The organism is Lachnoclostridium sp. An138, from assembly GCF_002160765.1.
GTDB classification, from domain to species: Bacteria; Bacillota; Clostridia; order Lachnospirales; family Lachnospiraceae; genus Laedolimicola; species Laedolimicola faecalis.
On the sequence record NZ_NFLF01000012.1, the window covers coordinates 56,164 to 113,093 of the forward strand.

The 56,930-nt window shown below is 51.1% G+C and carries 55 protein-coding genes and 1 riboswitch; of the genes, 3 read left to right on the forward strand and 52 right to left on the reverse strand.

Annotated features, from left to right (window positions below; all coding sequences use genetic code 11):
* Window positions 1-21: 21 nt before the first annotated feature.
* From B5E82_RS11060 to B5E82_RS11190, 25 genes are all read right to left on the reverse strand, one after another.
* Window positions 22-522, reverse strand: coding sequence for a hypothetical protein (locus tag B5E82_RS11060; RefSeq protein ID WP_087307609.1), 501 nt, complete (start codon window positions 520-522; stop codon window positions 22-24).
* Window positions 523-698: 176 nt separating this feature from the next.
* A complete protein-coding gene (locus tag B5E82_RS11065; RefSeq protein WP_087307610.1) occupies window positions 699-1,427 on the reverse strand; it encodes a LytR/AlgR family response regulator transcription factor in 729 nt (242 codons plus the stop codon).
* A gap of 16 nt (window positions 1,428-1,443) precedes the next feature.
* On the reverse strand, window positions 1,444-2,799 hold the full coding sequence (locus B5E82_RS11070; protein WP_087307611.1) for a sensor histidine kinase: 1,356 nt from the start codon (window positions 2,797-2,799) through the stop codon (window positions 1,444-1,446).
* Window positions 2,800-3,131: 332 nt separating this feature from the next.
* Window positions 3,132-3,386: a spore coat protein gene (locus tag B5E82_RS11075; RefSeq protein WP_087307612.1), complete on the reverse strand. Its 255-nt coding sequence runs from the start codon at window positions 3,384-3,386 to the stop codon at window positions 3,132-3,134.
* Between the two features lie 12 nt (window positions 3,387-3,398).
* A complete protein-coding gene (locus B5E82_RS11080; RefSeq protein WP_087307613.1) occupies window positions 3,399-3,587 on the reverse strand; it encodes a hypothetical protein in 189 nt (62 codons plus the stop codon).
* 154 nt (window positions 3,588-3,741) lie between these two features.
* Window positions 3,742-5,184, reverse strand: coding sequence for a glycogen synthase GlgA (gene glgA / locus B5E82_RS11085; protein WP_087307614.1), 1,443 nt, complete (start codon window positions 5,182-5,184; stop codon window positions 3,742-3,744).
* 166 nt (window positions 5,185-5,350) lie between these two features.
* Complete coding sequence (gene spo0A, locus B5E82_RS11090; RefSeq protein ID WP_087307615.1) at window positions 5,351-6,151, reverse strand: sporulation transcription factor Spo0A; 801 nt, start codon at window positions 6,149-6,151, stop codon at window positions 5,351-5,353.
* Window positions 6,152-6,292: 141 nt separating this feature from the next.
* Window positions 6,293-7,516, reverse strand: a complete 1,224-nt coding sequence (spoIVB, locus tag B5E82_RS11095) for a SpoIVB peptidase (RefSeq protein WP_087307616.1) — start codon at window positions 7,514-7,516, stop codon at window positions 6,293-6,295.
* Window positions 7,517-7,633: 117 nt separating this feature from the next.
* Complete coding sequence (gene recN / locus B5E82_RS11100) at window positions 7,634-9,319, reverse strand: DNA repair protein RecN (protein WP_087307617.1); 1,686 nt, start codon at window positions 9,317-9,319, stop codon at window positions 7,634-7,636.
* Window positions 9,320-9,344: 25 nt separating this feature from the next.
* Window positions 9,345-9,809, reverse strand: a complete 465-nt coding sequence (locus B5E82_RS11105) for an arginine repressor (protein WP_087307618.1) — start codon at window positions 9,807-9,809, stop codon at window positions 9,345-9,347.
* A gap of 28 nt (window positions 9,810-9,837) precedes the next feature.
* Window positions 9,838-10,710, reverse strand: a complete 873-nt coding sequence (locus B5E82_RS11110; protein ID WP_087307619.1) for an NAD(+)/NADH kinase — start codon at window positions 10,708-10,710, stop codon at window positions 9,838-9,840.
* Between the two features lie 16 nt (window positions 10,711-10,726).
* Entirely contained in the window at window positions 10,727-11,566 is an 840-nt protein-coding gene (locus tag B5E82_RS11115; RefSeq protein ID WP_087307620.1) for a TlyA family RNA methyltransferase, read from the reverse strand.
* 12 nt (window positions 11,567-11,578) lie between these two features.
* Window positions 11,579-13,447 (reverse strand): 1-deoxy-D-xylulose-5-phosphate synthase, encoded by a 1,869-nt coding sequence (gene dxs / locus B5E82_RS11120; RefSeq protein ID WP_087307621.1) that lies wholly within the window; start codon window positions 13,445-13,447, stop codon window positions 11,579-11,581.
* Window positions 13,448-13,462: 15 nt separating this feature from the next.
* Complete coding sequence (locus tag B5E82_RS11125) at window positions 13,463-14,347, reverse strand: polyprenyl synthetase family protein (RefSeq protein WP_087307622.1); 885 nt, start codon at window positions 14,345-14,347, stop codon at window positions 13,463-13,465.
* On the reverse strand, window positions 14,337-14,549 hold the full coding sequence (gene xseB / locus B5E82_RS11130; protein WP_087307623.1) for an exodeoxyribonuclease VII small subunit: 213 nt from the start codon (window positions 14,547-14,549) through the stop codon (window positions 14,337-14,339). Before xseB ends, B5E82_RS11125 begins: the two co-directional genes overlap by 11 nt.
* 2 nt (window positions 14,550-14,551) lie before the next feature.
* Window positions 14,552-15,760 carry an exodeoxyribonuclease VII large subunit gene (gene xseA / locus B5E82_RS11135; protein ID WP_087307624.1) on the reverse strand — a complete coding sequence of 403 codons (1,209 nt, stop codon included), beginning with the start codon at window positions 15,758-15,760 and terminating at the stop codon, window positions 14,552-14,554.
* Window positions 15,757-16,263 (reverse strand): transcription antitermination factor NusB, encoded by a 507-nt coding sequence (gene nusB / locus B5E82_RS11140; protein ID WP_087307625.1) that lies wholly within the window; start codon window positions 16,261-16,263, stop codon window positions 15,757-15,759. Before nusB ends, xseA begins: the two co-directional genes overlap by 4 nt.
* A 344-nt stretch (window positions 16,264-16,607) precedes the next feature.
* Entirely contained in the window at window positions 16,608-16,994 is a 387-nt protein-coding gene (locus B5E82_RS11150) for an Asp23/Gls24 family envelope stress response protein (RefSeq protein WP_087307627.1), read from the reverse strand.
* Between the two features lie 391 nt (window positions 16,995-17,385).
* The gene (locus tag B5E82_RS11155; RefSeq protein ID WP_087307667.1) at window positions 17,386-18,972 is read right to left on the reverse strand and encodes a peptide chain release factor 3; all 1,587 of its coding nucleotides are present in this window, start codon (window positions 18,970-18,972) and stop codon (window positions 17,386-17,388) included.
* Between the two features lie 83 nt (window positions 18,973-19,055).
* A complete protein-coding gene (locus B5E82_RS11160) occupies window positions 19,056-19,928 on the reverse strand; it encodes an AraC family transcriptional regulator (RefSeq protein ID WP_087307628.1) in 873 nt (290 codons plus the stop codon).
* Window positions 19,929-20,487: 559 nt separating this feature from the next.
* Entirely contained in the window at window positions 20,488-21,927 is a 1,440-nt protein-coding gene (locus B5E82_RS11170) for a family 1 glycosylhydrolase (protein ID WP_087307630.1), read from the reverse strand.
* Complete coding sequence (locus B5E82_RS11175) at window positions 21,927-23,282, reverse strand: PTS transporter subunit EIIC (RefSeq protein ID WP_087307631.1); 1,356 nt, start codon at window positions 23,280-23,282, stop codon at window positions 21,927-21,929. The genes B5E82_RS11170 and B5E82_RS11175 overlap by 1 nt, the downstream gene beginning before the upstream one ends.
* 28 nt (window positions 23,283-23,310) lie before the next feature.
* Window positions 23,311-24,060, reverse strand: a complete 750-nt coding sequence (locus B5E82_RS11180; protein ID WP_191520330.1) for a hypothetical protein — start codon at window positions 24,058-24,060, stop codon at window positions 23,311-23,313.
* A 17-nt stretch (window positions 24,061-24,077) separates the two neighbouring features.
* The gene (locus tag B5E82_RS11185; protein ID WP_087307632.1) at window positions 24,078-24,755 is read right to left on the reverse strand and encodes a nuclear transport factor 2 family protein; all 678 of its coding nucleotides are present in this window, start codon (window positions 24,753-24,755) and stop codon (window positions 24,078-24,080) included.
* Window positions 24,752-25,477 carry an MBL fold metallo-hydrolase gene (locus B5E82_RS11190; protein ID WP_087307633.1) on the reverse strand — a complete coding sequence of 242 codons (726 nt, stop codon included), beginning with the start codon at window positions 25,475-25,477 and terminating at the stop codon, window positions 24,752-24,754. The genes B5E82_RS11185 and B5E82_RS11190 overlap by 4 nt, the downstream gene beginning before the upstream one ends.
* 189 nt (window positions 25,478-25,666) lie before the next feature.
* Between B5E82_RS11190 and B5E82_RS11195 the strand changes: the two genes are divergently transcribed.
* Window positions 25,667-26,719 carry a helix-turn-helix domain-containing protein gene (locus B5E82_RS11195; RefSeq protein WP_087307634.1) on the forward strand — a complete coding sequence of 351 codons (1,053 nt, stop codon included), beginning with the start codon at window positions 25,667-25,669 and terminating at the stop codon, window positions 26,717-26,719.
* 72 nt (window positions 26,720-26,791) lie between these two features.
* A complete protein-coding gene (locus tag B5E82_RS11200) occupies window positions 26,792-27,538 on the forward strand; it encodes a GTP pyrophosphokinase (RefSeq protein WP_087307635.1) in 747 nt (248 codons plus the stop codon).
* 103 nt (window positions 27,539-27,641) lie between these two features.
* Here B5E82_RS11200 and B5E82_RS11205 read toward each other — a convergent pair whose 3' ends face one another.
* From B5E82_RS11205 to thiW, 25 genes are all read right to left on the reverse strand, one after another.
* On the reverse strand, window positions 27,642-29,489 hold the full coding sequence (locus B5E82_RS11205; RefSeq protein WP_087307636.1) for a PTS beta-glucoside transporter subunit IIBCA: 1,848 nt from the start codon (window positions 29,487-29,489) through the stop codon (window positions 27,642-27,644).
* A gap of 121 nt (window positions 29,490-29,610) precedes the next feature.
* Window positions 29,611-31,035, reverse strand: coding sequence for a glycoside hydrolase family 32 protein (locus B5E82_RS11210; protein ID WP_087307637.1), 1,425 nt, complete (start codon window positions 31,033-31,035; stop codon window positions 29,611-29,613).
* A 40-nt stretch (window positions 31,036-31,075) separates the two neighbouring features.
* Complete coding sequence (locus B5E82_RS11215; RefSeq protein ID WP_087307638.1) at window positions 31,076-32,077, reverse strand: LacI family DNA-binding transcriptional regulator; 1,002 nt, start codon at window positions 32,075-32,077, stop codon at window positions 31,076-31,078.
* A gap of 210 nt (window positions 32,078-32,287) precedes the next feature.
* A complete protein-coding gene (locus B5E82_RS11220; protein WP_087307639.1) occupies window positions 32,288-32,671 on the reverse strand; it encodes a DUF6483 family protein in 384 nt (127 codons plus the stop codon).
* Between the two features lie 4 nt (window positions 32,672-32,675).
* On the reverse strand, window positions 32,676-33,272 hold the full coding sequence (locus B5E82_RS11225) for an HD domain-containing protein (RefSeq protein ID WP_087307640.1): 597 nt from the start codon (window positions 33,270-33,272) through the stop codon (window positions 32,676-32,678).
* A 178-nt stretch (window positions 33,273-33,450) separates the two neighbouring features.
* On the reverse strand, window positions 33,451-35,109 hold the full coding sequence (locus B5E82_RS11235) for a nucleoside kinase (protein ID WP_087307642.1): 1,659 nt from the start codon (window positions 35,107-35,109) through the stop codon (window positions 33,451-33,453).
* Window positions 35,110-35,189: 80 nt separating this feature from the next.
* The gene (locus B5E82_RS11240; RefSeq protein ID WP_087307668.1) at window positions 35,190-35,960 is read right to left on the reverse strand and encodes a Nif3-like dinuclear metal center hexameric protein; all 771 of its coding nucleotides are present in this window, start codon (window positions 35,958-35,960) and stop codon (window positions 35,190-35,192) included.
* Window positions 35,961-35,998: 38 nt separating this feature from the next.
* Window positions 35,999-36,733: a tRNA (adenine(22)-N(1))-methyltransferase gene (locus B5E82_RS11245; protein WP_087307643.1), complete on the reverse strand. Its 735-nt coding sequence runs from the start codon at window positions 36,731-36,733 to the stop codon at window positions 35,999-36,001.
* Between the two features lies 1 nt (window position 36,734).
* The gene (gene rpoD / locus B5E82_RS11250) at window positions 36,735-37,844 is read right to left on the reverse strand and encodes an RNA polymerase sigma factor RpoD (RefSeq protein ID WP_087307644.1); all 1,110 of its coding nucleotides are present in this window, start codon (window positions 37,842-37,844) and stop codon (window positions 36,735-36,737) included.
* A gap of 38 nt (window positions 37,845-37,882) precedes the next feature.
* A complete protein-coding gene (gene dnaG, locus B5E82_RS11255; protein WP_087307645.1) occupies window positions 37,883-39,649 on the reverse strand; it encodes a DNA primase in 1,767 nt (588 codons plus the stop codon).
* A 17-nt stretch (window positions 39,650-39,666) separates the two neighbouring features.
* Window positions 39,667-40,674: a deoxyguanosinetriphosphate triphosphohydrolase gene (locus B5E82_RS11260; RefSeq protein WP_087307646.1), complete on the reverse strand. Its 1,008-nt coding sequence runs from the start codon at window positions 40,672-40,674 to the stop codon at window positions 39,667-39,669.
* 108 nt (window positions 40,675-40,782) lie between these two features.
* Complete coding sequence (locus tag B5E82_RS11265) at window positions 40,783-41,352, reverse strand: DUF5662 family protein (RefSeq protein WP_087307647.1); 570 nt, start codon at window positions 41,350-41,352, stop codon at window positions 40,783-40,785.
* Window positions 41,349-43,313: an alpha-amylase family glycosyl hydrolase gene (locus tag B5E82_RS11270; RefSeq protein WP_087307648.1), complete on the reverse strand. Its 1,965-nt coding sequence runs from the start codon at window positions 43,311-43,313 to the stop codon at window positions 41,349-41,351. Before B5E82_RS11270 ends, B5E82_RS11265 begins: the two co-directional genes overlap by 4 nt.
* A gap of 294 nt (window positions 43,314-43,607) precedes the next feature.
* A complete protein-coding gene (locus tag B5E82_RS11275; RefSeq protein ID WP_162610766.1) occupies window positions 43,608-44,651 on the reverse strand; it encodes a DUF4349 domain-containing protein in 1,044 nt (347 codons plus the stop codon).
* Between the two features lie 55 nt (window positions 44,652-44,706).
* Window positions 44,707-45,678, reverse strand: coding sequence for an immunoglobulin-like domain-containing protein (locus tag B5E82_RS11280; protein WP_087307650.1), 972 nt, complete (start codon window positions 45,676-45,678; stop codon window positions 44,707-44,709).
* The gene (locus tag B5E82_RS11285; RefSeq protein ID WP_087307651.1) at window positions 45,665-46,219 is read right to left on the reverse strand and encodes an RNA polymerase sigma factor; all 555 of its coding nucleotides are present in this window, start codon (window positions 46,217-46,219) and stop codon (window positions 45,665-45,667) included. Before B5E82_RS11285 ends, B5E82_RS11280 begins: the two co-directional genes overlap by 14 nt.
* A 208-nt stretch (window positions 46,220-46,427) precedes the next feature.
* Complete coding sequence (guaB, locus tag B5E82_RS11290) at window positions 46,428-47,882, reverse strand: IMP dehydrogenase (RefSeq protein WP_087307652.1); 1,455 nt, start codon at window positions 47,880-47,882, stop codon at window positions 46,428-46,430.
* Window positions 47,883-48,087: 205 nt separating this feature from the next.
* Window positions 48,088-48,756, reverse strand: a complete 669-nt coding sequence (locus B5E82_RS11295; RefSeq protein WP_087307653.1) for a TENA/THI-4 family protein — start codon at window positions 48,754-48,756, stop codon at window positions 48,088-48,090.
* Complete coding sequence (locus tag B5E82_RS11300) at window positions 48,753-49,367, reverse strand: energy-coupled thiamine transporter ThiT (RefSeq protein WP_087307654.1); 615 nt, start codon at window positions 49,365-49,367, stop codon at window positions 48,753-48,755. Before B5E82_RS11300 ends, B5E82_RS11295 begins: the two co-directional genes overlap by 4 nt.
* A complete protein-coding gene (gene thiD, locus B5E82_RS11305; protein WP_087307655.1) occupies window positions 49,364-50,179 on the reverse strand; it encodes a bifunctional hydroxymethylpyrimidine kinase/phosphomethylpyrimidine kinase in 816 nt (271 codons plus the stop codon). The genes B5E82_RS11300 and thiD overlap by 4 nt, the downstream gene beginning before the upstream one ends.
* Window positions 50,180-50,312: 133 nt before the next feature.
* Window positions 50,313-50,618 (reverse strand): thiamine-binding protein, encoded by a 306-nt coding sequence (locus B5E82_RS11310; RefSeq protein ID WP_087307656.1) that lies wholly within the window; start codon window positions 50,616-50,618, stop codon window positions 50,313-50,315.
* Window positions 50,615-51,307, reverse strand: coding sequence for an HAD family hydrolase (locus B5E82_RS11315; protein WP_087307657.1), 693 nt, complete (start codon window positions 51,305-51,307; stop codon window positions 50,615-50,617). Before B5E82_RS11315 ends, B5E82_RS11310 begins: the two co-directional genes overlap by 4 nt.
* Window positions 51,300-51,959, reverse strand: a complete 660-nt coding sequence (thiE, locus tag B5E82_RS11320) for a thiamine phosphate synthase (protein ID WP_087307658.1) — start codon at window positions 51,957-51,959, stop codon at window positions 51,300-51,302. Before thiE ends, B5E82_RS11315 begins: the two co-directional genes overlap by 8 nt.
* Window positions 51,946-52,770 (reverse strand): hydroxyethylthiazole kinase, encoded by an 825-nt coding sequence (gene thiM / locus B5E82_RS11325; protein ID WP_087307659.1) that lies wholly within the window; start codon window positions 52,768-52,770, stop codon window positions 51,946-51,948. Before thiM ends, thiE begins: the two co-directional genes overlap by 14 nt.
* Before the next feature lie 10 nt (window positions 52,771-52,780).
* A complete protein-coding gene (gene thiW / locus B5E82_RS11330; RefSeq protein ID WP_206415677.1) occupies window positions 52,781-53,287 on the reverse strand; it encodes an energy coupling factor transporter S component ThiW in 507 nt (168 codons plus the stop codon).
* A gap of 296 nt (window positions 53,288-53,583) precedes the next feature.
* Window positions 53,584-53,701, reverse strand: a riboswitch (TPP riboswitch).
* Between the two features lie 172 nt (window positions 53,702-53,873).
* On the opposite strand from thiW, the gene B5E82_RS11335 reads away from it, so the two are divergent.
* The gene (locus B5E82_RS11335; RefSeq protein ID WP_087307661.1) at window positions 53,874-54,341 is read left to right on the forward strand and encodes an AraC family transcriptional regulator; all 468 of its coding nucleotides are present in this window, start codon (window positions 53,874-53,876) and stop codon (window positions 54,339-54,341) included.
* A 235-nt stretch (window positions 54,342-54,576) separates the two neighbouring features.
* On the opposite strand, the gene groL is transcribed toward B5E82_RS11335, so the two are convergent.
* Both groL and B5E82_RS11345 read right to left on the reverse strand, forming a co-directional pair.
* Entirely contained in the window at window positions 54,577-56,196 is a 1,620-nt protein-coding gene (groL, locus tag B5E82_RS11340) for a chaperonin GroEL (RefSeq protein WP_087307662.1), read from the reverse strand.
* A gap of 32 nt (window positions 56,197-56,228) precedes the next feature.
* Window positions 56,229-56,513, reverse strand: a complete 285-nt coding sequence (locus tag B5E82_RS11345) for a co-chaperone GroES (RefSeq protein ID WP_087307663.1) — start codon at window positions 56,511-56,513, stop codon at window positions 56,229-56,231.
* Window positions 56,514-56,930 lie beyond the last annotated feature (417 nt).

The following is a 56,930-nucleotide window of genomic DNA, read 5'->3' on the forward strand; positions in this document are numbered from 1 at the left end:
AAGGTTAAAAAGACTGCAGGTTCACGCAGTCTGCTCCCTTCTGCCTGGCAGAGCCTTCAGCGCAGTCAGGGTCGCATCCAGATTTGCACGGTGCCAGTTTGCAGTCTTCAGCGGGCCTGCTCCCCCTATGCCGGAGCCGAAACCGCTCATGCCCACCGACAGCGTGCCGGAAGTGCGGAACTCACTCAGCTCCTTCTGCTGGGCCGAGAGGGCGATGAGCCCATCGTCTGTGTCCAGTTCAATACGCCAATTGAACATGTCTTCCTTTATCTCCACCCTGCGGATGCTGGTATAGGGGATCTCCAGAGCCACGTTCTTCTTCAGCATAAAGGACATCCGTCCAAAAGGCAGCAGTACCAGAGATTTTTCACACATCTGCAGAGCAAAGAACTCATTGGAAAAAAATCTGGCAATCTTCTCGCTCAGGTTGGCGGGAGCGTAGGTAACGATGATGGCGCGGTCGGGAATGGGGTTGTAACCGGCTTCCCTGACGAACTCAGTAACAAATTTTTCAGCAGGCATATCTGACATCTCCTTTTAAGTATCTTAATTACCGTATGGTCTGGTTTGTTTTGATGATTTGAGTATAACAGACAAAAGGAGTCAGGCGTCAAATCTTTCGCCAACGGTTTTTTTCGCTTCGCCAAATGCAAAATCCCCCGCAGCGCTGCCGGTGAGGCCGCGTTGCGGGGGAAAAATCAATCTGCCCGGTATTCACTTTTTGCCTTTCGGGATAAAAGACATGTCTCACCATTATCCAGCTCCACCGTCTGCTCCTTCAGATGTACGGCCCGTATGCGGGAGCGGTTCACAAGAAAGCTGCGGTGGCAGCGCCAGAAGCCATCGCCAAGCTGCTGTGTAAAATGGCCGAGGCTGCTGTTGAATTCCAGCAGCTCGTCATCCAGGTGCATACGCAGCGTATGGCGGATTCCCACGGCTTCAAGATACAGAATGTTTTCCACCGGAATATGACGTACGGTATCCAGAATTTTCACCGTACAATAGCTGCCCTGCCCCGGCTGCTGGGCCTGCATTCTCTCCTGAATACTTTCCAGGCATTTCTGTACCCGTCCTGTCATGGCGCCACGGCTGCCCTTGACGATATAATCAAGAGCTTCCAGCCGCAGACGGAACGTCTCAAAGGCCAGATCGCTGTGAGCGGTGATAAATATAATAAATCCCCGCGGATCATACTGGCGCAGCTTTTGTGCCAGCACCAGGCCGCTCATCTTACCGGGAAAATCAATGTCCAGAAAATAGATGGCAGGCACTGAAGCTTCCCTTTGCGCCCTCAGCAGCTCATCCGGGTCCTCCAAAGCGCGCACCGGCCCCATATCACAGTCCAGAATCAGGATCTGGCTGTCAACGATCTGCGTAAGATTTTCCCGAATGAACGGTTCGTCATCACAAACATAAACCGGAATCATAGTTTCTCCTCCATACTCAGGTTGCCGGAATGTGCAGCTCCTGCACGAACATTCCGTCTTTCAGGTAGGTGCGGGCCGCACAACCGCGGCATCGGGCCACAATGCGCCGGTAGCTGGCAAGCCCCGTGCCATGACCGCTGCCTTTGGTGGTGTAACCCTTTTTCGCCACGGCTGCAAGATCGGGCGCTTTTTCATAATTATTCGCCACAGCCAGATACAATTTCTTTTCCTCCTGCAGCACAACTACCCGCACCTGCCCATTCTGTTCAGGAACCGCCTCGATGGCGTTATCCAGCAGAACGCCCAGGGCCCGCAGCAGATCATCTGTGTCCATGCCTAAATTTCCCTGCACCGGAGCCAGCGCTTCCAACACGCCCTTAATATGCATCTGCCGCATTTTTGCAAGCTTTGCTGTCAGCAGGCTGCGCAGCGGATACAGATGAATATTGTTCAGTCCGTCCATCTGGGCAATCTCTGCTCCCAGCTTTTCATCAAAATAGCTGCTGGTCCGTTTCATGAAGTCCTGAATTCCGTCCAGATCTCCCTCCTGCGCCTGCAGCGTAAGGCCGGAAAAAAGATTAGTGAAATCATGGCGGAAAGCCCGGATCTCCTGCTGCAGCTCTTCCAGCAGCGCCATATGAGCCTGCTGCTGTAAAATGGTCTCCTCCTGCGCCCGGATCTTATCCTGGCCTGCAGTGTACATGGCGGCAAACTGCAGGAAAAACAGCCCCGCCACAATAAGAGCAGAAAAAAAGGTGGCATACCCTGCGTCCGGAGTAACATCTGGCACAATCAGCTGCAATACCGGCATGGTACACATCAGCGCGTAACAGACAAGCAGCGTCAGCACCGCCCGTCCCCTGCTGCGGAACATGGCAGAAAAGTATCTATAAAAGCCGGACTTCTTTAAAATCAGGGCTGTCAGCCATGCCAGCACCACTGTGAGGGTATAGGGCACATACAGCCGCACAAAGGCCAGAACATGCTGCCGATCAAACAGAGGCGCATACTCCTCCACCATCTGCACCATCAGAGAATTGGCCGTATTGGTAATGAAAGTGCTCAGAACAGACGCAGTGAACGTGTGCAGGAACGGGATGTGACAGGCTTTGAACAGCAGAAAGCCCAGAATCAATGCCATAACTGTATAGCAGACGGTATCATACAGGTCAGATGCAGCATTCTCCGTACCTGCCGTGAAAGCATAAATCAGCATGGTAAGCCACTGTGCCGCCTCCCCGCAGAGCAAAAAGATTCCCAGTGATTTCCAATGCGTTTTACGGCCCAGGATGCCTGCGGCCAGAATATACAGCGCCAGGACCATCATCCCCATCGTAAAGGCTACGGTTCCCAGTCGAAATGCCAAACTCATAGCATAATTCCTTTCTCATCTAAACTCGCCAGCGCAGGATGGCTCCCCTTATCTCCCTTTATCTTCCTTTATCATCATTTACATTTTTTATGAAAGAACCGGAGCTCTGCTCTGAAATGAACAGGAAAACGGCGTCATCTCCGCTGCAGCCTCGACTATTATACATCCGGCTGGAAACAGCCGTCAACAATACACTTTTTGCACACGCAAAAAGGACCGGCGCATCCGCATGATCCAAATCGCATGATTCAAATCACAGATGCGCCGGCCCTCTGCGTTTTACCTGCAGGCTTTTCCGGCACAGACCCCAGCGGAACCTGACGCTGCGCTCCTTACAGCGTTCCTTCCGTAAACAATGCCTTTACATGGGCTATCTCCTCTGCCGTTGCCTGGGCAGCCGGAACATAATACTGCTTTGCCCGGGCAATCTGGTAAAGCTCTTCCTGAGACATCTCACACTTGTTGCGGATCTCCTTAAGCGTCTGCTTCAGAGCCGGGTTCTCTGTCTGAGGGATCATGTCTCCAAACATTTTCAGTTCGCCATTGATTCCTGTCAGCGCGTCCGATACCATGGTCTTTTCATCCATCTTCACGACCTCCTAACCTAAAAAGTGCATGAGCTGCTGCTTGTTTTCCTTTGCAGACTGAGCTGCTTTCAGAAAAAACTGTTTGATCTGCTGATCTGAAGCCTGATTTGCGTACTCAGTCATTTTACAGCAGCTGGTGTCATAGCCTCCGAGCAGGTGGCGGAGATTCTGCACGTCCAGTTCCGATAATTGTGGTGTCATAAAAAATCCTCCTTTTCCGGTTTACACTTTTAGTATCCTGGAAAAGAAGGATTTTATACGCCTTCCGGACAAATCCGAAAGGAAAGATATTATTTTTCAGCCGGCTTCCCCGGCAAATGCTCCAGTGGCATTTTCACGCAGCAGTATCCATCCGTCAGCCTGCCAGCCAGTCGTACATCTCCGCATACTTCTTCGCTGAATTATTCCAGGAGAAGTCAGCTGCCATGGCGCGGTCTACAATCTTATTCCACTCGCGCTTTCTGTCATAATAGATACGCTCCGCATAGCGCACTGTATTCATCATTTCATGGGCATTGTAGTTCGTAAAGCTGAAGCCTGTTCCGGTATTTTCATACTCATTATATGGCTGAACCGTATCCTTCAGGCCTCCGGTCTCGCGGACGATCGGAACCGTACCGTAACGGAGGCTCATCAGCTGGCTCAATCCGCAGGGCTCAAACTGAGAAGGCATCAGAAATGCGTCACAGGAGCCGTAAATCTTATGGGACATGGCTTCGGAGTAGAAAATATTGGCCGATACTTTACCCTGGTACTTCCAGGCGAAGTGGCGGAACATATTTTCATAGCGCTCTTCTCCCGTTCCCAGAACCACGATCTGAATCTCATCCTGGCAAAGCTCATCCATTACATAGGCAATCAGATCAAATCCCTTCTGATCGGTCAGACGGGATACAATGCCGATCATCATCTTCTTCGGATCTACAGTAAGGCCCAGCTCCTCCTGAAGAGCTACTTTATTCTTTACTTTTTCCTTACGGAAGTTCACGGCGTTGTAATTGCGTACCAGGAACTTATCTGTCTCAGGGTTATATTCATCATAATCAATTCCGTTCACGATTCCGCGCAGGGAATTGGAGCGGGCGCGCAGCAGGCCGTCCAGATGCTCTCCATAATAGGGCATCTTAATCTCCTCTGCATAAGTATCGCTTACCGTCGTCACCGCGTCCGCGTAAACGATGCCGCCTTTCAGGTAATTGGCGTCCCCATAAGCCTCCAGCTTGTCAGGTGTAAAGTAAGAAGCCGAAAGACCTGTGATATCCTTAACCGTCTTCATATCCCAGATTCCCTGGAATTTCAGATTGTGAATGGTCATAACTGTCTTGATTCCCTGGAAGAACGGATTGTTCTGGAAGGAATCATTGAGAAATACCGGCACAAGACCTGTCTGCCAGTCATGGCAATGGATAATATCCGGACGGAAATTCAAGGAGGGCAGAGCCGAAATGGCAGCTTTGGAGAAAAATGCAAATTTCTCTATGTCCTCATAAATATTTCCATAAGGCTTGGGGCCCGCAAAATAATATTCATTGTCAATGAAATAGAATTTGACTCCGTCATATTCCATTTCCAGGACACCGACATACTGGCTGCGCCAGGCCAGGTTCATGTAAAAATGCGTCACATAATTCATCTTGTCCCGCCACTCCTGCTTAATGCAGAGATATTTGGGAATCATAACGCGAATATCATACTGCTCTTTATCAAAATATTTCGGCAGAGAGCCGACCACGTCTGCCAGTCCTCCGGTTTTGATAAAGGGAACCGCTTCTGAAGCAATAAATAAAATCTTTTTCACTGCATTTCCTCCCTGTTTCGGTAAAATTCTGTATTTATTATACCTCATTTGCAGTGTATTTTAAAGATAAATTTGTGCAGATTCTACATTTTTACTCACCAGTTCAGCCATGCTCCCGGTTTTTCCGGGCTGCATGGCTGAACAGTTCTGCTGCAGTGAAATTCTTTCAGGAAACCTTCGCCTTATACTCCAGACGAATCCGGTCCGCAATCAGAGCGATGAACTCCGAATTGGTGGGCTTTCCTTTTCCGTTGCTCACCGTATAGCCGAAAAGCTCATCAATCGTATCCATCTTTCCGCGGCTCCAGGCTACCTCGATGGCATGACGTATCGCTCTTTCCACCCGGCTGGGCGTCGTCTGATGGTTCTTGGCGATGGTGGGATACAGAATCTTGGTGATGGAATTGAGCATTTCCATGTCCTGTACCGACATCATAATCGCATCTCTCAGATACTGATACCCTTTGATATGAGCCGGGACTCCGATTTCATGAATCATATTGGTGACATCCGTCTCCAAATCCCGCTCCTCACAGGGACGCCGCCGCTCCGCCTGAGCCTCCCGGGCCGGCGCCAGTATCTTTTCTCCCCGGTTCCGGATGCTCCGGAGTCTTCCCAGCAGCATCTCGTTGTTGAATGGTTTCATAATATAATAATTTGCTCCAAGAGCAAACGCGTCCTCTGTCACCGCTTCCTGTCCAATGGCAGAAAGCACGATAAAAGCCGGCATCTTCTTTAAAGATGTATCGTTTTTCAGCTTTTCCAGAACCCCCAGTCCATCCATCTTCGGCATAATCAAATCAAGGAGAACCACATCCGGAGTGCTTTTCTTTATCATTTCCACAGCGTCTTCTCCATTTCCTGCTGTTCCCACAATCTCCATATCATTTTCTGTACGGATCAGCGCGTTCAGCATTTCCACAATTCTTTCATTATCGTCAGCGATTGCCACATTCAGTTTTTCCATTTCTACCTCCCCAGAATTACATTTTTCAACTTTTCAACACACCGGCGCTACCCGTTTATTATACCGAAAAGTCCTTTTTTCCTGCAATTCCCTATCGCTCTCCTTTTTGGGACAGCACAGGACAGCTTTCGACAATTCTCCCTAAATGTCTACGTGCTCCAGCATATTCTCGATGAAAATTCCAAAACCTTTTGCGGAATCCTGGACAAAGACATGCGTTACCGCACCGACGATCTTTCCGTTCTGAATGATGGGGCTTCCGCTCATCCCCTGGACGATGCCCCCTGTCAGCTCCAGCAGCTCCGGGTCTGTAACTTCCAGGACAATTCCTTTATTCACATCCTCTTCATTGCGGTGGACTTCCACGATCTCCACCTGATAATCCTTTACTTCCCCGCTCACTGAGCTTCTGATCCAGGCCTTTCCAGGCTCAATCTCCTGTTTATAACCGGCCTGCAGCATTTCCGTTCCCAGGCTGTCTATGAGCCGGCTGCTGGCGCTGCCGAAGATTCCGGCTTCCGTATTCTCCGCAATGGTTCCGCAGATAAAGCTGTCCCGGTATCGAATCAGCCCCGACAGTTCTCCCGGCGTTCCTGCTTCCCCCTTGTGTATATTGATGATGGTCGTGTCATAAAGCTTTCCCTCAGAGGGCTGAAGAAGGGTTCCTGTATCCACATCGTTGATTCCGTGTCCCAGCGCGCCGAAGCCTCCTCCTTCTGTCAAAAAAGTCAGCGTACCAATTCCCTGGGTATTATCCCGTACCCAGATTCCCAGCTTGTATGCATTCTCCTCCGTCTGCACTGCGTTCAGCTTCACCTGTATTTTCTCTCCATCCCTTTCCAGGTCCAGCACAACCTCTTCTCCGCCGCAGTCATTGACGGCCTCTATCAGCTCTTCTTTTTCCATGATTTCCTGTCCGTTCACTGCCCGGATATAATCGCCGCCCTGGACAATCCGAAGGGCGGGCTCATAATTCAGGCCATCCATTCCGGTCACAGTGCCGGTATCGATAATCAGGACTCCCTTTGTCTCCAGATAGATTCCGATAGGAATCCCTCCCGGTATCACATACACCGGGTCGCGAATCTCCACCTGAGTCTCCTTCATTGGGAAAAGCCCAAGATATTTATAGGAAATGGTATAGCTGTCAGAAGCGAATGCGTTAGCGGAAGCCTCTGCCATATCCGCTTTTACTTCTTCTGTCACCAGAGGACTTACCCGGTCCGGCCTGGCTTCTCCTTCTGTCTGAATATAGGAATCCGGAATGCGGTCCCGTATCTGTATATAATTCAGTACCCCAAGGCCCGCCAGGCACAAAATCAGTATGCCCGACAGAAAAAGGCGGTATTTTTTTCTGAAATCCATTGTTTCACATCCTCTGCGTCCATAATGTCCTTTCCAAAACCAAAAAGGAGGATGCAAAAGCTTTTGCACCCTCTTTTAGTATGTGAAATATGGATTTTGTTACTCTAGCACATTTTGTCACCGGCTCTGCTTTCTCTCCAGCGCCAGCGCGCGCATCTCTTCCGCATTTTTTGTAACCGCGTCCGTAATCTCCGCTCCACCCAGAATTCGGGCCAGCTCCTCAATGCTTTCTTTCTCGCTGAGCCGGCGGATCTGGGTCCGCGTCTCTCCTTCCTCCACCTGCTTCTCAATCCGGTAGTGGCTGTCAGCCATGGCCGCAATCTGAGCCAGATGCGTAATGCAGATGACCTGTCTGGTCCGCCCGATCAGCATCATCTTTTCCGAAACCTTCTGAGCCGTCCTTCCGCTGATGCCCACATCGATCTCGTCAAAAATCACCGTGTCAATCTCATCCCGGTCAGCCAGAACCGTCTTAATCGCCAGCATAATCCGTGACAGCTCGCCGCCGGAGGCAATCTTCATCAGCGGCCGCAGCGGCTCGCCGGGATTGGTGGAAATCAGGAATTCCGCGGAATCTTTTCCCTGCGCTGTATATTCCGGCAGTTCCTCAAAAGCCATTTCAAACTCCACGTTCAGAAAATTCAGATCAATCAGATGTTCTTTGATCTTTTCGCAGAGCATTTTCCCGTAACGCTGCCGTATTCCGGAAGCCTCCGCGCAGAGGTCCTGGAGCTCTTCTTCCGCCTTTTTAAGCTGCGCCTCCAGATCCTGAAGATACCGGTCGTAATCCTGCAGGGCAGCCAGACGCTGTTCCTGCTTTTCCTGATAAGCCAGAATCTCTTCCAGCGTATGTCCATACCGGGATTTCAGATAGTTCAGAAGATTCAGCCTTTCCTCTGTCTCTGAAAATTCCTTTTCGTCAAACTCCAGGGAAGTGAGATAATCCGACATCTCCCGGTTGAAATCATTCAGAAGTCCGTCCACATCTGAAAGCAGAGACGCCAGCCCGGAAAGCTCCTCGTCAAAGGAGGCTGCGCTCTGAAGCTCCCGGACTGCTCTTCCAATGACCGCGCCGGCTCCCGATTCTTCCTCGTAGCCTGTCAGGGCATAAGCGCTGCCTGCCGCTTCCATCAGCTTCCGGGCATTGGTCATCCTGCGGTAGCGCCGCTCCAGCTCTTCATCCTCTCCCGGAACGAGCTCCGCTTTTCCGATTTCATCCGTCTCAAACTCCAGAAGAGAGATTTCCCGCAGCCGGCTCTCCTCGTCCATCTGAGCTTCCTGAAGCTGTTTCTTCAGCTTCTTCCAGTTCTGAAACGCTCCCGCCAGCTTTTCCTTCACCGGCCCCAGCTCTTCCTTCGCAAATTCATCCAGAATTTCCAGATGCTTTTTCTTCTGAAGCAGGGACTGATGCTCGTGCTGTCCGTGCACGTCAATCAAAAGCGAAGCCGTCTCTCTCAGCTGGCTTAAGGTTACTGTCTCGCCATTGATTTTATTTATACTTCTTCCATCCGATATTTTTCTGGAAATAATTACCTGGTCTTCTTCCGGCGTAATGCCCAGTTCCAGAAGCTTTTCTTTCTGTTTTTCCCGGTTCACAAGAAAAACCAGCTCCGCCAGTCCGTAATCCGCTCCGGGGCGTACCATTTCCCTGGATACCTTTCCCCCGAGGGCCAGACTCACAGAGCCAATCACAATGGATTTTCCCGCTCCCGTTTCTCCTGTCAGGATATTGAGTCCTTCTGTAAAATCGATCTCCACCTCTCGAATCAGAGCCAGATTTTTCACATGCAGATGTGTTAACATATCCTCTCCTTACCGGGTTTCATAGTCAACTGTTCCTCTTACCGCCATTCAGCGCCCTGCGCAGCTTTTCCATAACCAGCATGGCATCATCCGCCGTGCGCACCGCGCAGAATACCGTATCGTCTCCGGCAATGCAGCCTGCGATTTCCTGCCAGTTTAAAGCGTCCAGCGCCGCAGCCACAGCCATGGCCATACCGGATACTGTCTTGACCACCAGAATATTCTGGGCCATATCCATAGACAGAAAGCCTTCCCGCAGAATTCCGATGTATTTATCTCCCAGCTGGCTTCCCGGCCCGGGAACGATCACATAGCGCTGCCGCCCGTCCACTGTCATCTTTGTAAGCTTCAGTTCCCGGATATCCCGGGAAACAGTGGCCTGTGTCACGCGGAATCCCGCCTCGTTCAGCCTGCCTGCCAGTTCCTCCTGTGTTTCTATGGCATACTTCCCTATCAGCTCTATGATTTTTGCATGCCTTTCAAGCTTCATCCTCTGCTTCCTCCCACCTGATCTGCCGTTAATTTGCCCGCATCTTATTGCGCAGGACTTCCAGAAAACTGATTTTGCTGATTTTCAGAATATTTACCGTCTTTTCGGATCTCCGGATATCCACACAGTCCCCTGTCTCCACCGGGACCAGCACATCTCCGTCGAAGGTGACGAAGGCCTGCTCTTTATCATTTCTGCGGCCGGACCCGATATGAACCGTTACCCTGTCCCCGCCCGACAGCACAATACTTCTGGCCGTCAGTGTATGCGGACAGACCGGCGTCACCACAATCATGGATGCCATAGGAGAGATAATGGGACCTCCCGCTGACAGACTGTAGCCTGTGGAGCCTGTCGGCGTGGAGACAATGATTCCATCCGCGGAATACCGGTTCAGAAATTCACCGTTTACACTGATCTCATAATCGATAATCCTTAAAGTTCCGGCCCTGTTCACCACAATATCATTGAGCGCGATATTCTGCGCCGGACCTCCGTTTCTCCTGTGGACGCACCCTTCCAGAAGCATCCGCGGCTCAATGGTATAGTTGTCGAGAAGCAGGCTGTCCAGCGCATCCGGAATGCCGGACTTTTCAATCTCCGCAAGAAAACCCAGCGTGCCCAGATTGATGCCCAGAAGCGGTATCTTCCGGTTAACGGTATCTCTGGCCGCCTGAATCATAGTGCCGTCGCCGCCCAGCACCAGAATACATTCCGTCCCTTCGGGAATCCAGGATTCATCCGTGTATTTGAAATGACTGCCATCCGGGGGCTCTCCCTTTCCCTGGTACTCACGGACAATACATTCGCAGCCTCTCGCCTTCAGGTACTCGTAAATCTCCCCGGTAGTCTTCAGTTCCTTATCTTTTTCACTGTTCGTAATGATGTAGAATCGATTCATGCCAAGTCGTCCTCTTCTAAGCCAGCTCCTTATGCGCCTCTTCCACAATCTGCTCCGGGTCCATTCCTTCCGGAAGGGCTGCTCTCACCTCTTCCCAGGCAGGAATCTCCTCCAGCTCCTTCCGCTCTGTCTTCTGAAGCCAGGCCAGATACTCAATATTCCCCTCCGGCCCCTTGATGGGAGAAAACTCCAGCGCCAGGATGTCAAAACCAATGGACCAGGCATAAGCCAGCACCTGGCAGATCACCTCAAGATGCGTGCTCTTTTCCCGGACTACGCCCTTCTTTCCCACCTTTTCTCTGCCTGCCTCGAACTGAGGCTTAATCAGAGCCACCACCTGTCCATCCGCTGTCAGAAGCTCCCTTACCGGCCTCAGTACCTTGGTCAGAGAGATAAAAGCCACATCAATGGACGCAAATGCCGGAGGCTCTTCAATCTGTTCGGGAAGCAGGTAGCGGATATTCGTCTTCTCCATGCAGACTACCCTCGGATCGCTTCGGAGCTTCCAGTCCAGCTGGTTCGTCCCCACGTCCACAGCATAGACCTTCGCGGCCCCGTTCTGAAGCATACAGTCTGTAAAGCCGCCTGTAGAAGAGCCCACGTCCATACAGATCTTTCCTTCCAGCTTCAAGTCAAAATGGGCCACCGCCTTTTCCAGCTTCAGCCCTCCCCGGCTCACATAGCGCAGCTTCTGGCCATGTATCTCTATAGGGGCTGCCTCGTCAAACATGGAACCCGCCTTATCTTCCCTCTGTCCCTTTACAAAGACCTTTCCTTCCATAATCACGGCCTTGGCCTTTTCCCGCGATTCCGCCAGTCCCCGGTTCACGAGAAGCACATCCAGCCTCATCTTCATGTCCTCTTCTCCTTACATCTGACCGATATAATCTGTAATGATCCGCTTGGCAATCAGTTCCGGATCAAGTCCGACTTCTTTATAAAGCAGATCCACATTGCCGTGCTCCACATACTCATCCGGAAGGGCCACGTTCAGCACCTGCAGCGGAAGCTCCCGATCTGACACATATTCCAGCACATGATCGCCAAAGCCGCCGTTTCTCACATTTTCTTCCATGGTTACTGCCAGCCTGTGGTTTTTCGCCAGATCCTCCAGCAGTTCTTCGTCAATGGGCTTCACAAAGCGCACATTGACAAGGGTGCAGCTGTATCCCGTCTCCTTCAGAACATCCCGCACCTTTTCCGCCATCTTTACCATGCTTCCCACAGCAAGCAGGGCGATGTCCGCCTCTTCGTAAATCATCTCGCTGCGGCCGTACTCCACGGGAGCCCGGAATTCCTGCAGTCCGTCATAAGCCTCGCCTCTGGGATACCGGAGCGCAATGGGACCGTCATAATCCACGGCAAATTTCAGCATATCCGAAAGCTCCCATTTATTCTTTGGAGCCATAACAGTCATGTTGGGAATACTTGAAAGATAGGAAAGATCAAAGATTCCCTGATGAGTCTCTCCATCGCTTCCCACCAGTCCAGCCCTGTCAATGGCAAAGACCACGTGCAGGTTCTGAATACAGACATCGTGGAGAATCTGATCATAGGCCCTCTGCAGGAAGGAAGAATAAACCGCCACCACAGGCTTCAGCCCGCCCGCCGCCAGTCCTGCCGCAAAGGTCACCGCATGCTGCTCCGCAATTCCCACGTCAAAAAACCGGTCCGGGAACATATTCCGGAAGCGCTTCAATCCCGTTCCATCCGGCATGGCGGCTGTAATTGCCACCACTTTATCATCCCGGTCGCCGAGTTTGCGCATAACCGTGGAGAAAATATCCGTATAATTCGCCTTTGTCCTCTTATGCTTGGGAAGTCCCGTCTCAATCTCAAAGGGCTCCGCCCCATGAAACCGGGAAGGATGCCGCTCTGCCGGAGCGTAGCCTTTTCCCTTCTTGGTACAGACATGAAGCAGAACCGCGTGGCGGATCTTTTTCGCGTCGTTAAAGGCCCGGATCAGCTGCTCCATATTGTGTCCGTCCACAGGCCCCAGATAGGTGATACCCATATTTTCAAAGAACATGCCCGGAATTACCAGCTGCTTAAGGCCGCTCTTGGTCTTTTTCAGCTGACGGACCAGCCCTTCTCCGTAAACCGGTATCTTTTCCAGCGTATTCTGAAGTCCTTCTTTGAAATTGTTGTAACCTTCCGCGGACCGAAGCCCGTTCAGGTACTGGGAGATGCCGCCCACGTTCTCGGCAATGGACATCTGGTTATCATTCAGCACAATGATAAAATTGCTTTTCAGCTGGGAAGCGTTGTTCAGCGCCTCAAAGGCCATTCCTCCAGTCAGGGCTCCGTCTCCAATCACGGAAATCACGCTGTAATTTCCGCCCAGCAGATCTCTTGCCTTCACCAGTCCGATTCCCGCCGAGATGGAGGTGGAACTGTGTCCTGTATCAAAGCAGTCGCAGTCGCTTTCCTTGCGCTTGGGGAAGCCGCTCATTCCCCCGTATTTCCGCAGCTCGTCAAAGCCGGCCTTCCGACCGGTGAGAAGCTTATGGGTATAGGACTGATGGCCCACATCCCACACCACCTTGTCCTGCGGAAAATCAAAGGCCAGGTGCATGGCCATGGTCAGCTCCACGACGCCGAGATTCGAGGCCAGATGACCGCCGGTTACACTGATTTTCTCAATCAGGAACTCCCGGATCTCCTGTGCCAGGGCATTCCACTCATTTTTATCCAGCTTCTTGATATCATTCACCTGATTGATCTGCTCCAGATACATGATTTCACCTCTGTTTTATTTTTCTCTCGTGATCAGCATGCGAATCAGTTCTTCCAGAAACTCATTCCGGTAATTTAATGACCTCAGCGTCTCCAGCGCCCGCTCTGAGACTGCTTCCACGTCCGCTCTGGCCTTGTCCAGTCCTTCCAGCGTCACGTAGGTAGTCTTATTGTTTTTGTCATCACTGTGAATGGGCTTTCCCAGCACCTCCAGCGTGCTGGTCACATCCAGGATATCGTCCTGAATCTGGAACGCCAGTCCCACGTCGCCCGCCACGCGCTCAACAGCTGCCAGCTCCTCATCGGAAGCTCCCGCCAGCACGGCTCCAATCATCATGGACGCCTCAATCAGCGCGCTGGTCTTCAGCCGGTAGATAAAATTCAGCTTTTCCCTGGAGAGAGGCTGTCCCTCTGATTCCACATCCACCACCTGGCCGCCAATCATGCCGTAAATGCCTGCCTTCCGGGCAAGGATCTGCATGGCTCTGGCCGTGCGGGAACTCACCTCTATAGCAAAAGCTTCCGCAGCTGTCTCGAATGCCAGGTTCAAAAGAGCGTCTCCGGCCAGAATTCCCATGGCTTCCCCGTAGACTGCATGGGTCGTCTTCTTGCCGCGCCGGTACTCATCGTTGTCCATAGCCGGCAGATCATCGTGGACCAGGGAGTAAGTGTGAATCATCTCTATAGCCGCCATAAAGGGCTTTACCAGCTCACCTTCACCGCCGAACATCCGGCAGGTCTCCTGCATCAGCATGGGGCGGAGCCTCTTTCCTCCGGCCAGCACGCTGTAATTGACTGCTTCCAGCACCGTCTTCTGAAATCCCGTCTCTTCCGGAAGATACCCTTTGATAATCTCCTCGATCTCTCCGGTTCTTTTCTGAAGCTCTTCCTTAAAATTCATCCAGTCCGCCCTCCTCGTTCATCACAAGCATTTTTTTCTCTACCTTATCCAGCTTATCGCTGCAGTATTTCAAAAGCTTCGTGCCCTCTGTATAGACCTTGAAGGATTCCTCCAGGGACACGTCCTTATCCGACAGCTTCTCCAGCATCTCGTCCAGCTGGGCAAACGCTTCTTCCAGCGTCTTCTCTTTCTTTCCTGCCATAACTATCCTCTCTTAAGCCTTGTCCGGCTCTCCACCACTGCTGTATACATGCCGTCCGTCACATGGATCTTCAGCTTCTCTCCTTCAGCCGCCTGATCGATCCTAGTCACCGCCCGGCCGTCCTGACCTTCCGTATAGGAATATCCCTGCTGCAGCTTCAGAAGCGGCGAAAGACCGTGCAGCCGTTCCGCCAGCAGCGCAAGACGGTTCTTCCGGTCTGCCAGCTTATCCTTCATGGCCTGGGAAAACCGGTTCTGCAGATCCGCCTGCCGCATTCTCCGCTCAAACAGCTGCTGTCTCGGGCTGGACTGGGCCAGCCTTTTCTGGAGCTCCGCCAGTCTTCTCCTGTACTGCTCGATTCTCCACTCAAAAGCCTGAGAAAGTCTTTTCCGGTAAGTGTCCATCCGTTCGGTAATTTCCCGGATATCCGCCACCGCAAGCTCTGCCGCCGCCGAGGGTGTCGGAGCCCGCAGATCTGCCACAAAATCCGCAATCGTCGTATCTGTCTCATGACCCACCGCCGAAATCACCGGCGTCCGGCATTCAAAAATGGCCCTGGCCACCTTCTCTTCATTGAATGCCCAGAGATCCTCGATGGAGCCTCCTCCTCTTCCCACAATCAAAACATCCAGATTCAGCGCGTCCAGAGCCTCTATGCCCCGGACAATACTGTCTGCCGCCCCCTCGCCCTGCACCTGGGCCGGATAGAGAATCAGCTGTATATAAGGATTCCTGCGCAGGGCAATGTTCCTGATATCCTGCACCGCCGCACCTGTGGGGGCCGTGACGACTCCAAGCTTCCGGACATAAAAAGGAATGGGCTGCTTGTATTCCTGGGCAAACATCCCCATTTCTTCCAGCTCCGCTTTCAGTTTCTCATAGGCTTCGTAAAGACGGCCTGTCCCATCCTGGAGGATTTCCCGCGCGTAGAGCTGATAGCTCCCGGCCCTCTCGTAAACACTGACGCTGCCCAGCACGATCACTCTCTGACCGTCCCGCATAGGAAAAGAAAGCCCTTTTCTCTGCCCGGCAAACATAACGCAGGAAAGCGTACCGCTCTCATCCTTCAGAGAAAAATAAATATGCCCCGAACTGTGATATTTGCAGTTGGATACCTCTCCCTTCACATAAATCCGGCTCAGCATGAAATCCTGGGTGAACATATTCTTGATGTAGGCGTTTACCTGAGCCACTGTATAGACATTTTTCATTCCGCAGCCTCTGTCTCTGCCTTTTCTGTCTCCATCTCCGCTTCAGCGGTTTTCTCTTCTTTTTCTGCCTCTGCTTCAGCGGCTTTCTCTATCTCCGCCTTCTCCATCTTGCCGATTTTCCCGAGAACTCCGTTCACAAACGCCGGTGATCCGTCTCCGCCAAACTTTTTCGACAGTTCTACCGCCTCGTTGACCGCCACGCCCACCGGCACATCCTCGTCAAACTCCATCTCATAGACCGCAAGCCGCAGAATGGCCAGATCGGTCTTTCCCATACGGGATACCTTCCAGCCCTCCGCTGCCTCTCCCAGAAGCCTGTCTATCTCCGGAAGCCTTTCCATGATCCGCTCATACTTCTTCTCCATGTATGCCTGATCCCCTTCGGAAAGCTCCGGAAGGCTTTCGAAAAACAGCCGCATCTGCTCGGGCATCTCTTCCCGTTCATTAAATTCCACCCGGAACAGCAGCTCAAATATATGTTCTCTCAACTCTCGTCTTTTCATTTCTTTCCGTCCTGATTTTCTATAGTCTTACCTGCTGGATAACAGATAGTCAAAGACCCCGATGCAAGCATACAAGGCATCAAACTAGAAGCGATGCAAGCATCGGGGTATTTGACCCTGGCGGCGTTCACCAAATGGACGCGCAAGCGCAAGGTCAAGAAGGCGGCCTGGGCCGCGTCCGCCTGGCGAACTGCCCGCGGGAATAAAGCGGGCAAGCCCACATCAGCTTCCCTGCCCTTTCCGTCTCGAAAGGTCTGCTCTGCAGCCTGCCCGCGCGCAAGGATTGCGCTTCTTTGTGCAATCCTTTTCACCCTAGGTTAATAAGGGCATACACTCTTGTCAACTTAGGGTACTTTATCCATATTGACATTCATAATACGGATATTGACCATGGAAACCTCCAGGCCTGTCATATTCTCAATGGCGCTCTTTACACGATCCTGCACTTTTTCAGACACCTTCATGATGCTGTATCCGTAATCAATATTCAAAGCCAGGTCCACATCCACGTTATTGTCTGTCACCAGAACCTTCACACCCTTGGAAAGATTCTTCACGCCCAGCTTTCCGATGAGCTCCTTCGTCACATTTCCTGCCATGGAAGCCACTCCTTCCACCTCCGTAGCCGCAAGACCTGCAATCGTGGCTACAACCTCATCCGCGATCTGCACCTCTCCCAGCTGTCCGTCGGCATGTATCATATGAACGCCTCTTTTTTCTTCCTTTGACATCTTCCATACCTCCTGCTATTCCGGTAATTATCGATTCATTTTTGCTCTTTCAAAAACAAAAACAGATTTTCTCTATTGTCCCATTCTACCATACTTTCAGAAAAATGGGAATACCCTAACACCACAGACATTACAGTTCCTGTAACCGTTGTTACTATTCACAGCCGATTCAGACAGGGAAACTGATGTGTCGTGCTGGCACGTAAGCATCTGTTTCCATGTCTGAATCAGGACTGTGAAGCAGTCGCCCCGCCCACATAAGCAGTCTTAGCTCCGTAAGGAGCGGAACTGGAGCCTCGAAGAGGCGACGAGTGCGCATGTGGGCTGGTGGCTGTGAATAGTAACAGCCGTTCAGCTTTGCTGAACCGTCACCAGCTCCCACTGCCCGTCATTAACGGCCGAACTCCGAGAGCTCAAGGCCGGGATTCCGCTCCACCGTCATGCCCACGCTCCAGGCATTGACCCAGATAAGAAGCGGTCTTCCTTTCAGGTCCTTAATCTTCTTCATATCCGAGGTGCCCTTCAGCTTATCCATATCGATATCCTCATTTTCAATCCAGCGGATATGCTCATAGGGCAGCGGCTCCAGCTTAATCTCCACATTATACTCGTTCTTCAGACGGTACACCAGAACGTCAAACTGCAGCACTCCCACGACACCCACAATGATTTCTTCCATACCGGTATTGAACTCCTGGAAGATCTGAATGGCGCCTTCCTGGGCGATCTGCTCGATGCCCTTCACAAACTGCTTTCTCTTCATGGTGTCTATCTGGCGCACTCTTGCGAAATGCTCCGGCGCAAAGGTGGGAATTCCTTCGTAACGGATATTTTTCCCCGGCATGCACAACGTATCTCCGATAGAAAAGATGCCCGGATCAAAGACACCGATGATATCGCCGGCATAAGCTTCCTCCACAATCTTCCGGTCCTGAGCCATAATCTGCTGGGGCTGGGACAGGCGCAGCTTCCTGCCGCCCTGTACATGGAAGACTTCCATGCCTGCTGTAAATTTTCCGGAACAGATACGTAAAAACGCGATTCTATCTCTGTGCGCCTTGTTCATATTCGCCTGAATCTTAAACACAAAAGCGGAAAACTCTTCCTCCATAGGATCGATCAGGCCCGTATCTGACTGTCTTGGAAGGGGAGACGTAGTCATCTTCAGAAAATGGCGCAGGAAGGTCTCCACGCCGAAATTCGTCAGCGCCGATCCGAAGAACACCGGAGAGAGTTCTCCCCTGCTCACCAGCTCCTGATCGAACTCCGCGGATGCCCCATCCAGAAGCTCGATATCATCCAGAAGCTTCTCCTTCTGACCCGGAACCAGAATCTTCTCAAGCTCCGGATCGTCGATGGAAAGATCCAGCTCCTCTCCCTCCTTCGTTCCCTTTTCCGTGTCGGAAAACAAAAGGACTTTCTTTTCATTCCGGTCGTAGACTCCTTTAAATTCCTTGCCGGAGCCCAGGGGCCAGTTGATGGGGCAGGTGGCGATGCCAAGCTCATTTTCAATGTCATCCAGCAGCTCAAAAATATCCATGGCGTCCCGGTCCATCTTATTGATAAAGGTAAAGATCGGAATATGGCGCATGGCGCAGACCTTAAACAGTTTTCTGGTCTGGGGCTCTACTCCCTTGCTTCCGTCGATGACCATGACCGCCGAATCGGCCGCCATCAGGGTACGGTAGGTATCCTCCGAGAAATCCTGATGTCCCGGGGTATCCAGAATATTAATACAGTAGTTGTCGTAATTAAACTGCAGCACTGAGGAGGTTACGGAGATACCTCTCTCCTTCTCGATCTCCATCCAGTCGGAGACCGCGTGCCGTGCTGTGGCCTTTCCCTTTACAGAGCCTGCCAGGTTGATAGCTCCTCCGTAAAGCAGGAACTTCTCTGTCAGCGTCGTCTTTCCCGCGTCAGGGTGGGAAATGATCGCAAAGGTTCTTCTTTTTTCAATCTCTTTCACATAGTTCGCCATTTTTTCATTCATCCTCATCTCGTATACAAACTATTATCAGTATACACATTTTTCCGCCGTTTGCAAGGGCTGTCTTTTCTCCTTTACCGCATTTTTGACTGTCTCCGGTACTCTCCCGGAGTCATGCCGCAGAGGCGTCGGAATATTTTTCCGTAATAAGCCGCGCTGGAAAATCCCGCCTGTGCCGCAGCTTCCATCACAGAGAGCCTGGAATTTTTCAACAGCTTTTTGCTCATCTCCACCCTGTACTCCAGCAGATATTCAAAAGGCGTCTTCTGCATACAGTTCCGGAAGCAGCGCAGACATTCCCGCCTGCCCACATGGGCTGAGGCAGCGATCTCATCCAGGGAAAGCTTCCTCTGGTAATTCTGTCCGATAAAGGCCAGCATAGCCTGAAGCCGCTCTTGATGCACTGAATCCACAGCCGGCCTTTCATACTCCAGCACAGCGATCTCATCCAAAAGCAGAAGCCAGATCTCCGAAAACAGATTCCTGGTCTGAAATTCCGTATTCTCTTCATTCTGCAGCCGGGCTGCTTCCCGGAGCCTGGCCAGAAGCTTCTGCTGCCTCTCCGAATCTCCCCGCAGCTCCAGGATCTCCAGATTTCGGTTCTTCAGCACCGGGTCCAGATATTTTGTCTCAAAAATGCTTTTGAAATGACCGCCCAGAAAGGTTTTATGAAGCAGATGAGAATCTACCAGGCATGGCTCTTCGCAGTCCATGCTGCACAGCACATTAGTATTGATAAAAAATCCTTCCCCTTTCCGGAAACTCCAGGCTTTGCCGGCAGTCTGGAGACGCATGCTCCCTTCCCGGACATAGATAAATTCCACCTCTTCATGCCAGTGCCAGGGAATTTTTACCGCTCTCAGATCTACCCGGTGAAGCACATAAGGATATTCTACGGTCAGGCCCTCAATATCCTCCAGGCCGCTGCTGTTCAATCTAATTTCCAAGGTTCTCTCCTTTCCCGTCTTACTGATCTAATCTATCTTTTTTACGATTTTAATTTTTATAAATTCATTTTATAGATTAATTCTATTTTTGTCATTATAGTAATAGTATTTGTCCATAATTATATTTCATTTACGCATTTTATTCCCTATAATTATATCATAAAGAACCGGGAAGTAAAGAAGGAAGGGGGGAAAGCTTTTGTATTCCATATGGTTTCATCAAATCAGAGCTCTGGCCGGCCGGGAGCCGGGAATTCTGGACCTCCTGACGCCGGAGAAGCTGCGCAACTGTAATTTTGTCAAAAAGGAGGGGTACCCGCATGAGTATGCTGATACTTATTGCAGCGCTTATCAGCCCGCTGGGCCTAAGCGCCTTTGAGGAAATGATAAGAACACATTGAATGGCTGAATATGCAAGAAAAATAAATGAAAAGACAGGAAGCCGGAAGATTCTGCCCATATGAATCCCTTAACTTCCTGTCTTTCTATATCTTCAAATTGTCTTCAAATGATATTTAAAAATCTTTCTATTCCAAATTTTTTCTGTTTCAGATTCTTTTTACTCCAGATCTTCTCCGTTACTCTCAAGGACCTTCTGGTACCAGTAGAAGGAATCCTTCCGGATACGCTTCAGGGTCCCGTCTCCCTGATCATCCTGATCCACGTAGATAAATCCGTACCGCTTGCTCATCTCGGAAGTGGAAGCGCTGATGCAGTCAATGCAGCCCCAGTAGGTGTAACCAAAGACCGGAACTCCGTCCTCCAGGGCCAGCGCCATCTGCCGGATATGCTCCCGCACATAGGCGATGCGATAGTCATCATGGACCTTCCCGTCCTCCAGCTTGTCCAGTGTGCCCAGGCCATTCTCCGCCACGAACAGAGGAAGCTTATAGCGGCTGTACATCTGATTGAGGGCATAGCGCAGTCCTACCGGATCAATCTGCCAGCCCCAGGGCGTCTGCTCCAGGTAGGGATTTTTTTCTCCCACCAGAAGGTTGGCCGATACCTTTTCCTTCTTTGCTCCCTCTGCGCTGGTCACCAGGGACGCATAGTAGCTGAAGGATACAAAATCCACCGTGTTTTCTTTCAGAGTCCGGGCGTCCTCCGGCTCCTCCTGAATCCGGATTCCTTTTTTCTTCCACAGATTCCGGACTGTGTAAGAATATTCTCCAAACACCTGTACATCCGTATAAAAGGCGTCCAGCTCCGTCTCCTGCAGGCACTGCAGACAGTCCTCAGGTCTGCAGGTAGCCGGATATTTCAGATTTTTGGTCGTCATGCAGCCAATTCGAAATTCCGGATATTTTTCGTGGGCCAGCTTCGTCACAAGGGCAGAAGCCACAAGCTGGTGATGAAGGGCCTGATAACTGCCCTGTTCCGGATTCTCCGTATGCTCCTTCACAATTCCCGCCCCCGTCAGAGGAATATGGACCGTCGCATCAATCTCATTGAAGGTAATCCAGTACCGGATATCCTCATGAAATTCCGCAAAAAGAGTTTCCGCAAATTTCACAAAAAAGCCGATTACTCTCCGGTCTGTCCAGCCGTTATAGGCCAGCGTCAAATGCAGGGGCATCTCAAAATGGGAAAGAGTCACAATGGGCTCGATTCCATGCCGCTTCAGCTCATCCAGCATGGAACGGTAAAAGGCAAGTCCCTCTCTGTTCGGTTCCGCCTCGTCCCCATTGGGAAAAATTCTGGACCAGGAAATGGAAAACCGCAGGGCCTTAAAACCCATCTCATGAAAGAGGGCAATGTCTTCTTTATAATGATGGTAAAAATCAATGCCTCTCCGCTTGGGATACCGGCTGTCATCCGGGTCTTCTGCCGCTTCCAGGATCTGTTCCCAGCTTCTGTCAAAGCAGCCTCCCTTTTTCCGGTCTCCCAGAGGAAAAATATCGGCGGTGGAGAGGCCTCTGCCTCCTTCTCTTGCTCCGCCTTCCACCTGATTGGCGGCAAACGCGCCGCCCCATAAAAAGTCTTTCGGAAATGCCGCCATTATTTCTGATCCTCCAGCTTCACATCTTCAAACCGCACAAAATGAGTTACAACCATAGCCACGATTACAGAAATGACGATTCCCACCAGATACCAGCCAAACTTTTCACCCAGAAACAGGGCCGCTCCGGCTCCAGGAACAGGGCCAAGCCCCGTACTGTAGATTCTGAGCGCCGCCATGAACGCGCTTCCTGCCGCTCCGCCTGCTGCCGCTCCGATAAAGGGACGTTTCAGAATGCCAAGTACTCCGTACAGAGCCGGCTCTGTAGTTCCAATCAGGGCTGTAATACCGGAAGACAGGGATAGTCCCTTGAACTCTTTGTTTTTGGAATCAATAGCTACCATGAGAGCCGCGCCACCCACAGCCGCGTTGGCCGCCGCGCAGAGGGCAAGCAGGGGATCGTAGCCCAGCTCTGCCAGGCTCTGAAGTTCCACAGGCACCACCGCATGGTGAAGGCCTGTAAATACCAGAAAGGGATAGACCGCGCCAAATACTGCGCCTCCAAAAGCTCCCGTTACATTATACAGTCCAATCACCGCATTTCCAATCAAATCCGACAAAACATTTACCACAGGCCCTACCACGACCAGCATAACCGGAGCTGTAATCACGATACAGATCAGTGGTGTAAACAGGCCGGAAAAACTCTTGGGAATCACCTTATTGCAGCCCTTTTCAATCAGGGACAGAACAAAAACGCCCACGATAATCGGGAATACTGTGGAGGAATAGCTTACCACCGGCACTGTCAGCCCAAAAATGCTTCCCGCCTCTGTCATGGCCGTATAGGTCGGATGGAGCAGAATGCAGGCCAGCACCGCCGCCAGCGTAGGCTTACAGCCAAACACCTTCGCGGAAGAGAAAGCCAGCAGCACAGGCAGGAAATAAAAGACCGCATCCGAAAACATCATCAGCATGGTATAAGTATCTCCCTCCGGATTTACCACCCCGCCGAAATTCAGAGCAAGCAGGATTCCCTTTAAGAGACCGCTGGCTGCCAGAGCCGGGAATACGGGAATGAAGATGCCCGCAATGCCGTTTAAAATCTTATTGGCCAAGGTTTCCTTTTTCTCTCCGCTTTCCTGCTCCTTTTTCTGGGATGTTCCCAGCTTCGAAGTGAAGACCGGGAACAGGTCTTCCACCTCTTTTCCGATGATAACCTGTACCTGTCCGCTGTTTACCACGCAGCCCTTTACTCCCTCTATCTGTTTCATGCCTTCTGTATCGCATTTTCCCAGGTCCGACACATCCAGCCGCAGACGCGTAAAGCAGTGGGACGTTTTTCTGATATTTTCCGGTCCGCCGGCCAGTTTCAAAATTTGATCTGACATCGCTTCATACTGATTCTTTTTCATGATTCCTCTCCTTTTCTCCTTCTGTCTCTTATCTTCCTGTCTTTTCTTTTTCTATCTTCACTTTTTCTGGTTTTTCCTTTTCTGACGTTCCCTTCTTCGTCTTTTCTTTCTCCGCGTCAGGCTTCATCCAGCTCTGTTCCCATACGTTCGGATACCGCTTCCAGGTATCCGGCTCTGGCGGCCGGGGCACCGGACGGCGCACTTCATCCTTTTGATAGGCATAGCGCCCAAATCCCTTACGGTCCTGCTCCGGTGTCAATGGAGGCCGGGTATTTGTGGGAATCATGCTGTCTATCCAGCCTGCGTGATACTCATTTTTTGTGGTTCTCTGCCATACACCCCAGAGAATTTTCCATTCCCCGTCTTCTATGACATGGACGCCCGGCACCATTCCGATAGAAAGAATCGCCATGGGCTTCTCCCGGTGAATGGACAGCCCCTCCAGTCCCAGAGACCACCAGACACCTCTTGCTTTTGTATTTGTTTCATCTACCTCTATTACCGGCGTGGTAAGCGGATGAATCAGCATATTTCCTTCCAGAGAATCCACCACCGGTTTTCTCCTGGCCTCCTGTATACTTTCCATGTCCACACCTGGATATTTCAAAGCATTCAGCTCCCGTCTCTGCTCTCCGATATGCTGATCGTCGTGAAAAATAGCCGCGTTTCCACGCAGGTTCTGTATCTTCCACACTGACAGGAGTCTCTCTGTACGCCGTTCCAGTTCCATGAGCTCTTTTTCACTCAGGTAATCCAGCTCTTCCATGCTCCAGCGCATATCCGTCCTCCTTTTCTTCATCGTTTATCTCGATTCAGCTCCCAGTACCGGTCCGCCGCCGTATAGGTCTCATAGGGCCGGGGCATACAGGGAATTCCATCCCGGATACTTAAGGGCGAGTAAGGATTGTGGTAAGTGGTCGGCAGAGATTCGGGATGCATCGGCGTATTGGGCCGGTTTATCATGCTTAAGTCCTCTACCCAGCCCTTCTCATAGGCACATTTGATCAGGCGGAAATAGTGCAGGTGCCAGACCTTCCATTTCCCCTCCCTGTAAATAAAGTCCACAGCAATCTCTCCCCAGAGCCAGACCGCATGGGCTCCTTCACTGTCTGTATAAGTTCCTGCTCCCGGACACCACCAGACACATTTTGCCGTCTCTGCGTTCTCAGCCACCTCGATCATCGGCGTCGTAAGCTGCATATCTATCATTTCTCCGGGCATGGGCGGAGTCCCGAGCAACTCCTCCAGAATGGCTTTCACCGCTTCTGGCCCCTCAAACCGGCCTTCATCCGCATATTCCAGAGATACATCTTCAAGCTCCAGAGCGAAATGCTCCATTACCTTCTCCTTCTGATGGAAATTGAACGCCGCTGTCAGCCGTCCCATCTCATTCTGAATCTCGTGATAAGCCTCCAGCCGGTTCAGCTTTCCAAGCAGCCTTTTCTGTCTTTCCTGTCTCTCTTGTTCTGTCATAGATCTCCTTTCAGCGCTCTGGCCTTTTCATAAGCCCGCGCAATCAGTCTGCCCGCCTCCGCTCCTCCATAGAAATAATAATGCCCTGGCAGCAGCAGATCAAATTCCAGTTTCTGAAGCCGCCCCAGCGAAGCCTGAAACTCTGTCAGGCTGAAATCCCGGCTTCCCATATACCCAAGCTCCACATCATCCTGATCTCTGGGAGAAAACGGCGTCACAAAAAACATGTCCCCGGTGCAGAGAGCCTTCAGCCCGTCCACTTCTATCAGAAACGACAAAGCTCCTCTGCAGTGTCCCGGCGTCTCCAGCACCCTCAGCCGGACATCTCCCGGAAAGGAGAAACAGTCTCCTTCACGGATTCTCTGATCCACTCTGCCGCAGATCCAGGAAGCGCCGAAAAGCTCTTCCATCTCCGGATTTCCATGCTCGACCTTTTCGGCGTCATCCGCGCTGGCCAGCACTTTTGCCCCAAGCCGGTTCACCCGCCACACATTGCCTGCATGATCGAAGTGGGAATGGGTCAGAAAGACATGCGTAATATCCTGCAGCTTCAGATTCCATCGGTCCATGCACGCCGTCATTCTCTCCCACTGCGCTTTCTGGAAGCCGCAGTCTATCAGGATGATTCCCTTATTATGTTGAATCGCATAAATATTAGAATTTGTTTCGTATTGCACGCCGCTTATCTGAAACAAATGCTCTGAAAGCTTCGTTCTTCTCACCTCTTTCTCCTATTTTCTGGTTCTATATTACCCTGTCTCCTTTCTCTTTTCGATTACGTATTCAGACAATATAGCTTTAAAAAAGTTACCTATTCCACTCTTTTTCAAATTTTCATTTCCCTGTTACATCTTTTCAAGAGGACTGTTTCGTGATATACTGAAAAAAATGAGCCACCGGAGAGGGATGTCATGAAGCTTACAGAAGAGTTTTATCAGATTCCGGTCGCGCCGGAGCGCCATCTGAAAATGACTTACGCGCAGCTGAACGCCTGCGGCATGGACTTCGATTTTACCTCAGTCCTGCAGGATGGAAAGGATTTTCACAAAATCACACAGGATATCTGCGTCTCCTATCAAAAGTTTCATGAGGGACACCTGACGAATCTGTTTTTCTCCCGGAAAACCCCTGTTCTTCTTGATCTGGGAGACGCGGAACTCATCAGCTATTATTCCGATTACATTGAGCTGCGCTACATCATTTCCGGACACCTGGAAGTGGAAATTGAAGGGGAGACAGCCTGTTTCACGGATAACGAGATCTGCTTCATCAGTTCCATGGCCTGCCACCGGGAATCCATAAAAAATTCTGAATGCCTTCTGGTCAATATTTCCATCGACCGGGAGGTTTTCAACGAGGTCTTTCTCGGGAACGTAAGCATGACTCCGCTGCAGCAGTTCCTGCGGAAAAATATTATGAAATACAGCGATTTGCAGCACTATCTGAAATTTACGCCCACCGGGAAGGAACGGCTCACACAGATTCAGGACTACCTGTTTCATATTGTCTCGGAGATCCGCGGCAGGCAGCCCGGCTACATGGACATCAGCAGGGGCTACCTCATCCGGCTGATGGACGAGCTGTCCTCCGGTTATCAGTATAATTTTTCCCGGCAGGAAAGCGCCCTGTACGCAGAAAAGCTTTTCGAGTCTGTCACGGAATTTATGAAAAACAATCTTACCACAGTCCAGATGCCTGCGCTTACGAAAGCTTTTCATTTTCAGCCAAACTATTTCAACAATCTGATCAAGAAACAGACCGGAATGACCTATTCCGAATACCTGGTTTATCTGCGGATAGAACGGGCCAGGCTTCTGCTGGAGTCCTCCGATCTGAATATCGAAGAAATCATGTGGATGGTAGGCTATCACAACAAGGGATTTTTTTACAGGAAATTTACGGAAAGCACTGGCTTAAGCCCCGCCAAATACCGGGCAAGGACAGCCGGACAGAGAAAAAGCTGAGAAGCCGCCGGCTCCTCTGTCTGCAGCTTCATATAAAAACAAGATATTATAAAAAGAAATGGAGAATGATAAATGGAAAACGAATTTCAGAAATCCTTTCTGGAAACCACAAATCTTCCGGATATCCAGACCTACTTTGTCAACCAGGTCTTTGAATTTCAGGAGCTTATGATGCGGTATAACTGCGCCATCCGAGAGGTGCGGACCAAACTGGAGGTCTTAAATGATGAACTAAGCATTCATCACAAACGCAATCCCATCGAATTTATCACCTCCCGTATCAAAAAGCCTGCCAGCATCGTGGAAAAACTGCAGCGCTACGGCGAAACTGTCAGCGTGGAAGCCATCGAGAATTCCCTGAATGACGTAGCCGGCGTGCGGGTGATCTGCTCCTTTATTGACGACATTTACGCAGTGGCTGATATGCTGCTCCGTCAGGATGATGTCACTCTTGTCAAGAAAAAAGACTATATCCAAAATCCCAAAGACAACGGCTACCGAAGCCTCCATCTTATTGTTGAAATTCCAGTCTTCTTCTCCAATCAGAAGAAAGCTATGCGAGTGGAGGTTCAGATTCGCACCATTGCCATGGATTTCTGGGCCAGCGTCGACCACCAGCTCAAATATAAGAAAGATGTGGAAAACCCGGAAGAAGTATCTAAGGAATTAAAAGACTGCGCGGATATCATTGCGCAGATGGATACACGAATGCTGGCCATCAAAGACAAAATCTATTCCGGAAACAGACATACGGAAACAGTGGAGGAAAAGCTGCGAAAACTGAATATCTCCCTGGGCGGGAACAGAGATTATAATTAAGCAAGTCCTGACGGATACATATTTTTACAGAACAGACAGCACGGCAGCCGGAAAATTCCCGGCTGCCGTGCTGCTTTTGATTTTTTATTTTGATAAAATAATTTTATTCTTCCGCTTTCAGAACAGCTTCCTGCTCTTCTACCGGTCCGGTTTTCAGAATCTCCACATGCTCCGGCGCCGATACCAGAACCGCAGTCGTCAGATCGTAGCCGGCTTCCCTGATAGCGTCCATGTCGAATTCCAGCAGTCTGTCGCCCTTCTTCACATGAGTCCCGGCTTCCTTCAGCGCGTGAAAATGCTTTCCTCCAAGCTCTACCGTATTGATTCCCACATGAATCAGCACTTCCACACCCGTGTCACTCTCCAGGCCGATGGCATGACTGGTATCAAAAAACATGGAAATCGTTCCGTCAAAGGGAGCTGTGACTTCTCCCTTCGCGGGGACAATTCCGATTCCCTGTCCAAGCGCTCCGGACGCAAAGGTCGGATCTGCAATCTCTGTATAAGGAATGGCCGTCCCTTCCACTGGCGCATAGACGATGCCTTCCTTCTTCGCAGCCTCCAGCTGCTCCGGGTCCTTATAACCAAAGAGCCAGGTCAGCACGAAGGCGACAGATGCGGAAATCAGGAACATGACAATATAGTTGACCGGGTCATGCAGACAGAGCAGCAGGCCAAAGATACCGGTTACGCCCGTTCCTGTTGCTCCAAGGCCTACAATCGAAGCGTACAGAGCTCCGCAGGCTCCTCCTGCCGCGCCGCAGATAAAGGGTTTGAAATAACGCAGGTTTACGCCGAAGATGGCTGGCTCCGTAATTCCCATAAAGCAGGACATGGCGGAAGGAACTGCCATGGATTTTGTCTTCTGGTTCTTCGTCTTTAAAGCCACGGCCAGAGCAGCGGCGCCCTGAGCGATATTGGCTGCGGAAGCCAGGGGCAGCCAGTAGGTCCTTCCATAGAGGCCAAGCTGTCCCACGTCGATCACCGTATACATATGATGCACGCCCGCCACTACCGTCAGGGAATACAGACCTCCCATAATGAAGCTTCCGATTCCAAAGGGCAGTGTGATAAGCTGCTGTACACCGTTGATAATCGCGTTTTCAATCGTCACAAAGATAGGTCCGATGATTGTAAAGGTCAGATAACCTGTCACAAATACGCTGACCAGCGGTGTTACAAAGAGGTCGAACATAGCCGGCACAATCTTGTGAAGCCGCTTCTCGATCCAACACATCACAAAGACTGCAATGATGACCGGAATCACGTGTCCCTGGTAGCCCACCAGGTCTACCTCATAAAGGCCGAACCATACGGAAAGGGTCTGATGCACGCCTTCCGTAGCCACCGTCCAGGCATTCTGCAGATTCGGATGAATCATCATCATACCGATGACCGCTCCCAGGAACGGATTTCCGCCAAAGACCTTTGCCGCGCTGAAGGCAATCAGAATCGGCAGGAAGGTATAGGCTGTATTCGCAAACAGGTTTGCCAGAGTAAAGAGCGAACCGGAGGTATCAATGTCCAGAAACCCGTTATTTACCATAAAGGTCAGGGCTTCCATAATTCCCATCAGAAAACCGCTGGCTACAATAGCAGGGATAATAGGCACAAAGATATCGCCCAGTGTCTTGATCGCCCGCTTGAACAGAGGCTGCTTCTGAGCCGCGGCCTCCTTGGCCTCCTCCTTGCTCATGCCGCTCATACCGGAAATGGACAGGAACTCATCATACACCTTATTCACAGTTCCGGTACCGAGAATAATCTGGAGCTGGCCGGAAGCGCTGAACACTCCCTTGACGCCGTCGATATCCTCCACGGCCTTGGCGTCACACTTCGCGTCGTCCGCAAGCACCAGGCGGAGGCGGGTTGCGCAGTGAGCCACGGAAACCAGATTTTCGCGTCTGCCCACTTTTTCGTAGATCTCTTCTGCTGTCTTTCTGTAATCCATTACATTACTCCCCTTTTTATATTTTTAACTGCCAAGCCCCATTTCCGCCCTTCTGATGTCTGCCTGCTTCGCAGCTGTGTTCTTTTTGATACGTTTTGATACGCGCCGCAATCCCGGTCTCCTACTTTTTCTCCTTATGAAGACAGAGCCGGCCTCTGCTTCCGGGCGCCTGAAGCCTCGCGCTGATGCCTTCCGTATCCGGATAAAATCTGGTGGAAAATACATCCTTTCCTCCGTTTAGAAATACCTCCACGCAGGATACATCCACAATGACACGCAGATCTGTAAGCTTTTCTGTCCTCCGGCCCCGTCTGGTTCTCCCGGCTCCCAGCTTTTTATCTGTAAACTCCATCCAGAAGATTCCTTCTTCTTTTTTCCAGGAAAGCAGCAGTCCTCCGGCCAGAGTAAGCCGGACGCTTTCTCCGATCTCCGTAAGCTCCAATTCGAAACAGTCTCCCGGCGTTTCTGAATACGTATTCTCGAAAGGCGTAAAAACATTCCACCAGGCATCCAGCTCTCTCACCGGATTCTGGCAGAGAATTCCATCCCGCACAGAAAGCTCTCTCGGAAGGGTCAGGGTATGCTGCCACCCGTCCTCCACTGTGCGGTTTGTATAATATTCCTCCGCGTCCGGCATTCCCATCCAGCCAATCTGAATTCTCCTGCCATCCTCCGCCGCAAAGCTCTGGGGCGCGTAAAAGTCAAAACCTGCGTCCAGCTCCCGGAACTTTCCATTTACCTTTCCCGTCCGGAAGTCCTCCTCCAGAAAAACTGTCACACTCTGATATACATTGTTATATCTCAGTCCGTCTGCTTCCACTCCCTGAGGAGAGATACTGAGCACTGTCCGTCCATCCACCTCATAAAGATCCGGGCACTCCCACATAAAACCGAAGGGTTCTTCTGTCTCCAGACGGCTCCGGTATTTCCAGTCCAGACCATCCTCCGACTCGAAGACAAGGACAACGCCTTTATCCTCCGCCGTTCTGGCTCCCTGCACCATATAATACCTTCCATCCTGCTTCCAGACCTTCGGGTCCCTCACATGACAGGTCAGGTCTTCCGGATAATCCTGATTTGTCATCAGAAGCTTCTTGCCGTCAAAATGAAATCCATCTGCGCCTGCCGCGCAGACTGTATTGGACTCCCTGCCTGTATGGATGTAATCGTAATCGCCTGCCTGCTTTACATTTCCCGTATAATACAGGACCATCTGTCCATTCTCCACAAGAGCGGAACCGGAATACACACCATGACAGTCAAACGGCTCATCCGGAGCAAGGGCCGTTCCTTCAAAGCTCCAGTGAAGCAGATCGCGGCTGGTGCAGTGAGCCCAGAATTTCAGTCCGCCTTTTACATCAAAGGGTGAATACTGGTAAAACGCATGATAGACTCCCTGATACTGGCACAATCCGTTGGGATCATTCAGCCAGCCCACAGGAGGCGCCGCATGAAACTTCGGCCTCCAGCGTCTCTCTGCTGTCTCCCGGCTCTTTTCCAGCTCCCGGGCAGCCAGTTTCTCCCATGTACGGGTAAGTACGTTCATATAGTCTTTTTCCTTTCTTATATTCTTTTTCTATTCTTTTCTATCTTTTTTCTCTGATACTCCGGCGATATGTTCCGGCTGAGCTTCCCCGGACAATCAACCGGGCCTGCATGGGCTCATCCATGATTTTCCTTTCCTCCGGATGCTCAATTTTTTTAAGCAGGCACTGCACCGCTTTCGCGGCCATTTCCTGATTGGGCTGTGACACGCTGGAAAGTCCGGGATACAGAAATTCACAGGTATACGTATTGTCAAAGCCCACGAGACTGGCCCGCTCCGGCATTTCTATGCCAAGCTCCTGCAGAATGCCATGAATCTGAATGGCGCGCCTGTCATTGTAGGCAAATATACCGGTTCTTCCCGCATGCTCTGCAAAATGCTGTTTCAAAATCCTCCGGAGCTCCTCCGAATTCTTTGTCTCAATCCTCGTCAGCCGGCTTTCACAGTCAGGTTCAGTCTCCTTCAACGCTTCCAGAAATCCTTCGTATTTGCCGTCTCTTTTAGTTCCCACAAAAAGATACGACTCGCAGCCAAGCTGCTGAAGGTGATGCGCCACCTGGCCTCCCGCCTCTATATGGTCCACATACACACAGTCCATCCCGCTGGTCTTCCTCGTAATAGCCACCGCCGGCATATCCAGCTTTTTCATTTCCTGCTGAAATCTCTCAGAATTTTCTTCCACAGGTACCAGGATCAGGCCGTCTACCCGGTAGCGCCGCATGACATCCAGACATTCCTTTTCCCGGTTCCAGTCATAATCTGAATTAAACAAAATCACGCTGTAGCCGCTCTTTTTTGCTTCCTGCTCCAGATATTTTTCCAGATCTGCGAAAAAGGAGTTGGATATATCTGTAAATACAAGGCCAATCAACATAGTCCTGCTTCCGGCCAGGCTTCTGGCAATCACATTCGGTTGAAAATTATGCTCCCGCGCGCAGGCCAGCACCCGTTCCCGAATCTCCGGATTCACCGCCTGATTTCCATTCAGCACTCTGGAGACTGTCGGCTGGGATACCCCCGTCAGCTTTGCGATCTCAGTCATTGTAATCACAGCCCTGCCCCCTTCCTCTCTATTGTCATTTTTGTCAGCTGCTGCTATATTCTTCTATTTCATTTTTGTGAAAGCAATGTGTGAATACGTATTCACGATTCGGTATTATAGTAACATTGCCCCATTTTCCTGTCAATCATCATATCAGCCAAAGATCTCCGGAAAATTTTGTGCAACCCGCCGAAATACAATGTGTCTCACTCACAACTCCGAAAGAAAGGCTTCCGCCATCTCTCCCAGCCCCTGAGCCCTCATCGCATCTTCCAAGCCTGATTTAATCTCTTCCCGGCTGAAATCATGGGATTCCAGAAAATCATTGCTCTTTTCATTCAAATGAGAGTAAAAGAGCAGAGCCAGCTCCAGTTCCTGGCCGCCGCCATCCTCCAGAAGCTCTGAAAGGCGGTTTTCTGCCTCATTGATTTCTCCTCTGTCAATCAGATTCAAAAGCTCTTCCAGAGCACAGCGCCTCTGGGAATCCTTCAGCATTTCCACAGACGGCATATCGATGTCTGTGTGAAAAATTACCTTCAGGATAGCCCGTACCAGTTCCTTAATCAGCCGCATGATATAGTCCTGTTCTACCATACTTTTATCCCTGCAGCCCCAGCGCTTCCATTTCCCGCTCTACTGACGCCTCGCAGGAACGCATGGCCAGAATCGTCTGTTCGAACAGTCTGTCCAGCTCCCAGCCAAGACGTTCCGCTCCGGTGCGGATCACGTCTCTGGAACATCCGGCAGCAAATCGCTTATCCTTGAATTTCTTCTTGAGACTGGATACCTCCATATCCATGACGCTCTTAGAAGGACGCATTTTTGCCGCCGCTCCAATAAGTCCTGTCAGCTCGTCAGCCGCAAAAAGCACCTTTTCCATTTCGTGAACAGGCTCCACATCGGAGCAGAGCCCGTATCCATGGCTGCATACCGCGTGAATCAGCTCTTCTTCTGCTCCGCCTTCCTTCAAAAGTTCCGGCGCTTTCACGCAGTGCTGCTCCGGATATTCTTCAAAATCAATGTCATGCAGAAGTCCGGCGATTCCCCAAAAGTCTTCATCCTCTCCATATCCCAGTTCCCTGGCGTACCAGCGCATGACACCTTCTACCGTCAGACCATGCTGGATATGAAAGGGTTCCTTGTTGTGCTTCTGAAGAAGTGAGAGAGCTTCTTCTCTTGTCAATCCTGTTTTCATAATCATTTTTCCTCTTTTTCTGATATTTTTACAGATAGAAGGCAGCCGGCAGCATCTCCTGCTGAAGCGTGCCGCCTGCTGTCTTCCATCTGTATTTTCTGCTTCATGCTGATATCCTGATATCCGGAAGCATAGCATCCGCCGCGCCGATATCCGGAGGTATCGGTATCCGCCAAGCTTATACCCGGAAACATCCGCCTCCGATAAACTCCCTGAGAAGAGAGTTCGCGGGGATCACCGTACTGTCCACGCCCAGGAAATAATCCAGGAACTTCAGAAGTCTTTTCGCCTCCAGATATTCCGGTGCCTCCCGGTCAATGCCGAACAGAATCGGCTCCGCGTACTGTTTCAGCACCGACAGCTCATAAATCAGCGCCGAATTGAACATGATATCCGCGTCCTCCTGATATGGGAAGATATTCTCCTCCTCGCCCCGGCGTACCGACGGCCACATGGAAATGGTCCGGGCCGCGCTGGCTCCTCTCGTCCGGGCATCCCGGACCATGCGGCGGATCAGGCGCCCGTCTGTGGTCGGAATCCGGTTATGCTCATCTACATTCAGCTGGGTCAGCGCGCTGATATAGATTTTAAACTTGCTTTCTTTAGGCAGACTGTGGGAAAGGGCGTCATTCAGGCAGTGAATTCCTTCAATGACCAGAATGTCCTCTCTGCCAAGGGTCAGATAATCGCCGTTGTATTCCTTCTTTCCCGTCTTAAAATTAAAGGTCGGAAGCTCCACCGTCTTACCGGACAGCAGCTCACACATCTGCCGGTTAAACAACTCTATGTCTATGGCTTCCAGGCATTCAAAATTGTAATCTCCATTCTCATCTTTCGGCGTCATTTCCCGTTCCACAAAGTAGTTGTCTACAGCAATGGGATGGGGCTTCAGTCCCGCCGCCGACAGCTGAATGGAAAGCCTGTGGGAAAAGGTGGTCTTTCCCGATGAAGAGGGGCCCGCAATCATAATGAATTTTTTCCCGGGATCTTCCGCAATTCTGCCAGCAATTTCCGCAATCCGGCGCTCCTGCAGCGCCTCCTGCGTCATGATAAGCTGCTGCATCCCGCCTCTGGAAATACAGTCGTTGAGATCGCCTACTGTGGAAATTCCCAGCATATCCCCCCATTTGGTAGCTTCCTTCAATATCTGGAACACCTTGTGCTGAGGCTTAAAAGGCGGCACTACCTCCGGCTCAGCCATTGTGGGAAACTGGAGCACAAAGCCCTCGTCATACAGATAGAGTTCAAAATATTTCAGATACCCCGTGTCCGGAACCATATAACCATAATAATAGTCCTCAAAATCTCCGATGCTGTAGAGATTCACCCGGGATGCCCGGCGGTAGCGGAACAGCCTTTCCTTATCATACATCTGATGCTCATGGAAAATGCGCAGAGCCTTGTCTGTATTGACATTCGTCTTTTTAATCGGAAGTTTCTTTGCCACATATTCCTGCATCTTTGCCTTTACTGCCCCGAGAAACTCCTCATTTATCGCCACGCTTCCCTCTATGGTGCAGTAGTAACCGCTGCTGATGGAATGCTGAACCTGGGCACGGGTCACCGCCTCATGTCCCGCCACTTTATAGACAGCCTTCATCAGAAGCATGGTAAGGCTCCTGCGGTAGGCCTGACAGCCAGCCGCGTCCGCTGTGGTATAAAAACATAGCTCGCAGTCCGCGTTCAGACGCTTCTCCAGCTCCCGAAGCCTTCCGTCCGCAGAGACCAGCACAATGTCATGAGCGTAGTCCTTCTGCACATCGGCCGCTATGGCCGAAAAAGGAGTCCCCGCCGGATATTCATATATCTTACCGTTGATTGCAGCCTTTACGTTCATCCTGTCATCTCCTTTTTGACTTGTCATCCAAGGCATTCTGGTTCTGCCCGTAAAATCCGCCATGCGCGAAACCCTGTCGCTTATATCACCTGAAACGGCTGTCTGACAGGCGCCGTACAGATTTTCAGAGCAGGCAGCTCCTTCTCCAGAAATTTTTTCATATCTTCTATATAAATGTGTTCGATTCCATAATGGCCCGCATCGATCACCGCCATACCGCAGTCTGCCATATCAATTCCCGTATGATGATCGATATCTCCGCTGATCAGCACATCCACGCCAGCTTCAAAGGCCGGACGGGCCATGCTCTTACCGGAACCGGGCGAGATAGCGGCTGTCGCTACCATTTTATTCAGTTCTCCGAAAATCTTGACATTGGGAAGAGAAAAGCGTTCCTTTACAAACTGTCCGCACTCCTCCAGGGTCATTATCTTCGGCAGACGGCCGGTGCGCCCGATTCCCTCACCGTCCAGCACTTCCTCCAAAACCTCAGTTTCTGTCAGATCCAGCATACCGGCCGCCAGATCCGCCATGCCAAGCACATCATAGTTTGTGTGCATCGCATAATAGGAAATACCGTTTTTGATCAGACGAATCAGCCGTTCCCCTGTGTAATCATCCGCCGTGACAGACTTCAGCCCGCCAAAAATCATGGGATGGTGGGTAAGAAGCAGTCCGGCGCCGGAAGATACCGCCGCCTCAATCACTTCATCTGTGGCATCCAGGGCGATATAGACTGTATCCACCTCCTGCTGCCTGTCACCCGCCAGCAGCCCTACATTGTCCCAGCTGCAGGCATATTCCCGCGGAAAACGTCTCTCAATCCGCTCAATAATCTCCTGACACTTCATATTATAATGCCTTCCTTTCTGGCGCCCCGCGATACCGGTCATACCGTCCCATTCCCGGCTCTGTACTCTATCTCATACTCCGGCAGACTCTGTTCCAGGAACCGGATTTCTTCCAAAAGCTCCTCTCTTCGTTTCTGAATCCGAGGCTCCTCCTCCCCTTCTGTCTTCCGGGGAAGCCCTTCCTGAATCTTCCGGGCATGTTCCAGCCGCTTCCGCAGAAATTCCGCCATTACATCCGGAGAGAGCTGAAGGCCGCTTTTCCCATACAGCAGTTCTCTCCGAGAATAAGATTCCGGACAGCCCCGCACTGCCCGGAACATGGGATAATATTTTCCCTCATCATATACGATATTTTCACAGACAATCTTCCAGCCATTTTCCCGCAGCCAGCGGCGCACCTTCCAAATCTCGGACTGAGGCTGAAGCACCAGCTCCTTCACAGTTTCCAGAACTTCTTTTCCTTCTGCCAGTATCCGCTTTGTCAGGTTTCCTCCCATGCCGGCGATCAGCACTGTATCCGCCTCCCCCGGCTGCAGGGCCGCAAGCCCGTCGGACAGCCTCGTTTCTATGTAAGCCTCAACCCCTGCCTCCCGGATATGCTCCTGCGCCCGTTCAAGAGGTCCCCGGTTGATATCCATGGCTATGGCGGCTGGAATCTTTCCCTGCCGGTAAAGACAAAGGGGAACATATCCATGATCTGTCCCCACATCTGCCAGGCGGCTGCCTGCTGTGACCATCTCTGCCAGACAGCTCAGCCGTTTTGATAAATTCATTTTAGTCCAGATAATCCTTCAGTTTTCTGCTGCGGCTCGGGTGGCGCAGCTTTCTGAGGGCTTTTGCTTCAATCTGGCGGATACGCTCACGGGTCACATTAAATTCCTTACCCACTTCTTCCAGCGTACGGGCTCGTCCATCATCCAGTCCAAAGCGCAGGCGGAGCACCTTCTGCTCTCTGTCTGTCAGCGTGCTTAACACCTCCACCAGCTGTTCTTTCAGCAGGGTAAAGGCCGCCGCGTCAGAGGGCACCGGTACATTGTCATCCTGAATGAAGTCACCCAGATGGCTGTCCTCCTCCTCGCCGATAGGCGTCTCCAGAGATACCGGCTCCTGGGAAATCTTCAGAATCTCACGCACACGCTCTACCGGAAGCTTCATCTCTTCCGCAATCTCCTCCGGGGTAGGTTCCCGTCCCAGCTCCTGCAAAAGCTGTCTGGACACCCGGATCAGTTTGTTGATCGTCTCCACCATGTGAACCGGGATACGGATGGTACGGGCCTGATCCGCGATGGCCCGCGTGATCGCCTGACGAATCCACCAGGTCGCATAGGTACTGAACTTGTATCCCTTGCGGTAATCAAATTTTTCCACGGCTTTGATAAGCCCCAGGTTTCCTTCCTGGATCAAATCCAGAAACAGCATTCCGCGGCCCACATACCGCTTCGCAATGCTGACCACCAGACGCAGATTCGCCTCTGCCAGACGCTTTTTCGCGTCCTCGTCGCCCTGCTCCATCTTTTTTGCCAGCTCTATCTCTTCATCCGCGCTTAAGAGAGGCACCTTGCCAATCTCCTTCAGATACATGCGGACCGGGTCTTCAATGCTTACTCCGTCAGGTACGGAAAGATCGATTTGCTCAACATCTACGTCGTCCTCATCTGACAGAAGCAGATCATCGTCCGGCTCCTCCCCATCTCCGGTAATGCGGAGTACGTCAATATTGTTGGCCTCCAGATAGTCCAGGATCTTTTCCATTTTATCCGGGTCCAGCTCCATATCTCCGAAGAAATCGCTGATCTCCTGATATTCCAGAATGTTCTTTTTCTTTTTTGCCATTACCAGAAGCGCTTTGAGTTTTTCTTCAAACTTTACTACGTTCTCGTCCATGTTGTTCCATCCTTCCATAACTTGTTAGTATTTTATCCTTAATCCAGTGAAATATGCAGTTTCTCCAAATCGCGCCTGTCCTTCACAAGCTGCTGCAGCCCTTCCATATCAGAAGGCGCAAGCTCTCTGGCCTTCCGATTCAGAGAATCCTGCTTTACCTTATAAACAGTTTCCTGAAGAGCTTTTTCCATCTCTTCCTTTGTCTCCACTTTCTTCAGCACTGCGTTGAACACTGCCGCCGCTTCCCGCTGTTCCTCCGCATTTTCAAATCTGCTTAAGATGCCCGCCGGGTTCAGCTGTCCTTTTTCCTGCTGCTCCCAGAGCATTTCCGCAATCTGGCGGTAAAGGGGAACCGAAAAATCCTCCGGCTTTATGTAGCGGAGAATCACCCGGAAATATCCGGGGTCCGACACGGCCCAGGTCAGAAGAAGCTTCTGGGAAGCAGCCGTTCCCTCTTCTTTTGGTTTTTTCTGCCCGGAAAGCTCTCTGGGCTTCGGTTTCGGAGCCTGTCCTCCCATTACCATGCCCAGCTGGTTTACTTTTCTCCTCAGCGTCTCATAAGCCACGCCATACCTGGAGGCCACAGCCTCTATGTAATTGTTCCGCTCCAGCTCATCCGAAAAGGCAAGAAGCTTTTTGGCTGTCTCATCAAAAAAGGCTGTCTTCGCTGCCGGGTCCTTCAGGTTGTAGCCACGTTCCAGAACCTCCACCTCAAAGAGGAAGCTGCTCTGGGCCTGGTCAATTCTTTCCTGAAAGGCTTCCGTGCCCAGGGCCTTGATGAACTCATCCGGGTCCTTATAGGGCTTCATATTGATGACGCGCACAGACAGTCCCGCCTCCCGGAGAATGGGAATCGCCCGGAGAGCGGCCTTTGTTCCGGCCTCGTCACTGTCGTAGGTCACCAGCACTTCATTCGTGTACCGCTTCATCAGAAGGGACTGCTGAACTGTCAGCGCCGTTCCAAGGGAAGCCACCGCCTGATTAAAGCCTGCCTGGTGCATGGAAATCACATCCATATAGCCTTCGCAGATGATCAGATTCGGCTTTCTGGAGATTCTCGCAAAGTTCAGCCCGTACAGATTCCGGCTCTTATCAAAAATCTTCGTCTCCGGAGAATTCAGATACTTGGGCTTTGCGTCTCCCATGACGCGGCCTCCGAAGCCGATCACCCGGTTATTCACATCCATAATCGGAAACATGACCCGGTTCCAGAACTTATCATAAAAGCCGCTTCTCTCGTCCATACTGAAAAGGCCCGATTCCTTCAGAAGGGCGTCTGAATATCCCTCATGCTTCAGATACTGGTACATCTCGCGGCTCTGCTGACTGGAATAGCCCAGGCCGAACCGCTTGATCGTCCCATCGCTTAAGGCCCGTCCCTTCAGATATTCATAGGCCGCCCTTCCTTTCTCCTGCCGGAGCTCATAATAATAGTAACGGGCCGCCTTTTTTTGAATTTCCAAAAGCTGGCTTTTCAAATCCGCCTGCCGCCTGGCCTCTTCGGAATATTCCATCTCCGGCAGCTCCACGCCGCAGCGGTCCGCCAGGGTCTTGACCGCTTCCGGAAAAGTATAATTTTCATATTCCATCAAAAAGGTAAATACATTGCCGCCCGCCCCGCAGCCGAAGCAGTAATACATCTGCTTTCCGGGCGACACTGAAAAGGACGGGGATTTTTCATTGTGGAAGGGACAGAGGCCGAAATAGCTGGAGCCTCTTCTCTGAAGCCGTACATAGCCCGAGATCACATCCACAATGTCGTTTCTGGACCGTACCTCCTCAATCAAATCCTCTGAATAATACATCTTTTATCCGTCACACCTTACGCATTCCATGCCTTGGGCACAAAATACTCTTCAAATTTATAAATCGCATACTGATCCGTCATGCCTGATATGTAATCGCAGACCACAATCTCTTTCGGATCGGTCTTGTTCTCCAGCATATCCCGGTATTCCTCCGACATATCCTCCGGATGGTCCATATAGTGGGCAAAGAGTCCCTCCAGCATATTCTGGGCCTTCTTCTCCTCTCCCTTGGCCTTCGGATTCGTATACACACTGTCAAACATAAAGCTGCGAAGCTCCTGCATGGCCCGCTCCACCTCCTCCGACATCCGGATGTCCGGTTCGCCGAGACTGTGGGCGATAATGTCATGGACCATGGTATTGAGCCTTTCTTTCGTATTAAAGCCGAGAACCTCCCGGTATTTCCGGGGAATGTCCTCTTCCTCCAGAATTCCGCCGCGGATCGCGTCGTCGATATCGTGATTGATATAGGCAATCTTATCCGACAGCCGCACAATTCTGCCTTCCAGCGTAGAGGGATGTCCGCTTGTCCGGTGGTTCAGGATTCCATCCCGCACCTCCACCGTCAGATTCAGTCCTTTTCCGCCCTTTTCCAGCTTTTCCACCACGCGCACACTCTGCCTGTAATGGGCGAACCCTCTGCTGCAGAGCTTGTTCAAAGCGCGCTCCCCCGCGTGGCCAAAGGGCGTATGGCCCAAATCGTGTCCCAGGGCAATGGCCTCTGTCAGATCCTCATTGAGGCGCAGGGCCTTCGCTATCGTCCTGGCATTCTGGGAAACCTCAAGCGTATGAGTCAGCCGCGTCCGGTAGTGGTCTCCTCTGGGCGTCAGAAATACCTGAGTCTTATGCTTCAAACGCCGGAATGATTTGCAGTGAAGAATCCGATCCCTGTCTCTCTGGTATACGGGGCGTATATCACAGGGAGGTTCCCAGATATCTCTTCCTTTGGAATCTCTGCTCAAAGAAGCATAGGGGCTCAAATATTCGCTTTCCCATTGTTCCGTCCTTTCCCGAATTGTCATGGCTCCTCCTTTTCAGCCTGCGGGCCGCTTCGGTCCTGAAACAACACTCTTCCCTCTATTATATTAATTCTGCGCAAATCCGCAGATCCCTCTTTTTTCTTTCAGTTTTTACAGGTTTCCTTTTCTCTCAGGCAGTACAGGATATTCCTTTTTCCCCACAATCTCCTTCCGGATATAGGCAAAGGTGGCATCCTCTCCCTGCTCATCCAGCATATGAAGCAGATACTCCAGAAGAGCCCTGGTCTCATCATGAATCATATAACCGTCTTTTCCTTTTTCATAATAAGCCAGCGGCTGATGCTGATCATACTTACTGCCCTCATAGATTTTTGAGGCCGCAATGCGGTCCATCATCATCTCCGCCACATACCGGTTCGGCATCTTCATGCCGGTCATTCCCTTCACCGGGCCCAGGCCATAATCAATCCAGTATTCATAGTGGTGCTTGTTTCTTCCTTTGTGATGCAGCCAGGCGGAAGAGTATCCCTTCGCCTCCCGTTCCGCGTTGTTCGGACTTCTGTACCCCTGGTAATACCGGCAGCCGGGAATGAATTCCGCCGGCGAATATTTGGACATGTCATGCATGAGCCCCTGCCAGTACAATCCGATTCGAAAACAGTGCTTCATGACCAGAATCTTATGATGGGTGATTGTGCAAAAATGTTTCCAGACCTTCATGATTCCTTCTTTGCCGCCTTCTTTGTCTTCTCCATTTTTTCCCTCTCACTTCTGCCTTTCTCCGGCTTTTCTTCCGTGCCCTTTTTTCCCGTCAGAACCAGAATCGTGCGCTCCGGCACCGTTACCGTTCTCTGGCTGGAAAGCAGCGGCTCTTCCCCTTCCGCATAGATTCCCGCCGTTCCTTCCGCTCCTGTGTCAATGGCAATCTTCCACCTGCCCCTGCCCGGCAGATTCGGCAGCGCAAACTCATGGGGAATCCAGTGCATATTATAAGCCACATAAAAAAAGCTGTCCTCTTCTTTTCCCTCTGTGTTGGCCGCTATATAATCGCCCCCATAAAAAATACCCACACTCCTGCTGTAATTCTCGAAATCCCCCAGCCATGCCCGTTTCCCATGGTAGGAAATATCCGGGTGGCCGCAGGACAGGTAATCCGTCATGCGGAGCTCCCTTGCCTGGTGAAACACCGGATGTTTTCTGCGGAAAGCAATAAGCTTCTTTACATACTCCGTCAGAAATCCAAAGGTCTTTCCTGTCTTCCAGTTCACCCAGGACAGTTCGTTGTCCTGACAGTAGACATTGTTATTTCCCGACTGGGAATTTCCTCTCTCGTCCCCTTCATAAATCAGCGGCGTTCCCTGGCTTAAAAGCAGCAGCACAAACGCGTTGCGCAGCTGGCGGGCCCGGAGTCCCAGCGTCTTTTTCTTCCGGCTCGGTCCCTCCTCGCCGCAGTTCCAGCTGTAGTTAAAATCCGTGCCGTCATGATTTTCTTCCCCATTGGCCTCATTGTGCTTTTCATCATAGGATACCGTATCCATCAGCGTGAAGCCGTTGTGGTTTGCCATATAATTAATCACCGCATACTCGGAAGGATTTCTCCTGGCCCGCCAGGTAAAGGGAACCAGCTGTCCCTCGTCTCCCTTCAGAAAGCGGCGGACATCCAGCATAAATCCATCGTTGTATTCCGCCAGATTCCGAAAATTCGGTATGTGCCGTTCCTCATAGATTTCATCCAGCCGGAAGCTCTCCGTCATAATCTTGGTGTGGCTCAGAAGCGGGTCCTGAGCCAGTGCCTCTACCGGCGCGTGATCCCGGTTCACATGGATTCCGTCTATATGATATTCCAGAACCCAGTGGCGGATACAGTCCAGAACAAACGCTGTCCTGGTTCCTTTCGGAAAATGGAATTCCAGAACCAGTTCGATTCCGTTTCTGTGCAGCTCCCGGACCAGATCTTTAAATTCCCGCACCGGATCGCCTGTGGCCGAATAGGATGCCTTCGGCGCGAAATAATAGGCGTCCGCATACCCCCAGTAATTCAAAAGTTCCTTCTGTCCGTTTCCGGGTCTGCGCAGAGGCGGACGCTTCTCATCCCAGGTCTCCACTTCCGCAAACTCATACACAGGCATCAGTTCCAGCTGGTTGATCCCCAGCTCCTTCAGATACGGGATTTTTTCTGCGATTCCCGCAAACGTCCCCTTCGCCTTCACGCCGGAGGACGCATGTCTGGTAAATCCCCTCACATGGGCGGCATAGATCACCACATCCTGCCATGCAAGCTGCAAAGGAGCGTCTCCCTGCCAGTCATACTCGTCAAAGACAGCCCTGCTCCGCAGAGCACTCTCTCCCTTTGGCGCCTTTCCCCAGACCTCTCTGCCGCAGATCGCGGAAGCATACGGGTCTGTCACCACCCTGCCGTCAATCAGATAATTATATTCGTAATTCTCCACCGGAAATTTTTCAATGATCAGAGAACGAAGATCTCCGTACCGGGAAGAGCTGCCCATGGGAATGGAAGCCGCCACCTCCGTCTCTCCCCGTTTGTACAACAAAAGGCTGCACCGTTTTCGGTCTGGCACTGCAATCGTAAAACAAATATCGTCTCCCAGCTTCTGTACTCCAAGTCCGTGATAAGTTCCGTTTTTAACGCTGTACTGAAAACCTTCATTCAGTTTTTTCATCTCTGTGCCTGCCTTTCTGCTCTGTTCAGCCGTAAAATGTCACACTACCCCTATTATGAAATTTGATTCTATTATAACAGAAAATTCCTTTCGTTGGCAAGATTCCTGTTAACTGAATGTCAGGGAAATTCCGGAACCGGGATCTCCAGGGCTGAAGAACCCGGAGGCATCTGCTCCAGGCAGATACCCCCGGGTTCTTCTGTAAACTTTCCCATTTCTTCCACAGTCCGATGAAATGTTTCCGCATTCCTTTCAACGATCTTCTGCAGGCCTGCTCCCATTCTCTTTTCCGGTCTACTCCTTTTTCTGTTCCTCCGGATTATTTTCTATACTTTTCCTCTCCTGTCTCTCCGGATTGTCTTCTGCAGTTTCCTTTTTCTTTCTCCGGAAAAACGGCTTCTTCCATACGATTTTCTGAATCAGCCGCACTCCTGTCCATACTGCCGCGAAGATCAGGATCAGATAGGGCAGGGAGCTGATAAACCAGACACCGAAACCTCTCAGGCCCTGTCCAATCTCATAAAAGTTGTCAGAAAGCCGCAGGCCGATTTCCCGGAAAAATCCGGGATTCTCTTCTGTCACAGTCTCCCGGTCCACTTCATCGATGCTTACAGTCACCGTGCTGTAATCCACCTGATTGTCATAGGTCCTCAGTGTGGATTCATAAGACTGCAGCTCATAACGGATTTCAGAAAGCCTGCTTTCAATTGTAATGATATCCTCCATGCTTTCTGCCTGCTCCATCAGTTCCAGAAGCCGCGTCTGCTCCGTCTCCAGGGCTTCTATGTGGCTTTCCACATCCACATACTGCAGCGTTACGTCCTGCACGGACTCATTTTGGCTGGTTACATTTCCCAGCCCGCTGACCACCGTCACAAATTCATCCAGCCGGTCGGCCGGAATCCGCAGCGTCAGCCATGCGTACCGGGAGCCATCCGTATTATAATAGCTGAGACCGGAAATCTCAGAAGATTCCACATAACCTCCGCATTCCGTCGTCTTCGCCTGAATATTTTCCAGGAGCGTGTCAAATTCCCGGGTTTCCATAGTAAGATTCACAGTCTTTATCAGCTTCTGGCCGGAAGCCTCCACACTGTCTACTCCTGTGGATGAAGATACCTGGCCGTCCTCTGCAGCAGCTTCCGTCATTGCCTGCTCCCCATACCATTCCGCCGGCGCCGCACTACCGGAATCCATCTGCGAAGTGCTGACCGATGCCTCTTCTGTGGCCGCGGCCGTATCTGTAGAAGAAGTATTGCCGGCGCTTCCGCCGCAGCCCGTGGAAAGAACCAGCAGAGCTGCCATCATTGCTGCCAGAATCCCATACCGTTTCATCATTTTCATCCCTCCCCTGCCTTTTGAACACCGGACAAATTCCGGATTCTTCAGAAAGCTACTGACTCATTTCATCCAGGGTGCTGTCCAGGGCCTCCTCCAGCCCTTCCTCCAGGGTTTCAAACCGGAATTCCGAGGCGAAGAGTCTGTCATCTATCCGGCTGACCACACGATACAACTCTGCTTCATAATCCAATTCATATTCAGATAGCAGAATTTTTTCATCCTGAGCCATACCAGATTCCAATTCCACGATTCCATTTCCCGGCTCATTTTCCGGCTGTTCCTGTTCCTCTTCCTGAGCCTGCGGGCCGCTCTGGCTGTCCGAAAGCTTCGGAACCACATACCATACGCCGTCCAGACATACCTGCAGCTCCAGTTCCCGGCTGTAGGTGACAGTCTCTTCTGTCAGATTTCCAAAAGTCACCTTAATATCTTCCGCCTCTCTGTCTACAACCGGGCTGGAAATCAACATTCGGATTCCATTCGACTCCGAAGGCAGAGCCTGCTCTTCTGCCATCAGAAGAGACTGGCCCATGAATTCACCATCTCCGCCTTCCGCGCCGGCTCCTCCATCCGCTGTGGCTTCAGAATTTCCGTTCCCCGCTGCCGTCTCCTCTTCCGGGAGCGCCATGTCTGCCGCCTGCTCCGTAGATTCCTCTGTAGAAGCCGCGCTGTCAGCTCCGCTTCCTCCGGCTCCTCCCTTTGAGATCAGATAGCCTCCCACACAGATGCCTCCTACTGCCAGCATCATCAGAATGCAGGCCGCGATCCTGTTGAATCCGAAGACAAATTCTCTCCGGGTCATCTCCTGCCGCTTCAGCTTTCCGTTGGTTCTGCACAGCTTTTCCATCTTTGATTTGAATTCCTCTGAAAAAATGTGCATCCGGGCTATCTCACGCTCAGGAGGTATAAAGCTCAGCTGTTCTTCCATACACGCATTGAACGCTTCAGACAGCAGCTCTTCCTGCAGGGCTTCTTTTTGTTCTCTCTCCTCCTTCTGTCTGCTGCCGCTTTTATCTCCCCGCATGGCCTGCCACCTCCTTTTCCAGCATCTGCTGCAGTTTCTTTCTCGCGCGGAAATAGCGCACGTTCACCAGCTTGGGGGTAATGTCCAGAAGCTGGGCAATCTCTTTATCAGACAGCTGATGGACGTACTTGTATTCAAAAATAACGCGGTACGCCTCTTCCAGCTCCAGAATACAGGAGATCAAATGATTGTAATTTTCTTTTGTAATGTATGCGCCCAGTACATCCGCTTCCGGATCAGCAGGTTCACGATCCAGCTCGTCCACAGAAATTTCTCCATGCTGCCTGCGCAGAATGTCCACCGCCTTGCTCTTCACAATTGTCAGCAGGAACTTCCTGGTTCTTGGGCTCTCCACGTCTTCTATTTTATCCAGATGTCTGGTCAGCGCAAGAAACGCGTCCTGAACCGCGTCTTCCGCCAGATGCGCGTCTCCAAGAAGCTGATTTGCCACATACCAGCAGAAATGCTGATACTGCTGGTAAATCTCCGTAAATTTATCTTTTTCTTCCTGCGTATCCAGCATGGATAAATACAAGAGCATTGGTAGGGCCCCCTCCCTGTCCGTTTATCGTTTACATTAATAATAACGTATCAGATTTACATTTTACTACACGAAAAACTTAAATTTTTCTTAATCATGATAAAAACCACCGTCATAAAACAAGGCTGCCGCATTCCTCTGCAGCAGCCTGTCGTCTCAAAAATTTGCTTTCGCGCTGTTCCCGATACCGGAACAATGCTTTGTTCTTTTACTCTTCTACCGTATAGTTCGGCGCTTCCTTTGTAATATGAATGTCATGAGGATGGCTTTCCTTCAGGGAAGCAGCGGTAATCTTGATAAATCTTCCCTTCTCCTTCAGTTCCTCAATGGTGGGCGCTCCGCACAGTCCCATACCGGAACGAAGGCCTCCCAGCAGCTGGAATACCGTATCCTCTACGCTTCCCTTGTATGCCACGCGGCCCTCTACGCCTTCCGGAACCAGCTTCTTGGCGCCTTCCTGGAAATACCGGTCCTTGCTTCCATTCTCCATAGCGGCAATGGAACCCATGCCACGGTAAACCTTGTATTTTCTGCCCTGGAAAAGCTCGTACTCTCCCGGAGCCTCGTCACAGCCCGCAAACAGACTTCCCATCATGCAGACATTTGCTCCGGCCGCAATTGCCTTGGTAATGTCTCCGGAGTATTTGATACCACCGTCAGCGATAATCGGAATTCCGTACTCTTTCGCCACCTCGTAGCTGTCCATAATCGCAGATACCTGCGGCACGCCAAAGCCAGTCACCACACGGGTGGTACAGATGGACCCCGGCCCGATACCTACTTTCACCGCATCAGCTCCTGCCTCAATAAGAGCTCTGGTTCCCTCACCCGTGGCCACATTTCCAGCAATCAGCGGCAGATCCGGATAAGCGTCTTTGATCATCTTCAGAGAGCGGATGACATTGGCAGAATGTCCATGGGAGGAATCCAGCACAATCACATCCACGTGGGCATTCACAAGAGCCTCCACACGCTCCAGCACATTGCTGGTAATTCCTACGCCGGCTCCGCACAGCAGACGTCCCTTGGCATCCTTTGCTGAATTGGGGTATTTGATCTGTTTTTCAATATCCTTAATGGTAATCAGGCCCTTCAGATTGAAGTCGTCATCCACGATCGGCAGTTTCTCTTTTCTTGCCTTCGCCAGAATCTTCTTGGCCTCGTCCAGTGTGATTCCCTCTTTGGCTGTAATCAGTCCCTCAGAGGTCATGGACTCCTTGATCTTCTTGGTAAAATCTGTCTCAAACTTCAGGTCACGGTTGGTAATAATGCCTACCAGCTTTCTTCCTTCTGTAATCGGTACGCCGGAAATGCGGAACTTCGCCATAAGTTCGTTGGCGTCCGCCAGCGTATGCTCCGGAGATAAATAAAATGGGTCTGTGATAACTCCGTTTTCCGAACGTTTTACCTTGTCTACCTCTTCTGCCTGAGCTTCGACAGACATATTTTTGTGGATAATTCCGATGCCTCCCTGTCTCGCCATCGCAATCGCCATGCGGTGTTCTGTCACGGTATCCATGCTGGCGCTCATCATGGGAATGTTAAGCTTAATGGTTTTTGTCAGCATTGTAGACAGGTCCACCTGATTCGGAATCACCTCGGAATAAGCCGGTACCAGAAGGACATCGTCAAACGTAATGCTCTCGCCAATAATTTTACCCATTTCATTCTCTCCTCTCTCGTCAAACACAAAATCTTCTTGTTATTAATAACCTATCTTAACGAAAAGAAAAGACCTTGTCAATATGCTTCCGCCGAAATCTGACAGAAAAAGAGCGGCTGAAACACCGCTTTTTTTCTGTGTGCTTTCTGTGCGCACACCTGTCTTTCAAGGACGTTCTTTCCATGATAAGTATCATACCCGGAGGTCAGATGTCTTCCCTGGGAACCGCGCTCATTTCCCAAAAATGTTTTTCATGTTCCGAGCAGGCACGGAAAATACTCAGGCAGCGCCGTTTTCTCTCCTCACTCAGCCCCCCGCAGACCTTCTCTGCAAAATCTGTCCACTCCCGGCATAACCTCTCATAGTCTTTTCCTGCATAATCGCTGACAAAACGGCCATAAACCGTATCCTTCACCTGAGGATCTCTTTTCAGCATTTCTTTGAAAATCCAACCATAGCTCAGCATGCAGGGAAGACTTGCCATCATACACTCCGGAGCCTGCCTGGAGTTCCCGGCTGCCCGGTGCATTTCTTCCACATAGGCCCGGTTCTGGGGACGAAGAGGCAGACGCTGGATGTCCGCATCCTCCAGACCGTACCGTTCCAGATAATATCTCCGGGTTGAATCCTCAGATTCGTTAACAAAAGAAAGCAGGGAATAGTAAGCTCTTATTTCCTCCATATTCTCTGCTCCAAGGATACCCCAGGCAAAAACTCTGGCATACTCCCGCAGATACAGGCTGTCATCCACGATATACCCCTTGAAACATTCTTCCTCAAGGCTTCCATCCGCCATCTTCCTTAAAAACTCTGACTCCAGACACTCTTTCCAGACGGGAAGGCTGTCTTTTACACAGGTTTCCACAAAATTCATGCTGCTGCCTCCTTTCTCACGGCCTGCCGCAGCGTCTTCAGGGGAAGCGCCATCACGACAATACCGGACACAATGCACAGAGGCACGTTCTGAGAAATATTATAACCCAGGCTGTATCCCCACGCTCCCCAGCCCTCCCACGCGTTCTGGGAAAAGAAAAGGACGCCGCTTAACAGATGCCCGCAGAGCTTTAAAACTGAAGCCAGAAGAATTCCGCAGAATACTTTCCACCGTCTGTCTGTTCCAAATACCCCCGCAAACCCCAGACAGGAAAAGCAGACCATATGCTCAATCAGAATCTGCATGGGATGAACAGGCTGCCAGCCGGGAATCAGAAATATAGCCAGAGCCGCGCAGACCCAGCCGGAAAGAATGGCCAGCCGGTCATCCAGAATCACCGCAAGAAGCAGCAGCGGAATCGGGGAGCCAAGAGGCATGGTGGCTCCGGTGGGCAGCGGAATCCGTATCATTTCCAGCGTCAGCGTCATAGCAATCATAATGCCGCAGATGCACAGCTCACGCACCCCCAGCCGGAGTCCTCCCCGCAGAAGCCAGGCAGCTGCGCCAAAATAGAATATCAGAAAAGCTATGGTAATTCCCCATGCGCTCATGCCGTTTCACCTGCTTCCCGGGCATATTCGCTTCTGAGATCAAAAGCATGGTTCATAGGCCCTCTTCCCTTTCCCAGATCCAGCATGGCTGCAAGAGCTCCGGAAATGTAGGCTTTGGCCCGTTCTACAGAATCTTCCATGGAAAATCCTTTCGCCAGGTTGGCAGCGACAGCGCTTGAAAGAGTGCAGCCTGTTCCATGGGTATTAGGGTTGTCGATGCGCTTCCCACAGAACCAGCGGGACTTTCCTTCTGCATACAGAAGATCATCTGCATCGTTGATATCATGGCCGCCTTTTACCAGCACAGCGCAGCCAAAGCTCCTTCCGATCTTTTCGGCAGCCGTCTCCATATCCTCCTTATTTCTGATTTTCATATCCGCCAGGATTTCCGCTTCCGGAATATTCGGCGTAACCAGAGACGCCAGAGGAATCAGTTCTTTTTTCAGAGTCTCCACTGCCTCTTCCGCGATCAGGCGGGAACCGCTGGTCGCCACCATCACTGGATCAAGAACAATACGCTCTGCCTGATAAAAACGCAGCCGCTCTGCGATTTTCTCAATAAGAGCGCCGGAAGATACCATTCCTATTTTTACCGCATCCGGACGGATATCGGTAAATACCGCGTCCATCTGCTGTCCCAGAAATTCCGGGCTCACCTCAAAGATTCCCGTAACGCCGGTGGTATTCTGTGCCGTCAGCGCAGTGACCGCGCTCATGGCAAACACTCCATTCAGGGTCATGGTTTTCAGATCAGCCTGAATGCCGGCGCCTCCGCTGGAATCACTTCCAGCGATTGATAATGCTGTTCTCATATGTGTTTCTCCTCTCTTTTTCCGGCTGCCAGAAATGGGCGCGGCAGGCCGCGCACACTTCCGTCTTCCGGATTCGCATTATTTTTATATAGCGGCAGAAAGTGGTGCCCCCGGTCTGCCGCTTGCGGATCCCTTACAGACCCTTTCTATACTTTCCCACCTTCTGATCGATGGTCAGTACCTCTCCTTGAGGCCGGAATACAGTCTTGATATAAGACGATACCTTTCTGGCTCCGGCCCGTGCCGCCACATGCTGGCACTCTTTTGCCACCTCCAGAAGCTCATCAAGGTTTTCTCCCTCAATGGCTGTCTCAAAAGGACTTACCTCATAATGAAGCCCTGTGGAATCAATATAGGCAATAACCTCATCCACAATCCTGCAGATTTCTTCATCACTGTCTGCCTGAGGCAGAATCTGAATGGCTATGCTCGCGCTCATGATACTTCCATTTCCTCCTTCTCATTCTTCTGTTCTTCCAGAAGGGCCGTCAATCCCTCCATCCATCCGGTCAGGCTTTCGTCTGCCAGAGACCTCAGCTCGTCCCAGACGCTTTCCGCGCTCCTGTCAAAAACGCCTGCCACATAAAAGCCTGCTGCCTTCGCAGTCTGCGCCGCATAAAGGGCATCTTCATACACCGCCGTCTCCTCCGGAGCCGCGCCCAGCCGTCTGGCCGCAGCCAGATACACATCCGGCCTGTTCTTTCCGCCGCCCGCTTCCTCACAGGACAGCAGAAAATCAAAATACTCGAAAAGGCCCAGACGCTTCAGGCAGGCTTCCTGCAGCTCCACCGCAGTGGCCGAGGCCACGCACATACGCACGCCTCTCCGTTTCAGCTCTTTCAGATAAACGGCCGCGCCTTCCTTCGCCGGAATATCCCCCCGGTAATGGCAGTCCATCATGGCATTCATCTGGGCCGCTACCTCCTCCGGCGTGCCGGGAAGAGAAAACTCCCGGATAAAAAGATCTGCTGACTCTGTCATGGTCATGGGTTTTATCCGCTCCAGAATATCCTCCGGAACACGGCTTACTCCTCTGCTCTTCAGATACTCCACCCCCAGCGTCTTCCAGAAACTCATGGAATCCACCAGAGTCCCATCCATATCGAAAATCGCAAATTTCTTATCCATGGCTCACTACTTCCCAGGACAGAGCAAGAAGCTCCTCCGCCGCCTTTCCCGGATCCTCCGCCGCAAAGATAGCCGACACCACAGCCACACCGTCTATGCCGCTGCCTGACAGCTCCCGGATGTTTCCCTTTCCGATACCGCCAATGGCCACTACAGGAATCTTCACAGAATCTGAAATTTCCCGCAGCTTTTCTACCGACAGATTCCTGGCGTCCTTCTTAGTGCTGGTGCCAAACACAGCCCCCACGCCAATGTAATCTGCCCCTGCCGTCTCGGCAGCTCTGGCCTCCTCTACTGTCCCTGCGGAAATACCCAGAATTTTTTCCGGTCCGATAAGCGCCCGGATATCCCGTCCCCGGATATCCGACTGACCTACGTGAACACCGTCCGCGTCAATAGCAAGGGCGATTTCCACGCTGTCATTTACCACAAAGGGCACCTTCAGGGACGCGCAAAGCTTCTTCAGCTCCCCAGCCTCCTGCTCAAAGCTTTTTTCATCCAGATCCTTTTCCCGAATCTGAAGAAAGGTAGCTCCATGCTCCAGCACGCTTCTGCATACATCTGTCAGGCGCTCCCCTTCTTTCAGCCACGCCCGGTCTGTCACCGCGTAAAGCAGCATGGCTTTTCTGATCTCTTCTTTAGAATATTTCATATCGCACTGCCTCCTCAAACTGTTCTTCTGTCAGATTAAATACCGCGTCAATCAGATATGTTCGGAAACTGGCATTTCCGGCTCCCGTCTCTATCCGGCGCTTTTCCGCCAGCCCCCCGCAGACACCCATAACTGCCACAGCTCCGCAGGCTGCCTGAAAGCTGTCTTCCGGCATAGCTCCGCAGAAGGCTCCTGTAAGTGCCGTCAGCATACAACCGCTTCCTGTAATTCTCGCCATGGTGGGGCAGCCATTTCGAAATACTGCCGTCTTTTTTCCATTCGACACCAAATCGATTTCCCCGGAGATCACGATGACGCTGCCTGTCCTTTCTGCAAGATTGTGAGCCATCTCCGCGGCTGAAGACAGATTTGCTTCTGTAACGGCATCGGAAAGGCTTACATCCACACCGCTTCCGCGGGTTCTCCCTTCTGCCAGATACCCGATCTCGGACGCATTTCCGCGGATAACGGAAAAACGCACCTCCTTCAGAAGCCTTCTCGCAGTCTCACGCCGAAGGGTCGTTCCTCCTGCGCCCACCGGATCAAGAACCACCGGTTTCCCCAGACGGTTCGCCGCTTTTCCAGCCAGAATCATGCTCTCTGCGTCTCCGATAGCCCCCATATTACAGACAAGAGCCTGTACATTTTCCACAGCTTCTTCCACCTCTCCGGGGTCATGAGCCATGGAAGGAGAGCCGCCCGCCGCCAGTATGATATTGGCACAGTCATTGACTGTAACGAAATTGGTAATACACTGTACCAGCGGCGCGCTTCTTCTCACGCATCCTGGCAATTCCGTAAAATCATTCATGATATTCTCCTCATCCCACTTCACTCTGCATCCAGCTGAATACTTTTGTCTTTTTCAGAATCAGCACCACAGCCACACCCATGGCTCCGCCTACCAGAGCCGCCGGTGTATAAAAAGGAATATAATAGAAGGGTGACTGAACATCCAGGCCATAGAACAGACGCATCAACGGATAAGAGGCCATCGCCCCGATAAATCCCGTTCCTATCACCTCGCCTGCAAAGACCAGATACACATTTTTCGTCTTCCGGTAAAGCAGTCCTCCAAGAATCGGCCCGAAAATGGCTCCGGTTACCGCCTGAATAGTCCGTCCCGACATCATGCGCATGCAGCCACAGATCAGAGCCGCCGCAAACCCATACCAGGGCCCTACAAACACTGCCGCCAGCACATCCACAAAATGCTGGAAGGGGGCCATAGCCGGAAAATATACAAAAGTATTTAATACATAGGCCAGACAGGCAAAGAGTGCTGTCAGCACCATTTTTTTCGTTTCAGTTCCTGCGTTTATTCTCATAATTTTCACTCCTTTGATTCCGGGAAACGTCATTGACAGCGGCGCTTCCCTTTCCTATGCGGCTTCTTCGTCCGGTTCACAGACAGAACGCAGCAGCCAGGGCTTTTTCAAAGCCCGAAAGAAAGCGGTCGAGACTTACTGGTCTCCTCTCACGCCGGAACACGGCTTCCCATCGCTGTCATACAGAGCACAGGGCGCTCCCCCTCTGCCCGCCGCAGTTTCATGCGGATCAACGTTTCACATCCTTTCTCAAAAAAGCTGGCTGCACAGAAAAAGAGACCCCATAACGGCGTCTCCTCAAAAAATCCTTCGATTTCCTACGGCGGCATTATCCGCATCAGGTTCTTCGGGTCATGGACAGCTTCTATTCCAAATCTCAGCCGGCTTTCTGCGCCAGCACCCCGTCTCTCTGTGCAATTTATAATAGGTATTATAGCACTGGACAGAGAAAGATGCAAGAGAATCCGGATGCTGGAATGACACGGATTTGTCCACAGTCTTTTAAAAAATTTTTTGAAAATCATTTTAATTGGGATTACGATTTGTTCAGACATCGATGTACTTTATAAGATTGGAGAAAACGATTTTGAAATTCTATCTTGGCATCACTCAGGAAAGAATACCGTCCTCTGACGTGATTTATATGAGAAGAACCGGTGAGTATGGCATAGAAAATTATAGGCTGATGGACACTTTTAAGAAATGGATAAAAGAAAATAATCTGTATGGTGAAAATACTGTGATTTATGCAGTCCCTATGGATAATCCGGGCACAACCGAACCCGCCCAGTGCCGCTATGATGTCTGTATCAAACAGCCTCCAGGCCGCGGCCTTGCACAAAATCAGGTCAGGTGCAGAAAGCTGGAGGGCGGCAAATATGTAACTTTTCTGATTCCCCACACAGCAGTCGCCATTCAGACCGCATGGAATATGTGTTTTTCTGAATTGGAGAAATCAGGATATCTGTTGGATAAAAGCAGGCCTGTAATGGAACGTTATAAGAAAACTCTCGTAGACAGGCATTCCTGTGGATTGTGTGTGCCTGTTCTGTGATTTTCCCCGGGTTCTGTCGTTAAGCCCTCGTCCAAAAGTAAATAAGTCCCGGCAGGAAAATCACCTGCCGGGACTTGCTTCCTTTTGTTCCTCTATATACTCCGGAACCCAGCCGCAGCAAACTGCGTCTGCTGATTGCTCCGCAATCACAGCGCTGCGCGCTGAGGTTCCGTCGTTAATACATCAGGTGAAACCAAATGCCGCCTTTGGCGGCGCTTGGTTTCCTGCTGATGTATTACATCATTCCGCCCATTCCGCCTGCGGGTGTTGCGGGTACCGGCTCTTTGATGTTGGCTACGCAGCTCTCGGTGGTCAGGAAAGTAGAAGCTACGCTGGTAGCGTTCTGCAGAGCGCTTCTGGTAACCTTTGCCGGGTCCAGAATGCCTTCCTTCACCATGTCTACATACTCCTCACGCAGAGCGTCGAAGCCGATGCCCGGCTCGCTCTCTTTTACCTTGTTGATGATAACGGAGCCTTCCAGTCCTGCGTTTGCAGCGATGTGGTACAGCGGAGCCTCCAGAGCCTTCAGGATAACCTTTACGCCTGTCTTCTCATCGCCATCTGTGGTATCAAGCAGCTTCGCAACTTCCTTGGTTGCGTGGATATAAGCAGATCCGCCGCCTGCGATGATGCCTTCCTCTACAGCCGCTCTTGTAGCCGCCAGAGCATCTTCCATACGAAGCTTTGCTTCCTTCATCTCGGTCTCGGTAGCAGCGCCTACGCGGATAACTGCCACACCGCCAGCCAGTTTTGCAAGTCTCTCCTGCAGCTTCTCGCGATCGAAGTCAGAAGTGGTCTCCTCGATCTGAGCGCGAATCTGAGCGATTCTCTTGTCGATCTCTTCCTTGGAGCCTGCGCCCTCTGCGATAATTGTGTTCTCCTTCTGAACCTTAACGGATTTTGCGGTTCCCAGCATATCCAGGGTAGCATCCTTAAGCTCCAGTCCAAGCTCCTCGGAAATCACCTGTCCGCCTGTCAGGATAGCGATGTCACGCAGCATTTCTTTTCTTCTGTCGCCGTAGCCCGGAGCCTTTACACCTACTACTACGAAGGTTCCGCGCAGCTTGTTCATTACCAGAGTCGTCAGAGCCTCGCCCTCGATGTCCTCTGCGATAATCAGAAGCTTTCTTCCGCACTGTACGATCTGCTCCAGCAGCGGCAGAATCTCCTGGGTATTGGAAATCTTCTTATCTGTAATCAGGATATACGGATTATCCAGATTTGCTTCCATCTTCTCCATGTCGGTAGCCATGTAAGCGGAAATATATCCGCGGTCGAACTGCATACCTTCTACCAGGTCCAGCTCGGTCTTCATGGTCTTGGACTCCTCAATGGTGATAACGCCGTCGTTGGAAACCTTCTCCATAGCATCTGCTACCATGTTTCCTACTTCCTCATCTCCGGAAGATACGGCTGCAACTCTTGCAATCTGATGCTTTCCGCTTACCTTGCTGCTCATCTTGGCAATCGCCTCAACAGCGGCGTCGGTAGCTTTCTTCATACCCTTTCTCAGAACGATGGGGTTTGCTCCTGCTGCCAGGTTCTTCATTCCTTCATGAATCATAGCCTGAGCAAGAACGGTAGCGGTGGTCGTACCGTCTCCGGCTACGTCGTTCGTCTTGGTCGCTACTTCCTTTACAAGCTGAGCGCCCATGTTCTCAAAAGCATCCTCAAGCTCAATCTCTTTTGCGATGGTCACACCGTCGTTTGTGATAAGGGGTGCGCCGTACTGCTTGTCAAGAACTACGTTTCTTCCTTTGGGTCCAAGTGTTACTCTTACAGTATCAGCCAGCTTGTCAACGCCAGCCTCCAATGCGGTTCTCGCATCTACGCCATACTTAATTTCCTTTGCCATTTTAAGATTCCTCCAGTCTTATTCTCTCTTTATTATTCTACAATCGCAAGGATATCGTTCTGCTTTACAATGATGTATTCCTCATCGCCCATCTTTACTTCATTTCCGGCATATTTGGAATAGATCACCTTGTCACCCGGCTTTACCTGCATGGTAACTTCTTTTCCGTCTACCATTCCGCCAGGTCCTACCGCAATTACTTCTGCCTGCTGCGGCTTCTCCTGAGCCTTGCTTGCCAGGATGATGCCGGACGCTGTGGTCTCCTCTGCCTCAAACTGCTTCAGTACAACTCTGTCACCTAATGGTACTAATTTCATTTCTATTCCTCCTTGGATCTGTTTCGTTCCTTTTATTATTAGCACTCACTCATATCGAGTGCTAACCTACGGATATTATATTAATGCTGTTTATTTTATTTGTCAACAGATTTTTCAGAATTTATTCTTTTTTTATATTTTTTCTGTGTTCTCCTTTTTTACAAATATGGCAAACGGACATGAATCCCCTGTCTGAGAACTCATGCCCGTTTTTACTCTTACATATGAGCTTTTTAAAAATGCCCTTTACACTGCTTTGTACCGTTTACTTTTCAAGACGCATAACCGGATCTCCAGGCTGAACCTCCTCGTATAATAAGTTTGTAAGCAAGAAAAACAGCTTACAGACTTATTCTTTTTTGGTATAGATGGTAAGGACTTCTAAGAGGTACTCCCCTCATCCTGATTCCCATCTAT

Bases quoted from the DNA above. Each gene is read 5' to 3' on its own strand.
- B5E82_RS11060 (WP_087307609.1), bottom strand. From the start codon at position 522: ATGCCTGCTGAAAAATTTGTTACTGAGTTCGTCAGGGAAGCCGGTTAC.
- B5E82_RS11065 (WP_087307610.1), bottom strand. From the start codon at position 1,427: ATGATTCCGGTTTATGTTTGTGATGACGAACCGTTCATTCGGGAAAAT.
- B5E82_RS11070 (WP_087307611.1), bottom strand. From the start codon at position 2,799: ATGAGTTTGGCATTTCGACTGGGAACCGTAGCCTTTACGATGGGGATG.
- B5E82_RS11075 (WP_087307612.1), bottom strand. From the start codon at position 3,386: ATGGATGAAAAGACCATGGTATCGGACGCGCTGACAGGAATCAATGGC.
- B5E82_RS11080 (WP_087307613.1), bottom strand. From the start codon at position 3,587: ATGACACCACAATTATCGGAACTGGACGTGCAGAATCTCCGCCACCTG.
- spo0A (WP_087307615.1), bottom strand. From the start codon at position 6,151: ATGGAAAAACTGAATGTGGCAATCGCTGACGATAATGAAAGAATTGTG.
- spoIVB (WP_087307616.1), bottom strand. From the start codon at position 7,516: ATGGATTTCAGAAAAAAATACCGCCTTTTTCTGTCGGGCATACTGATT.
- recN (WP_087307617.1), bottom strand. From the start codon at position 9,319: ATGTTAACACATCTGCATGTGAAAAATCTGGCTCTGATTCGAGAGGTG.
- B5E82_RS11105 (WP_087307618.1), bottom strand. From the start codon at position 9,809: ATGAAGCTTGAAAGGCATGCAAAAATCATAGAGCTGATAGGGAAGTAT.
- B5E82_RS11110 (WP_087307619.1), bottom strand. From the start codon at position 10,710: ATGAATCGATTCTACATCATTACGAACAGTGAAAAAGATAAGGAACTG.
- B5E82_RS11115 (WP_087307620.1), bottom strand. From the start codon at position 11,566: ATGAAGATGAGGCTGGATGTGCTTCTCGTGAACCGGGGACTGGCGGAA.
- dxs (WP_087307621.1), bottom strand. From the start codon at position 13,447: ATGTATCTGGAGCAGATCAATCAGGTGAATGATATCAAGAAGCTGGAT.
- B5E82_RS11125 (WP_087307622.1), bottom strand. From the start codon at position 14,347: ATGAATTTTAAGGAAGAGCTTCAGAAAAGAACCGGAGAGATCGAGGAG.
- xseB (WP_087307623.1), bottom strand. From the start codon at position 14,549: ATGGCAGGAAAGAAAGAGAAGACGCTGGAAGAAGCGTTTGCCCAGCTG.
- xseA (WP_087307624.1), bottom strand. From the start codon at position 15,760: ATGAAAAATGTCTATACAGTGGCTCAGGTAAACGCCTACATCAAGAAT.
- nusB (WP_087307625.1), bottom strand. From the start codon at position 16,263: ATGAAAAGACGAGAGTTGAGAGAACATATATTTGAGCTGCTGTTCCGG.
- B5E82_RS11150 (WP_087307627.1), bottom strand. From the start codon at position 16,994: ATGTCAAAGGAAGAAAAAAGAGGCGTTCATATGATACATGCCGACGGA.
- B5E82_RS11155 (WP_087307667.1), bottom strand. From the start codon at position 18,972: ATGGCGAACTATGTGAAAGAGATTGAAAAAAGAAGAACCTTTGCGATC.
- B5E82_RS11170 (WP_087307630.1), bottom strand. From the start codon at position 21,927: ATGGCGGCATTTCCGAAAGACTTTTTATGGGGCGGCGCGTTTGCCGCC.
- B5E82_RS11175 (WP_087307631.1), bottom strand. From the start codon at position 23,282: ATGAAAAAGAATCAGTATGAAGCGATGTCAGATCAAATTTTGAAACTG.
- B5E82_RS11180 (WP_191520330.1), bottom strand. From the start codon at position 24,060: ATGCGCTGGAGCATGGAAGAGCTGGATTACCTGAGTGAAAAAGAGCTC.
- B5E82_RS11185 (WP_087307632.1), bottom strand. From the start codon at position 24,755: ATGACAGAACAAGAGAGACAGGAAAGACAGAAAAGGCTGCTTGGAAAG.
- B5E82_RS11195 (WP_087307634.1), top strand. From the start codon at position 25,667: ATGAAGCTTACAGAAGAGTTTTATCAGATTCCGGTCGCGCCGGAGCGC.
- B5E82_RS11200 (WP_087307635.1), top strand. From the start codon at position 26,792: ATGGAAAACGAATTTCAGAAATCCTTTCTGGAAACCACAAATCTTCCG.
- B5E82_RS11205 (WP_087307636.1), bottom strand. From the start codon at position 29,489: ATGGATTACAGAAAGACAGCAGAAGAGATCTACGAAAAAGTGGGCAGA.
- B5E82_RS11210 (WP_087307637.1), bottom strand. From the start codon at position 31,035: ATGAACGTACTTACCCGTACATGGGAGAAACTGGCTGCCCGGGAGCTG.
- B5E82_RS11215 (WP_087307638.1), bottom strand. From the start codon at position 32,077: ATGACTGAGATCGCAAAGCTGACGGGGGTATCCCAGCCGACAGTCTCC.
- B5E82_RS11220 (WP_087307639.1), bottom strand. From the start codon at position 32,671: ATGGTAGAACAGGACTATATCATGCGGCTGATTAAGGAACTGGTACGG.
- B5E82_RS11225 (WP_087307640.1), bottom strand. From the start codon at position 33,272: ATGAAAACAGGATTGACAAGAGAAGAAGCTCTCTCACTTCTTCAGAAG.
- B5E82_RS11235 (WP_087307642.1), bottom strand. From the start codon at position 35,109: ATGAACGTAAAGGCTGCAATCAACGGTAAGATATATGAATATCCGGCG.
- B5E82_RS11240 (WP_087307668.1), bottom strand. From the start codon at position 35,960: ATGAAGTGTCAGGAGATTATTGAGCGGATTGAGAGACGTTTTCCGCGG.
- B5E82_RS11245 (WP_087307643.1), bottom strand. From the start codon at position 36,733: ATGAATTTATCAAAACGGCTGAGCTGTCTGGCAGAGATGGTCACAGCA.
- rpoD (WP_087307644.1), bottom strand. From the start codon at position 37,844: ATGGACGAGAACGTAGTAAAGTTTGAAGAAAAACTCAAAGCGCTTCTG.
- dnaG (WP_087307645.1), bottom strand. From the start codon at position 39,649: ATGTATTATTCAGAGGATTTGATTGAGGAGGTACGGTCCAGAAACGAC.
- B5E82_RS11260 (WP_087307646.1), bottom strand. From the start codon at position 40,674: ATGACAATTCGGGAAAGGACGGAACAATGGGAAAGCGAATATTTGAGC.
- B5E82_RS11265 (WP_087307647.1), bottom strand. From the start codon at position 41,352: ATGAAGGTCTGGAAACATTTTTGCACAATCACCCATCATAAGATTCTG.
- B5E82_RS11270 (WP_087307648.1), bottom strand. From the start codon at position 43,313: ATGAAAAAACTGAATGAAGGTTTTCAGTACAGCGTTAAAAACGGAACT.
- B5E82_RS11275 (WP_162610766.1), bottom strand. From the start codon at position 44,651: ATGATGAAACGGTATGGGATTCTGGCAGCAATGATGGCAGCTCTGCTG.
- B5E82_RS11280 (WP_087307650.1), bottom strand. From the start codon at position 45,678: ATGCGGGGAGATAAAAGCGGCAGCAGACAGAAGGAGGAGAGAGAACAA.
- B5E82_RS11285 (WP_087307651.1), bottom strand. From the start codon at position 46,219: ATGCTCTTGTATTTATCCATGCTGGATACGCAGGAAGAAAAAGATAAA.
- guaB (WP_087307652.1), bottom strand. From the start codon at position 47,882: ATGGGTAAAATTATTGGCGAGAGCATTACGTTTGACGATGTCCTTCTG.
- B5E82_RS11295 (WP_087307653.1), bottom strand. From the start codon at position 48,756: ATGAATTTTGTGGAAACCTGTGTAAAAGACAGCCTTCCCGTCTGGAAA.
- B5E82_RS11300 (WP_087307654.1), bottom strand. From the start codon at position 49,367: ATGAGCGCATGGGGAATTACCATAGCTTTTCTGATATTCTATTTTGGC.
- thiD (WP_087307655.1), bottom strand. From the start codon at position 50,179: ATGAGAACAGCATTATCAATCGCTGGAAGTGATTCCAGCGGAGGCGCC.
- B5E82_RS11310 (WP_087307656.1), bottom strand. From the start codon at position 50,618: ATGAGCGCGAGCATAGCCATTCAGATTCTGCCTCAGGCAGACAGTGAT.
- B5E82_RS11315 (WP_087307657.1), bottom strand. From the start codon at position 51,307: ATGGATAAGAAATTTGCGATTTTCGATATGGATGGGACTCTGGTGGAT.
- thiE (WP_087307658.1), bottom strand. From the start codon at position 51,959: ATGAAATATTCTAAAGAAGAGATCAGAAAAGCCATGCTGCTTTACGCG.
- thiM (WP_087307659.1), bottom strand. From the start codon at position 52,770: ATGAATGATTTTACGGAATTGCCAGGATGCGTGAGAAGAAGCGCGCCG.
- thiW (WP_206415677.1), bottom strand. From the start codon at position 53,287: ATGAGAATAAACGCAGGAACTGAAACGAAAAAAATGGTGCTGACAGCA.
- groL (WP_087307662.1), bottom strand. From the start codon at position 56,196: ATGGCAAAGGAAATTAAGTATGGCGTAGATGCGAGAACCGCATTGGAG.
- B5E82_RS11345 (WP_087307663.1), bottom strand. From the start codon at position 56,513: ATGAAATTAGTACCATTAGGTGACAGAGTTGTACTGAAGCAGTTTGAG.